Below are 55,461 nucleotides of genomic sequence, written 5' to 3' on the forward strand. Positions count from 1 at the left end.
GACACCACGCGTCGCGCCAAGATGTTTATGGGTCCGGACCCTAGCCGGCAAAGTGATAGGCATCACCCGGGGCACGTCTGAGGATAAGGCGGTCACGCAGAATGCGAAGGGGGCCGAAATCAAGCGGTATGAAGATTGGCCGACGGTGGTGACCGCGCTGGTTTCCGGCCAAGTCAAGATTGCTGCCGGCACACCGAGTTCGATGAAGACGATGAATGAGGCGAGTGGTGCTAACTACGAACAAAAGTTTCTAATCGAGACGACGCCGCTCGGCATCGGCATGAGGAAGGGAGAGCCCGAACTCAAGGCTTGGCTGGACAAATGGGTTGCGGAAAATCTGGCGAACGGAAAGCTGAACGCGATCTACCGCAAGTCGATCGGTGTCGATCTCCCGATGAAGGAATTGCAGGCCGCCAACTGACTACCCGCGACCTCATCCGTCGGCAGTGGCGAAGATTCCCGGGTCTTCGCCACTGCCCAGTCGGCGACGCAACCCATTTGCTTTCCTTTCTGCGCGGCTGCACGGGCGTGTCTCGCGTGGGTTGCGTTGGGCGAGATGCATGACCGCGCGGTGATCCCAGATGTGTAGGGCAGCATCGTCAACTTCCGCGCCGCCCTGTATCTGGCGGCGACCCTGCCGTGCCAGCGTTCCGGCGCTGTCATCCCGTTTCCCTGGCTAGAATAGGCATCGATCTCACGGCCGAGCGTGTGTCCGCCTTGTGGCCTCGCAGCGGACATTGCTCTAGCATCACAACAAAATCATAACAGGGGCACGGAGCATGCGACTGATCCTGGCAGCGGCCGGATGGCTAGCGTTGACGGTGGCCGCGGAAGCGCGAGTTGTCCGGCTGGAGATCACCTCGACCCAGCCTTATGGCACCTTCGCGTCCGGCGAATTCGTCCGCACCGAAGGCCGCGTAGTGGGCGAATTGTCACCCGACGAGGCCATTCCCGGCCTTGCCACAGCGACGCGCACCGAGCGTGGCATGGTCGCGTATGCCAGCCCTTTCATCCTGATACACCCGAAGGACCCAAACGCCGGCAATGGCGCCCTGTTGTTCGACGTGGCCAACCGGGGCCGCCCGATCTCGCATGCGCTGTATAACAGCCCACGCGCCGTGCCTATCCCGGTCGGCTCGCTGGAGGCGGGGACGGGATTCCTGGAAAGCCGGGGCTTCTCGATGGCCTATACCTCGTGGGAGCTTGGTACCGGCATCGACCTGCCGGGCCATTCGGGGCCAGACGGCAAAATGATTTACGCGGAGGGTGTCGGGCTGGCGGCGATCCGCGACCTGGTCGACTTCCTGCGCAACGCCGGGCACGACGATGCCGGCACCCCAAACCCGATGGAAGGCCAGGTGAATCGCACCCTGGTCGTGGGCTATTCGCAGACCGCGCGGTTGCTGAAGACCATACTGATCGAAGGCTTCAACACCGTCGATGGCCGCCGGGTGTTCGACGGCATGCACATCCAGGCCAGTGCCGGCGGACGGGCCGCCGTGCTGGCGGAGAACACAGGGCCGCAATCCTCCTCCTTCTTGACGCCGCGGTTCACCGACCCGGATCTGCGCGGCGTGCACGAGCCGCCGTTCACCTGGGCGGACATCGTGGCCAAATTGACGGGGCGTGGCGAAGTGCCGCCCCGGATGCTGGTCACCAACATGACCACGGATTATTTCAGTATCCGCGCGTCCCTGGCCCGCACCGGCGCAAATGGCACGGCGGACGTGCCGTTTCCACCCAATGTCCGCGTCTACGACGTGGCCGGCGCCTCGCACGAGCGCAACCCGCGAGGAGGCTGCGAGAAGCAGCGTGACACGTTGGATTGGTCGCCGGTGATGCGGGCCACGCTGGTGAACCTGGATGCCTGGGTGTCCCGAAATCGGCCGCCGCCGCCCAGCCTGTTGATGCCGCTGGAGGCCCGGCCCGGCGACCCGGTGGTGCTGCAGGCGCCGAAGCATCTCCCCGATGCGACGGTTCAGGTGCCCAAGCGGCGGGCGGACGGCAATTTCGAAGGCGGCATCCAGCTACCGGACGTGGCGGCGCCGCTCGGCGTGTATGGCGAGCAGAACCTGCCGCTCTCGGATCGCTCCTGCAACCTGAGCGGCTCGTTCATCCCTTTTACGGCAGAGCAGATCCACGCCCACTTCAAGGACCGGGCGACCTACCAGGAGGCGATCCGCGCGGCAACCCGCACCCTGCTGCGGCAGCGGTTCCTGCTGCCTGGCGATGCGGCCGTCATCGTTGACGCGGCGGCGACCGCCCCAGGGTTCGGGCCCGCCCCGCAGTAGCGCCGGGTTACGCGGAGCGCGCGCGCAGATTGGCTGAGAGCACCCCGACCGTCTCCGGCGTCACGAGGCCGAGCGCCCCGGCGAGATGCCACCAGCCGTGGTCGGCTTGCCGGACGATCGTGCACTCCGTGCTGACGCCCATGTGCAGACCCTCAAAAGAATGCCCAACCGCAATGTGCGCGACCTCATCCGGCAGACCGACGGTCAGGCATACATGCATCCCGAAGACGGAGTGGCGGAAGGTCGGCATGCCGCTATCGGCCGGGTCGGCTTCCCAGCGCTGGCGGTTTGCCCGGTCGAACTCGAACGGCTTGCCGACGTCGTGGCAGACGGCACCTGCGTAGAGCACATCCCAATCGATGACGCACTCCGGATAGGATTGCGCGAATTCCTCGGCGATGGCTTTGGTGTAGCGGACGACCCCGCGCACATGGTCTGCCTGTGTGCCGCGGCGCAGAACGGGTGCGCCGGGGTTGCCTTCCGGGGGGATATCCGTGATTCGGTTGAAGTCGGAGCAGCACAAAGCGTAGCCCCAAGCCTCAACGGCTTTCGCACGGAGACCCGCATCCGGTATCCATGCGATCTCAGGAAAGTCTTCTAAGACTGCGGCCCGGACGTCATCCGTCACCAGGCGGCGTGGGCGAGCGTAATGGTGTTGCATTCTTGAGGCTTCCCGCAGTTTAGGCGTACTGAGCTTGGATGGGCTTACGGGTCATCGTCAGGGTGACGACGGCGCCGAGCAGCAATAGCGCGGCTGCCACACGGAAAGCCCAGTCGTAGCCGCCCGTGCCGGAGACGACGTACCCAGTGATGATCGGCGCAATCAGGCCAAATGTGTTTCCGCCGAACGCGGTGATGGCAATCACGCGGGACACATCCTGCGGATTACGCAGCAGGTCGCTGGCTAATGTGAAGTTTAGACCCGCCCCCGTCGTCGAGCCCGTCAGGACCAACGTCAGGATCGCCAGAAGTTGCCAGATATTCCCGGCCATCGGGGCCAGCAAGATGGTCAGTGAGAGCAGCGCCATGCAGGCAATAAAACGGCGGCGGTGCCCGGCTTGGATGGCGGTGGACGACAGCGCTCGGTCGCTAAAACGGGCGATCGCAAGCCCCAGGACCATGGTCACGAGGTAGGGAACCGCCGTGAGATACCCGTTATTCATCGTCGACAACTCGCGAGACGATTGCAGGTAACTCGGCAGCCAAGTGAGGAAGAGGTATGCGGTGTAGACGAGGCAAGCCTGGGTAATGACCAGGCCCCATACGCTGCGCTGGGACAGCAGGTAACCCAGCGTTGACGGTGGCGTGGTCGTCGCCGCCTCGTCCGGTTTCCCACCGTTCCGCTCCGCGAGGATCTTGGCCTTTTCGATTTCCGGCAACCATCGAACGGTCTCAGGCGCGCCATACCAGATCTGCCAGGCGACCAGCCAGACGAAGCCCAGCAAACCAAGCATGACGAAAGCGGGCCGCCAGCCGAAATTGCTGACCAGCGCTGCGGCCACAATGGCGCCTATTGCTGGTCCAGCGGACGACCCACCGTTAAATAACGTCGTCACCAGGCCGCGTTCCCGCTCGGGAAACCAATCGCGTATCACCCGTCCGCCCGCGGGGTAGGTGGTCGCCTCGCTGGCCCCCATCACCAGCCGGGCAGCCAGGATGGAAACAAAACCCGTCATGCCAGCAGTCGCCATCGTCGCCGCGGACCAGATTGCGATACCACCGCCAACCATACGCCGCGCACCCACGCGATCGACCAGAATGCCGATTGGTATCAGGCAAATCACATAAGTCCACAGAAAACCCGAGAATAGGTAACCCATTTGGATCGGGTTGAAGCCAAATTCCGCGACAACTTGTTTCGAGGCCACGGAGAACGCAATGCGGTCCATATAGTTGATAATGACCGCAGTGAAGAGCAGCGCGGCAATCCACGCTCGGCGATGCGTCATGGCTTCTTCCCGATAAGAGTGTCGTTGCCGATCTGGCGTCGGCGTTCATGAATGAGTGTTCAGCTTTATTGCACTAGACGTTGTTTAGTGGCCGGTCCAATAGGATATTCGATGTCGAACCCATAGGGATTCCTAATGAATCGCATAACCCTTGCGCAGATCGAGGCGTTCCATTGGGTGAGTCAGCTCCAGTCGGTCATTAAGGCGGCTGCCAAACTGGACATTTCCCAGCCCACAGTCTCCCTCCGCATTCGGCAGATTGAGGCCGAGCTAGGTGCTCCGGTGCTGGAGCGGCACGGCCGTGGCATCCGTCTGACGACGGCTGGCCACGCTTTTTCCGCCCACGTCCGCAGGGTCTTCGACGCTTACCAGGATATGCAAAACGCAACGGCTTTGGGTCAAATGGAGGGCACCTTCCGGATCGGTTTAGCTGAGGGCTTCGCCACGGCCTGCATGTCGAGCCTCGTCTCAGCGGTCGCGCAAGCCTTTCCAAAGATCCGGCCGGAGTGGACTGTGACAACAAGCGACGGGCTGGAGCGAGACCTGGTCGACGGCAAACTCGATCTAGCTCTCCTCGTGGATGCCTTCGGCCATCGCGACATCCGGCTGCTACCACTGGGCTCACAGCGCAACGTTTGGGCCGCTTCGCCGCGGCTGCGGCTGCCGAAGCTAAGCCGGCCACAGGACCTGGCCCATTTGACGACGGTGACGACGCCGGCCCCCACCTCCATGTACCGGAACACCATCGGCTGGTTTGCAGATGCCGCAGCGCAGCCGGGCCCGCTTTGTCTCTGTACCAGCGTGAACGCCGCGGCTCAGTTGGTGGCAGATGGTGTGGGGATTGGAATCTTTCCCTTCCGCATGGTTGAGACCTACCGCGGATCCGGTGCCCTGACCCCCATTGCCACACGGCCGCCGTTGGGTGTCGGCCGCGTTTTTGTCGCTGACCGTGTGACCACTGATGTCGGCCGAACCCGCATGGTGATGGATCTTATGGTGGAGGTCACCCGCACCGTTGGCTATTTCGTCGAAGAGCCCGATTGAACGTCCTTCAAGGCTTCCGCATCAGGAGCGGCAGCCAAATCCCGTCGAACATCTCAGTGATTGCTTCAATACTGTATGTAGGCGAGCACAATTCCAGAGACTCAATCCACCCTAACCTATTGATATCGAGTCCTTGCCAACAGTTAATCCCGAGACTACCGAGCGCAATTCCGGAGACTGGCAACTGCTCCGAGCAGAATTCCAGAGACTCACGGTTTCCTCGCGGTAAGCTCCTGAAACTACTAGCTACTCGGCATTCTCAGCTTGCTTGCTGACAGATTCCATGCGCTGCACACTCTTCTTCTTTTGTGCGGTTACCAGGCTGCGGAATTCAGCACACGCCTCCCGGATGGCCGTGCCGGAGCCAGGTGGCAGGCGGTCCAGCCAGCGTTCGACCGGGCCGACTGACTGGCGCAGGCCAAACCCCGGAGTGCCTGCTGCGCGTTCCTTCATGATTGCCAATGTCTCCAGGAAGGCACCGGGCCAGGCTTCGGCCAGCGCCAGGCCCCGGCTCAGGGCTACATGCGCCTCCCAGGCTAACTCGCCGGTCTGGTCCATGGAGAACACTTTTGAGCGGGGTGCCACCAGCTCCAGTCCTATGCGAAACAGGAATTCGACGACTTTGCCGGGTGCAAGGTCCCGGAAAGGCTCGAACCCTTGAACGTGAGCCGCCTCGGCCGCAAAATTGCTATCTCCCAAGAGGCCGTAGACCGCCCGGGTGCCGCGCAGGTCTGCGTCCGAAAGGGCTTCGGCCTGCATCCTCCTCAGGATGGCCCCACACCCGCAGACCAGCAGGCGACCCTCCAGCCAGCGCAGCGGCTCGCCACACGTGCGGCAGCAGTCGGCGAGTCGTACCTTATGAATTGGGCAGGCAGCGACAAACAAAAGGTCCCAGATGGCCCGATGATGGTCCGCCTCCTCCAGGCACCTGGGGCAGACACGGCGGTCGACCCCTCCACGGCGGTCAAACGCATTGGATCCCAACTCGTGGCCCCGAAACCAACCCACGGCATCGTTGGGGATGCCATACGATATTGCATGTAGGTCGGCCTGCGGCATCCCAGATGTTTCAGCCAAGGCGGCCAGCCAGGCCGGTTCTGGCCGATTGGTCAAACGGTTGAAGCCACAATCCTCCGCCAGGCCGCGCGCCGAGGTAAACCTGCGGGCTGCCAGCCGGAAAATGTAACCTATCAGGCTTTCATCCGGCCGCGGCCGGGCACTGACGCTGTGCTGTCCTTGCGGACGTGAGGGAACAGCCATCGGCTCCTGCGGCTTTTGCTGGAGCCCAAGCTATTTCCTTGTCAGGGCACCTGTCTATCCCAGGATGCCCGTTGACCGTCCGCTAAATGCTTCTTAGGGGTGCGGAAGGCATATCGGGAGAAACGTCCGTGCTCCAGGCAATGGAAAAGCGAGAGGACGTCGGCCGGGCGATGAAAGACTTCCATATCAAGTTCGCCCAAGACGCCGAAATGCTGCAAGGACTCGGAAATTCAACCTGTTGGCACAAGCGCCTAGGCATGTGGGGCCATTTCAGTGCTTGGAAGCGCGATGACGGGTCAAACCGCTTTTGGAATGCCTTCGGGTTCTCGCCGACGAGACTTCGCGGGAACATAGTTGTCGAAATCAATCCACCGGACAGGGGCACAAGCAAAACCATGCAGGGCCTGCTGGCCCGCTCCCAGGATGGTGCCCGCTGGGTTTTGCACCGCGGACGGATGTCCATTCCCGGTGCCCACATCCAGGAAAACCAATTTGACCGGATTTCCTCAAGCAGGCGGTCTAGTGTTATTTTTGCGGACAACTCTGTGGTCGGGTGCCATCTAGTTGCCGATTTGGATGCGTCTGCCCGGGTCATGCAAAATCAGGTTGCCGCCTTTGTCCGGGAGTGCAGCCGCGTCAGGACCCACTACACGCACGGCCCGGAAGCGGCACAGCAGGAAGCAAGCGTGGAGGCTGCCGAGCTCAGCTTTCCAGAGCAGACCGGCACCTACAAGGTAGGTGGGCAGGGCCCTAAGATCGTGACCAGAAAACATGCGGATGTCTGGGTCGCACTGGCGGCGGCGCTGGATACGCTCAAGGTAGGGCACAGCAATGGTCGGGTCGGACGCTGGGGGCCGGACTTGCGGACGCTCGGCAAGGCAAAGCTGTTGTTCGAAATCAAAGTCACCACCGTTGCCGGGGAGCTGCAGCAGGCCATAGGGCAGCTGTTCTTGTATGAGCAATTGCTCCAAGGCGGCTACCAAAAAATCCTGGTGCTGCCAGATAACCTCGCAGGAGCCGTAGGGACAGCGGTCGCCAATTTAGGCGTGAAGGTCCTGTCATTTTCCCGGCTTGGCAGAACCACGACCTTTAACCTGCAAGATTTGACACGGCTGTTGAAGTAGCCTGTTGGGGTCGGCCTGCAGCTTTCACATCGGCTTGAAGGGGCCTCCGGCGAAATTTGCGCCTAGCCAAGGCCGCCCAGGTTCGACCTGGCAAAAAAATTCTGCCGCGAGCCGTCAACACCAGGCCCCGCCACCGGCAGGACACCCTCACGTTCCAGCCGGGCGGCCAGCGCGCGGGGAGATGTTCTCCATTCCCGTGCAAGTTGGCCGCCGCTGACATGAGCATCCAGGAACCAGCTTGTATCGGCTGCAGAAATGCGGCCATTCCAGGATGGGAGCAGACCGCGATCGACCAGATTGGCGACGACTTGCCATTTGAGGCCCATCCGCTCGGCCGCCGCCTGCAGCGTCATGCTTTCCGGGTCTTCCAGCGCCCGGCACAGGCAGCGTACCTCGGCTGAAGAGAACCTGAGCTGCTTGAGTCCAACGGCCGACCTGTCGCGCAGCCGCACTTGCAGGTTTCCTTCAGAGACCTTGGCAAGCATGGCAGCCAGCCCGATACCCCGGCGGCGGAGCGCTTCGGCGGCAGCATCAAAGTCCATGGTCCGTCCGCTCCACTCTTCCGACGCCTCTGCGGCGAGTTCATCCGGCAGGCCAAGGACAGTCTGGCGGGCAAAGGCCCACGGGCCCCGGCCATCAGCCAGCCCGCGGTGCACCGGCTGCACCAAGCCATTTTGGACCAGGGATCGCATCCTGGGCACGCAAATTCCGAGTGCTGCGGCCGCTTGCGCCAGAGTCATGGAATCCGAGACGGCCGTGGCAAGATGTTCGACCGCTGAGCGGCTGATCAGCATGGGGATGCCACGCCCCTCGCTGGCTACCGGGGGCACCAAGCCCGCCGCCATTATGCGCTTGACCCTGGTGCCCCTCGTCTTCAGCTGCTTGGCGGCCTCCAGCAAGCCCAGCGCCGGGACGGCTTGCTCACAAACGAGCAGCCGGGAGCGATGCGTGCGCCGGGCAAGCTCCGGATCGCGTGCGACAAAACCTGCGGCGGCCTGCGCCAGAGCGTCCTTGACAGGACCGGCGGCCATCTCGGTCAACCAGTTGTAAAACGCTCCCAGTGACTTGCGTGCACCATACCGGCCACGCCGATCAGCGGACATTGCCTCCTGCCTTGCCAGGAAGCCGTGAATAGATGCAGGCCAGTCCTCCAGAGCCTGCATGCCTGCACCGACTACTCCTGCGACCGTGTCGGGACCTGCCGCAACCAATGCTTCGATGCGCCGCTGACGGGGCCAAGCGGTCAGGAACATGCCCAACGACATCAGCAGACGCAGCAAATCCCCGGAGCTGCAGCACGCGAGTGGAGCGGCCAGCCAGGCCGCCTCATGGGGTTCCAGCAGGTCCAGGAGCTTGCCCGCAACGACCGCTTCGCGCCCGGAGACACTCTGGAATTCTTTCAAGGCGTATGCACCGCATGCGCATCGCTCCATGCCCGGCTCACGCCAGCCAAAGCGCTTGTGGCAGCCAGGGCAGCGTTCGATGAGCCGCACGCCGTGCTCGCCACAGGCCGTTGCCAGCGCCAGGTCCCAGCGCGCTCGATGGTAGAGTGATAGGCTCAGGCATTGCGGGCAGAAGCGTCTGCAGTCCAGCCGGATGAACTCGCGGCTGATCTCGCCGCCGAGAAAATGCTGGTGCGCCGATCGTCCAGCACGCCGATAGCTCATGGCGACAAGCTGAGCTTCGTCCGCCCTGGCCAACAGCGCCAATGAGGACAGATCGGCATTGGTCGCCGCGGAGCCCGGCTGGCGCAGGCCCGCCAGGATGGCGAGCTTGTCCGCCGAGGCAAATCGGGTCCGGTCTGCAAGGCGCATGATAAAGCCGGGCAGGCTCTCGTCGGCGCGTGGCGTAGCGCCGACGGAGAGGTGTCTGCCCGGGTCACCCTTTGAAGGCGACATCCTTGTGGCTCTGCCGTGTGCGACCGCGAAGCCGGGTGACGGGGTTGTCGGCAGGCTCGCCACCGCCACCCTGCCCGTGAGTGAACAACTTGGGATTCTGCCGCCGCAACCTTGAACCGGAAAATGCCCCTGCGATGTGTTCGAGCGTCATCTTTGGGCACTGCCGGGCAAGCACCTCGTCCACGGCGTTCATCGCGGCAACCTCGAGCAGGGTTGCAGCATGTCCGATTTGACCCAGGCTGGCCGCGAGCAGGGGTTTGGCAATAGCTTCACCGGTCAGGTTCGAGAGCCGCCCGAACACGAATTCCTTGAGGTGCTCGTCGAGCTCGCGCAAGACATCCAGGAACATCATCCGTTCGGCGGTCACATTCCAGTCCAGGGGCTGGAGCTCGTGGTCGAACAAGATGCGTCCAGACAATTCGGGGCTTGCATCAAGCAACCGCTGGGCCTCGAACGTCCCTGAGATGACCATTGAGAACCGGGCCTCGTTGGTCAGGTCCTTGAGGACCCCAGCCAATAACTTGGCTGCATCGGTCTTCTTCCTATCGATGCCCTGATGGGTCTCCTCGATCAGGATGAGCCGCAATCCCACGGTCTTGGCCAGGGCAACAATGTTGTCCTGGATGTCAAAGCGCCGGTTGCCCTGACCAGCAACTTGCTTGATTGTCAGATTGGCCAAAATGGAAAACAACCGTTCCAGGAAATTTTTTGTGGTGGTGTCCGGCATGCGTAGCAGCACGACTTCCATGAGGTCGGCAGGGTCTCCTTCGGCGTTCACGCGGCCATTGACGACAGTCGGATAACGGGCCTTGTAGTCGCGCAGGATTTTGGTCTTGCCACTGCGGGTATCACCAAGCAGCGTCAGGACGCCGCCCTCGGAACCGCCGTTGTCACGACGGTGCAGCTTGGCAATGTCGTCCTGGATTCTGGTGACCCGTTCGTAAGGCACGAAGACCTCACGCAGCCCATTGATGTTCAGCTCAAGTCCGGCACGGTCATGTTGTAAGCTAGGCATAATCAAAGTTCCTTTCGGTTGTTTTCAGTTGTCGTTTCGCAGGCTGCGTGCCTGAATGCGTGGGCGCGCAGCCTGCGTTTTGACCCGGGATGCTACAGGTGGCACGTCGGCAAGCGGTGCCGCCAGAACTTCGGGGGTATCGTCCTGGGTGGCGGGTAGCACGTCGCCCAGACTGTCTCCGGCAGGGGCCTGCTGGCCGATGCCCGCAAACTTGGCGACCTGGCTGCCAACCTTGCCGTTACCCGTGCCAGCCCGGACGGCTTTTGCTGCCGCCTCGAACAGGGCCACTTCCTGGTCACGCATCCGCTGCTTGGCAGCCATAAGTGCGCGCTGGTCGAGCGCCCCAAGTTCGGGTTTCTTGGTGTTCTTGAGGATGCGGTCGTGGGCGAACACGGACAGGCCGCGCATGTAGTCAGCCAGGAGCGGCTTGAGTTCCTCGTCTTTGCGGCTGAACGGGTTGATGACCCAGGCCTGGGAGACGTCGTACTCGTTAATACGCACCTCGACCTCCATCCCCTCGCGAAAAGAGGGATGGCGCATGATGTGGTTGAGCGGGGCGCCTGGCCCCTCCGTCCATGTCAGGCCACCGAAGGTGACGCCGCGCACATCAAGTTTGCATTTTTCCACACGGGTCAGCAGGACATTGAGGTCGGCTTTCTTGGGCACCGCGCGCGGCAGCGTGCGGCTGGCCTGTTCCTGCCAGACGCGCAGCGGAATGTCGTGGATGCCGCGGTGATAGGACCGGGCGTAGACCAAGCTGATCCACTCCCAGATGCGGCGATATAGTTCACTGTACGTAATCCACGCTTCGCCATCTTCGTCGACGCCTGCAACCTGCTTTTCGCCAGGCAGCTTTGCGCCGAGCAAGCCGTAAATGACGTCCTCTTTCAGGGTTCGCCAAAAGCGCTCGATGCCGCCCTTGTATTCGGGCATTGCAACAGGCTCGTAGTCAATCATGACTTGGAGCGAGAGGCCGATACGTTTAACGGTTTCGTTCACGTAGTCTGGGCCCATGTCGAAGTAGAAGGTCTCCGGAGCTCCAGTCGGATACTCATAGTTCAGGTCGGGAATCAGCTTGTGCAGGAACCCTTTGGGTGACATTGCCTGGCGAAGGCACTGCAGGTTGGCCCCAATGGATTGGTTCTCAAAATTCAGGTGGGCTGCCAGTGGCATGCGGCTGGCCTTGTCCAGGGCAGCCGTGAGCCACGGGCATCCGAGCACGACACCCGTTTTGTCGTCTTTGACGCGCAGGTTGATGAAGGAGTGGTCCACCTCGACCCGCTCCAGGATACATTTGATCTCCGGGGCTTTGCCGACTTGGCGGAACAGCCGGTCGGCGTCCTCCTTGGTCCCGCGGCGGCGTGCCACGGTATACTGGTCGACTTCCTCTCGCATCCAGCGCGCGACGTGAGCTTCGCTGGGGCACGTCAGTGCGCGGCCTGGGAAATCCTTATTCCACTTAGAAACCAACTCCAAAAGTGCGGCGTAGACCTTATTCTTCTTGTTCTTGCGCCGCTGGAGCCAAAGCTTGTCCACCGCTTCGGAGAGCCATTGCTCAACGCGCGGATTCATGTAGCGCTTGTGAGGTCCCTGCAGGTCATGCCGGGGTGCTACTGCGCGGATGTCGCCACCTGCGCGCTCGACTTTGGTCAGCCACTTGCACCATGTGCTAAAGGCGGGCGGCGACACCTTGTGTGCCTCTGCCACTGTGGCAAGGAAGGGCTCCACGTATTTCTGTGACAAGAATCGGGGGCGGACACGGTCTTCCTCCGGCACTTCCGGCTTGTGGCGGGCGAAAAATGAACCCGGATTTCGCCAGGCATCAAAGAAGAGCGCAAATTTCTCCACCGGCTTCCGTACACTTTGGGGAAGGCTGGTGATGGGAATGGACAGGATCTGCCGGGTGCGCTCATCCAGCTCGGCACCGGGCGCACTCACCATCTCGATGTCGCCCTCATAGCAGGCGGCCTGGAAGTCCTTAAGCGAAATGGAGCCGGTCTCGTCGGTTGCTGCGTCCTGCAAGCTGATGATGCCGCTACGAACCACGCAGACCCGCCAAGTGGCGTCGTTCCAGCGCATGTAGGCGCCCTTGCGCGGCCGATCGCCATGCAGCACCAGAGGGCGAACCCGCCGCTCGATAACCTTGGCTTCGACGCCAGCGAACCATTCAGCCAGCCTGAGCTGTTCGCGCTCGCCGGTCAGGACGTTTTCGAGGGCGACACCTGTCTCGCCAAGTCCGTCGATGCGCCAGGTCCCGCCGTTCCAGCGTGCGGTCTCCCCGCGTGCGGGCAGGTCCAGGTTCATGGCCGATACCCCAGGACATCAAAGCCAAGCACCGCCATACCGGCATTCAGGCCCGTGTTGATGTCGAGGCGGAGATAACCAAACGCTGCCAGACACAGCAGCTGGTTCCAGGACACTGCATCGCCACCCAGGCTTCGATGGATTTCGCCCAGCGCGATAGGGCATCTGTGGCTCCAAGCATCGGCCAGCTTGCCCGGCATCTCCTGGTTCCAATCGCGCAAACGGTTGACGAACAGCGCCCGGGCGATCGGCAGCCGCACATCACTGAGAAGCTCCTCTTCAGTGATGACATCGAAGTGGCAGTCGGCCTCGCGGTAAGCCCTGGCCACCGCGCCGTGTCTCTCCCGGCCCCTCTCGGATGGCGTCACTCCAGAGCGTAGCAGCCGGATCGCCCGCTTTCGGTGACCCTCGTCAATGATAAAGTCGGGCTTGAATTCTACCGGCTCGCCGTAGAGCTCAAGCTTGATCGGCGTGGTCTGCGCCGTCCAGCTATCCACATCGGGCCGGGCGTCCAGGAGCATGGCCATATGCTTGTGGAAGTAGTGGCGCAGCCCCTCCATCCGCTCGGCTCCCTTGACGGTGGGAAACCACGACTTGATGTTTGGGCTGGTGCTGCCGAGCTTATCTGAGCGTGGCTTACAGGCCTTGGAGGTTTTGAACTTCGGGGACCAGTTGGAAGCCGAGGCGATACCGATGCAGTGCTTGCGCATTCTCGTTTCCCGACGAGAGGATAGGCGCGCCTTGATGGCGCGGGCGGACTAGACGGGAAACTGCGTTATTGAGGCACGGCATCCAGGCAGGCAGGCTTGGCAAACCCAGGTGCCCCCAGGGACGGATGTGCCAAAACGCGCTCGTGCACTGCTATCGAGAGCCAGTGGAGATTGAAGCATGGTTTATCCGGCAAGCTTGGTTCTAGGGAACCGTTGCACCCCCAGGCAACCTGGAGGCGAAGACGCTCAGTGCGTGCTTATCTGCTTGCTCATGACGGCGGCACTTTTAGTCTGACACAGACTGTGTGTCCAGCGCATTCTTCGTTGTTAGCTGGCATATCTAGAAATCATCAAATGATAGGTCAGGTTTGACTATCCCCTGGTCGCTTGCATCGGACGGCGCGACCTTCTTCGTGTCGTGGTGGAGGTTGCAATGGGCGTTGTCATCCAAGGAGCAGAGTGGGGATCAAGGCTGGAGCTAGGCGCCGAAGGCCTGCGCCAGCGAGGACCGGCTGATCCATTTGTCGAGGCCATGAACCGGACCACCGATGAGGCCGACCGCCTGGCCATCGCAACCCGGGCGCTCAGGCGTGATCCGGACTGCATAGAGGCCAACCTCGTCGTGGCGGCCGCATGCCAGGATGAGGAACTACGTCTGGCGTATCTGAATATTGCCGTTGAGGCCGGAGCAGCGCTTTGGGGTTTCGTAGAGGATAAGTGCAACTTGGCAGCTGTCCACGGCGCGCGCCCCTGGTTCCAGGCGATTAAGGCTCTGGGAGACGCGTTGGCTGAGGCAGGAGACCATAGTTCGGCTGCTGATTGTTTTGACAGGTTGTTGAAGCTTGATCCGGGCGATCGCCTCGACGCCCGGACAGCACAAGAGTGCCTTCGGGATACGCGGAGTCATCCCAAGTGGTAATGCCGGATGGGTTTGGAGGGCACTATCTGTAAGAGGGCTGATGCTCCATACCGTCCTGGACGCGGAGCTGACTGGCTCAAGGTAAAATGCAACGGACGCGAGGCATTCGTCCGCATCGCGTCAGCTTCCCCAGGGTGATGATCGCTATAGCGCAGCATCCCCTTCCAAATAGGCAGACCGTGGAGGACTCGCTTGCGATCAAGCAGGGTGCACGCTTTCAGGTCCCAGCCATCCACGTGGACAAGGTCGAAAGCGTAGAAATCAAGCTTGTCATCATGTCCGGCTTTCAGTGCGGCCTGCAGACCTGGAAAGCTGGAGACGCGGTCTTCACGCAACGATACGAGTTCGCCGTCCATCAGGAGGGATTGGACCGGAAGGTTGGCAATGGCCTCGGTAACAGATGGCATCCGTGCCGACCAATCGCGACCGTTCCGTGTTAGAAGCCGGACCAAGGCGCCATCTTTGACTACGAGAAGACGATAGCCATCAAACTTGATCTCACTGACCCATCCTGCACCCGTCGGTGCTGTTTCGGCTATCATGCAAAGCTGGGGTTCTTGAACCGCTTGCAGGCTGGAGAGTACAGCGCCCGATGCAGGAGGCACCTTGGCGACAGCAGCTCGTTGGCGCCCTTGCTTCTGGTTTGTGGGAAGCGGGATGTCCCGCTCCAGGGACAGGGCGTCAACGCCATCCCAGGCGAACTCATCATGCCCCTTAATGAGAAACCAGCCTTCTTGTTTTCTGGCATCACGGCGCACGCGTGCAAGCGTGAATCGGCCGTGCAGGCGCTGCCCTCGCAGTTCGAAGCGCAGGCTCCCCCGCTTCATCCCCTTTTCCGGGTCTTCAAGCGCCTTCCACGTGCCGCTGTCCCATGTCTCCACCGTTCCGGCACCATACTGCCCATCTGGAATCCTGCCCTGGAAAGATGCGTAGTCGAGCGGATGGTCCTCAACGTGCACAGCAATCCTGCGGTCTGCTGGATCAAGCGACGGCCCCTCGCGGACTGCCCAGCTCCAGAGCACCCCACCATGCTCAAGGCGGAAATCGTAGTGCAAGCCAGCGCGGTGAGCTTGATGCTTCTGTATGACAAACATCGGCTCCGTGGAGAGCTTAGTATCTGCCTCGCGGCGAGGCGCAGGCTCAGATGTAAGGCTGAAGCCACGCTCTGCTTTGTAGGCAGCAATCCTACTGCCCGTCACCGCCCGCTCGGCCATCACAGCAGCCTTGAAATGGGTGAAGATCGACCACTGGGCGCAGCCTGGCGATGGGCATCACAATGTCTCATCTTTCGGGACACCACCTGTTGCCTGGCTACCGCAACGTGGGAAGGCCGATTCTGATTCCCCTCAACGACTTAGCTTCTGCAGCGCGCTTCCAACATCAGACTAGGGGCTGACCAACATGAAATCGTGTGGTTAACAGCCGAGGCTTGCTGCCCTCGCGACTGTAGGTCGGCGAACTACCACAATCACAATCATAGGATTGAGCGTCAGCGCTGCTATTCCAGGAACGAGATCGCCCGAAAAAGGCCCTTGCTGCCGGGCCACGCCTGTGTTCTCTCTTCGTTCCGGTAGTTGGAGGGGGCTGACGTGAGCGACGACAAGAAGGCAGCTCTGCGCCAGGCTACAACGGCTGAGATACGTGACACGCTGTCGTTTGCGCTGCGCTTCGACGGCCGCAAGCGTGTACATCACGCAGACGAGGCGATGGCACACATCACCGCTGAGCGGCTCATTGCCCATCTCGAGCGATCTGGCTTTGTGCTGATGAAGCGGCCTGGCCGCGGCGCACCGACAACCAGTGGGCATCGGCATCCGAATTCCGACTGATGCCGGACTATGTGGAACTGCAGGTAACTTCAAACTACTCGTTTTTGAGGGGCGCCAGCCGTGTTGAGGAGCTATTGCTCCAGGCGAAGGCTTTGGGAATGGATACCCTCGCTATCGCCGACCGTAACACATTGGCTGGCATAGCAAGGGCGCACGCCAGGTCTATCGAAGCTGGCATCCAGCTTGTAATTGGCTGCCGTCTCGACCTTGTCGACGGACTTCCACTCTTGGCCTACCCGGTGGATCGCGCTGGATGGGGTCGCTTATGCCGCCTGCTGACGCTGGGGAAAGCGCGAGGCGGCAAAGAAGGGTTTGAAATCCGCTGGGCTGACCTGGTCGAGCACGGTCAGGGCTTGCTCCTCATCCTGTTGCCTGAAGCGGCCGATGAACGGCTGCGCACGGAGCTCACCCGCCTCCGCCAGGACTTCGGCGGCAGGTGCTACCTTTCGTTGTGCTTGCGGCGCAGACCAGGAGACGCCGTCCGCATCCGGCAGCTCGCCGAGATGGCCCAGTCGGCGCGCGTGCTGACGGCAGTGACCGGCGACGTGCTTTACCACGCTCCCAGCCGACGGATCCTCCAGGACATAGTGACCTGCATTCGTGAAGGTTGCACCATCGATGAGGCTGGATACCGTCTTGAGCGCTTTGCCGATCGTCACCTCAAAACTCCCGTTGAGATGGGCCGTCTCTTCCGGGACTACCCGGAAGCGGTAGCACGGTCAGCCGAAATTGCCACGCGCTGTCAATTCAAACTTACTGATTTGACGTACCAGTATCCGGATGAACTGGAACACGATGATGAAGGTCCTCAGCAAGGGCTTGAACGCCTGGTGCGTGAGGCGGCTCCCATGCGGTATCCTGATGGCCTGCCGCCTGACGTCCAGAAACAGCTTGACCACGAACTTCGGCTAATTGCCCAGCTTGAATACGCACCCTACTTCCTGACGGTAAACTCAATAGTTTGCTACGCCAGATCCAAGGGCATTTTGTGCCAGGGGCGTGGCTCTGCTGCGAACTCGGCTGTGTGCTACCTTCTCGGCATCACATCCATAGACCCGGTCCGCTCCGGTTTGTTGTTCGAGCGCTTTGTATCGGCAGAACGCCACGAGCCCCCGGACATCGATGTCGACTTTGAGTCTGAACGGCGCGAAGAGGTCATCCAGTGGGTCTATAGCCGCTATGGACGCGACAGGGCTGCCTTATGTGCGACAGTCATGAGTTTCCGCGCACGCGGTGCCATCCGTGATGTCGGCAAGGTCATGGGACTGACCGAGGATGTCACAGGCATGCTGGCACAGCAGCTTTGGGGCTGGTCGGACGAAGGCGTCCTGGCCAAACACGCGGAAGAGCTGAGTCTCAACTTGGCGGACAGACGCCTGCGCTTGTCCATCACCCTGGCGCGCGAACTCATCGGGTTTCCCCGCCAGCTTGGAACCCATCCTGGCGGCTTTGTGCTGACTAGAGACAGGCTCGACGAGCTCGTGCCCCTGGAACCGGCCGCTATGGTCGACCGCCAAGTCATCGAGTGGGACAAGGATGACATCGACGCCCTCAAATGGATGAAGGTCGACGTGCTCGGTCTCGGCATGCTGGGATGCATGCGCCGCAGCTTCGAACTCCTCGAGGATCACCGCGGTCAGGCGCTGGACATCGCCACCATTCCGGCGGAGGACCCGAAGACATATGCGATGATTCGCCAGGCCGACACGCTGGGCACGTTCCAGATCGAGAGCCGGGCCCAGATGTCCATGCTGCCCCGGCTGAAGCCCACAACGTTTTATGACCTCGTAGTGCAGGTTGCCATTGTCCGACCCGGTCCCATCCAGGGCGATATGGTGCACCCCTACCTGAGGCGCCGGGAGAAGTTGGAGCCGGTGCACTACCCAAAGCCCGCCCTGGAGCGCGTGCTTGGCAAGACGCTAGGCGTGCCGCTCTTCCAGGAGCAGGCGATGCAGGTGGCTATCCAGTGCGCGGGGTTCACGCCGGGCGAGGCAGACCAGCTGCGCCGCTCAATGGCAACATTCAAGTTCACGGGTGGCGTCAGCCACTTCCGCGACAAGCTCATCGGCGGCATGGTCGAAAACGGCTATGAAGCGGAGTTTGCTGAGCGTACCTTCCGGCAGCTGGAGGGTTTCGGCAGCTACGGCTTTCCGGAGAGCCACGCCGCTTCCTTCGCCCTGATTGCTTATGCATCCGCTTGGATGAAGTGCCATCACCCGGATATATTTTGCGCCAGCCTGCTCAACAGCCAGCCCATGGGCTTCTATGCCCCGGCGCAGGTCGTCCGGGATGCACGGGAGCACAGAGTTCTAGTCCGCCCGATCTGCGTCAACGCCAGCCGTTGGGACTGCACTCTCGAGCGCCGCGGCGACGGCGGGCCTGGATTTGCGGTGCGGCTGGGGTTCCGCCTGGTAAAGGGCCTGAAAGACGTTGATGCAGCGCAACTTGTGACGCATCGGGGCGAACAGCCCTACACAAGCATCGAGGAGCTTTGGCGCCGCGCCGGGATACCGACAGCCATGCTCGAGCGGCTTGCTGAAGCGGATGCATTCGAACACCTCGGTCTTGATCGCCGACAGGCTCTGTGGGCAGTGCGTGGGCTAGCCGAGACGACGTTGCCACTGTTTGCGGCTGCAGATGGAGTTGGCCAGCCCCAACCCGAGTTGGTCGAGCCACCTATTCGTCTGCGGCCCATGAAGGCAGGCGGTGAAGTCGTCGAGGACTACCGCAGCACCGGGCTGACATTACGGAAGCATCCCGTGTCATTCCTGCGCGGCACGCTGCGTGCCAGGCGGATGGTGGCCTGCAGTGACCTGCAATCGATGCGCGACGGCAGGAAGGTCATTGTCCCAGGGATTGTCTTGGTCCGCCAGAAACCTGGCAGCGCCAAGGGCGTCATGTTCATCACGATCGAGGACGAGACGGGAGTCGCGAACCTCGTGCTGTGGGCAGACCGCTTTGAGAAGCAGCGTCGTCTCGTATTGTCGGCCGATATGATAGCCTGCCATGGGAAGGTGCAGAGGGAGGGGGAGGTCATCCATGTCGTGACCGACCATCTGGAAGACCTGTCCGATCTGCTCAGAACTGTTGGAAACAGGGACGAGCCATTCCCAATCACGCACGGCCGGGGAGATGGCGCGACCCATCCTGCCGCGCGGGATCCACGGGATGGTCCAGGGGCCGGTCCTGGCGGGCGGCCTATACGCGATATCTATGTTCCGGACCTGCGTCTCGGATCGGGTATAAAGGTGCCAACGCGAGACTTCAGATAGCACTTGGTCCTAGGACGCCCGCTGGAACGTGGCTCTTTGCTCAGTCAGACGGCCTGCCTGGCGCCAGACCAGTGAAGAACGGCTTCCGCACGCCAGACCAGAGTGTTTCCAGCTAAAACGGCGCCCAGGTTCGGAGTGTTTGCATGCAAGGAATGTCACCGCATCTTCCGTTTGCAGCATCCAATCCAGACTTATGGATAGCATGGACTTGCTCATCTGATTTAGTTCCGACCGTCTAGCCACGCCAGCACCCGATGGAGTGCGCGCTCAACCTTGAGAACTTTACCTCCTGACAACATCACCAGTGTGGCGCCGTCGGCCTCCCTGAGCACGCTGACCGATCCTGCCGCCACCGCATGCATGCAGCCGTCTTGATCCCGGAGCAGCAGGAAACGCCCGACCCTTTGGCCTTCCTCGAGGCAGTCAGAGGGGCCGCGTGGCTCCATGTCAGACCCGGACATCGCTGAACCCCCACATGCTGAGTGCATAGGCCAAGTGCTCGGCCAGCTCAGGGCTCAGCCCTTCAACGTCGGCCTCGGCCAGTCCGTAGGCGTTGCCGGATCGGGTCGCGACCAGACGGGCGGGCAGATCCACAATGGTCAATGCGGACGTGATCCAGCTGTTCTGCAAGCCGCGCCGCCATCCAAGCGCGTGCAGCTCAACCCCGTTGAAGGAGACATTGCGGATTGCAATCAAGGTCCAGCGTTCCAGCATATCCCGTGCCTTGACTGAAACAGGCGCCTGCAATGCGGCCACCTCGGCATCTGTCGCCACCCCCACCTCAACGGGACGGCCACAGTGGCTTGCGTGGAGCAGGGCGGCTCTGCTCATGACCGAGCTCCACGACGCCGCAGCACTGCTGGGTCTGAACGGTTCAGGAATGCTGGTGTCATCGAGTCCGGGCAAGCGGCCGCGGAAGAAGTCATAGACTGGATATCGGAAGCAGCCAGGTAGGACATGACAGGCCCCTTGAGTCCGGCGTTGAACGCCAACAACCACACAGCTCCCCGGGCTGGGGGAGCGTCTACGTCAATGCGCGGTGGTTATCTCGAAAGGCATGCAGGCCGCATAACTCATCGCGGAACAGGAGTCGACTCAGATTTCTCTCCACGGCTGAGGTTCGCGTTTTCGTTACGCAATGCAAAATGACTCGACAGGCCCCGGCTGCTTTGGCTAGAGCTCAGGTATCATGAACGCCACCATAGCCCTGACGAACTGAGCAGCCCACTGGCTCCCTGCCGGTCAGCACCTCTTCGAGCGGGTTTTCGTCATGACAGCGTCTTCAAGAATTAGTCGGCACAACCTCAGAGCGGCGAGCATCATCCCTCAATGCGGGGCAGCATTGATATGCGCGTGGTCCAGCCTGTGTTTGCCGCATATCAATCTCGAGGAACGCCTATGTCCCGCAACCAGAAGAGCCATGCCTCCACGACGCTCAGCATGCTTCCGCCAGGTCCACCTGATCCGGGCCTCCTCGTTGCACTTGCCATGCTGGCCCGCAGTCTCGAGGCGGCCAAACTCGACACGGTGCTAATTTCCCAGCCCAGTACACTTTCCGTCGTCAAGGTGCCAACGCCAGAGTGGGCAGACCCAACCTGCCGGGCATGGGGCAAATTGCTGCACAACGGGCGGCGCCATGCGGACCCTGTGCATGGCGAGGTTTTTGAGGCCGATGCCTGGATTGCAGTCGTTTGTTCGCTGGCCAGCGGTACCCGCAGGCCAGATGACCCACATGAGGTTACCCGGCTGCGGCAGTGTTTGTGGAACGGCCTCACTGTCGCAGGGTTTGCCGCGGATCCTGCAACCTCCCTGCCACCCTTCGTCATCCGCCGGGCTCGTCACAGTATCAGCCTGATCGGCCCGACGGCGGCAGACATCCGCTTTGTGGTCCGGCATATGACCGGAGGGTTTCCGGCAGCAAGCATCACCGACACAGAGGCGTCGCTTATCTCGCCAGCGATGCTCAAGTTGGCACGCAAGCCCCACCAGACGCCTGACGATTACATCTCTTTCCTGCTCAAGCTATGCAGGTTGCCGACGCCGGGCCTGGTCGCATCGGAGCCGCAAACCCAGCGGCCGGATGCCGGATCAATGGCTGCCACAGGGGCAGTTAAGTTCTCTGACGGCCCGGGAAACATCGATCGCAGAGATATGCTAGCCGTGAAGACTTTGCACCCGGTAGATGACAATGCGGCTGCAGGTCGGCGATCTGGCCGTGCCGATGAGGCGCGCTCAGGGTTGATTGCATACGGCGACCCGCACGGCGATTTCAGACCTCTCTTGCAAGCGTGCCGGGAAGCGAGGCCCGAGGCGGTGGTGTTGCTAGGCGATTGTAACCTCGACCGTCCCCTGCGGCAGGAGTTGCAACCGCTGTTCGAGGACGGCGTCCAGATTTGCTGGATTCCGGGGAACCACGATATTGACCAAGCCGTCTACTTCGACCGTCTCTGGGGCGACTACCCAGGCGGCAACCTGCACGGCCGTGCCGCAAACCTGGGGGGAGTGCGGGTGGCGGGTCTTGGGGGAACCTTCAGGGAAGAGGTCTGGCTGCCCCGGCCTGGCGACGGAACACCGCGGCATCCCACCCGGAGCGGCTTTGTCCGCCAGCTTCACCCAGCGCAGCGATGGCGCGGAGGGCTCCCCCTAAACCTCAGGGATGCTGTGTTCCCACAGGACGTGGCCGCCATGAATGCATTTGATGTCGAAATCCTGTTTACCCACCAGGCCCCGTCCAGCCATCGCCGCGGCTTCTACGGAATCGATATGGCCGCGCTGGCATGCCGCGCCAAGCTGGTCGTCCATGGACACCATCACCAGTCCTACCGTGGCCTTCTCTCCGGTGGGGTCCAGGTGCTGGGATTAGGCAAGCGCGAAGTCTTCAGACTGGTCAAACCACGGGTGCTGGAATCGGCGTTGAGCCAGGCCTCACTGGAGCTGCAAGCCGGGTGGCGCCGCAACAAGCCTGGCCCCGAACGATCCGCCACAAAGACCTCCGCTGCAGTCAGGCCTTCCGTTTGCGATGAAGGATTGGACGGCTCCCGACAAGCAAAACTTCCTCGGCTTGGTGAACGCGCAGACACAACGGGAGCCGACGCCGATCCAGATGCCATAGCAATGAAGTGCCATCGGAACACGCGGTACCACAGGCTCCTTTGCAAGAGGCCCCAACTTAGGCCGCCTCATCACAGAGCATCCAGGCATCCCGACGTAATCGGAAAGTTTTCTTTGGGGCGTGGGATGAAGAAGTTGCGGCAGCCTGCTGCAGAAGAAATCCAGGCCGATCACCGATTTCCTTGTGGCATGCTCCAGCAGCATCGCACGCGAGTTTTGGTAGCCTGGAGCGGGTCATTCCCCTATCTATGTCAGCATGACAGCGCGAAGGTCTCTGCCTGGGTATAGCGTCTGGGCAACCCGGCATGTAGCTCGTGGACGGGTGCCGGATGCTGCGCTGTACCCGGGCGCGACCACCAGGTCCGGGCAATGGCCAACTAGGCCATTGCTGCTGATGTCATCTCCCAGAAACTTAAAGGTCGCCAGCCAAAAGTTAACCGGTCCGTTTGCTGAACCTATGAGGCCTGGCGGCCACCGCTCGGGATGGTTCGCAAGTCATCCCGCCAAACCGACTTTTCCCGATGACCTAAACCTACTCCCAGGGACTCGACTCGGGAGGAGAACGAGGTTACGGTCCCGGAGGGCTGCATGACGCAGCTCGAGCGGCTTTTGGAGTTACTGTCGGACGAAGGGATTTGGCGGATGACCAGTCTGAGTGAAGCAGGTGTATCGACGCGCACTGTCAGGCACGCTGTGCTGGCGGGAGTTGTTGAACGTGTGTCCCGGGGCGTCTACCGACGATCCGGCGCACAGCATGTGGCTGGCATCCACCTCGCGGAAGCCTTGGTCAGGGTCCCTCAGGGTGTAATCTGCCTGCACAGCGCGGCGGCCGAGCACGGTCTGGGCGATGAAACCTCAACCCGCACCTGGGTCGCCATTCCTCATGCGGCTACCCCTTCAGTGGTGGAGTGGCCGCCAATCCGTTATGTCCGCTGGCGAGGAACGCTGCCTTTTGAGGTTGGGGTCGACACTACCACAATCTCTGGGGTCGAGGTGCGGATGACAAATCCGGCCCGCACCGTGATTGATATGATGCGGATGTCGGCCACGGTGGGCGAAGATCGGGCAATGGAGTGCCTGCGGGACTACTATGGGTCCGGGCGTGCCATGGGCGACCTCCTGGCAATTTCGGAAGCATTGGGCTTGCGCAAGAAGCTGGCACCGATGCTCCGTATGACTGCAGTTGTGGCGAGGGCGTCATGAACGGGCAAGCGCAAGGCATCCTGAACCGGCTGCGGGCTGTGGCCAAAGAGCGCGGTGTCACGACGGACCATGCGCTCGCGCGGTGGACGGCGGAGCGGTTCCTGGCCAGGCTTTCAGCCTCGGAGCATGCCAGTCGGCTCGTCCTGAAAGGCGCCTACGTCTTCACACTCTGGCATGGTGACCTCATGCGGAGCACGCTGGATGTCGATCTGCACGGCTACGAAACCGACATGGTAAGGATCTGCGACATCCTGCTCGCCGTCGCTGCTGCGTCCAGGGATGATGATGGCTTGTACTTCGTTGTAGCTGAGGCGCGGTTCAAACCCTTGGTTGGCAGCAGGCTAGCCGGGCTGCGCCTTCTCTTGCCTGCCAGGCTGGGCAGCGCCCACATCACCCTGAAAATCGACCTGGGCTTTGGACATGCCATCACGCCCGGACCTGATGTGCTCTGGTATCCCTCGCTGCTGCCGGGATTTCCATCCTTCCGTATCCATGCCTATCCAAGGGAGACCGTTGTTGCCGAGAAGCTGGCCGTCATGGCCGAATTCGGCCGGGATAACACCCGCGTGCGCGATTACTATGACCTTTGGGTCCTGTCCCGCAGGTATAGCTTCCACGGACACGTTCTCCTCGACGCCATCCATCAGACATTCGCTGGCCGCGATGCGCACCGCTTCGTCCAGCGCCGGGATGGCTACTGGGAGGCTGCCTTCTCGGAAGACTTCGTCACTCCCAAACTCGAGCGGTCTTGGCGTAACTGGGTTGATGACCATGCGCCCACTGCACGGCCTCCAGAGCTGTCCCAGGTCGTTGCCGCGGTTGCGTCGTTTGGCGTGCCGCTGCTGAATGCTGTCCGGGAGGGAGAAGCGCTTGCGAAACGATGGGCTCCGACCACCGGATGGCGCTCCAGTTACGGGAAAATGCTCCCGCATCGGCCACCTGAATACGCTGTCCGGCCATCAACTCCTTACCTGGCTGTTGTTGATGGTGGCCATCCAGGCACCGAGGAGAGGTTTCCCTTGAGCAGGTGAGTCAATCACCTTCCATTTGGCAGGGCGGCCGCAAGACCGCTCTGCCGGTAGGTGCCGGGCTCAGCGTCCGGCAACGCCCGGCAATATGCACATTCGATGCTGTGGCTGGATGACAGCGCAGCTTTCGAACTGATGTCATGCAAGCCCAGGTGGTTAATACTGTCCGGTCGCGCTGCTAAGTTCCTGGCCTGCCTCCATCCCTGTCATCAAACAAGACTCGCTTCATGAGGAGCCGCTCTTACCAGACGCCATGCGTTGCCTTGCTCGGTCCGTAATGCGACTCACGCCAGGGTCAAAGCGGGACACTCTATAAGCCAAACTTTCGCAGATGCTGCTGCACTGCCTCTTGGATGGCCCTCCTGATCCGCCAGAGGCCGCGTGCGTCCTCCAGCGCCCTATGCCGGGTTCGGAGGGCTCCGCCCTCGGATTCCGTGCGTGGACGACGATATCCTGCGCCAGGCGTTCGAGGCTGCGCTCGGCAGCTTCGCGGCCGGGCGCACTCAATGGAGGCAGCAAGCTGGCCAGGTCACGGCAGGCCCACCGATAGAGCATGTGGACATCGGTGAGGGGGACTCTTGCTCGCATGCCGCCTGCGCCAAACAGCCTATCCAACCAGTAGGAGTCGAAGCTCGGGCATCGGAGCATGCAAGGACTGTCAGCGGGCAGAGCACTTGGGCTGCCCGCCGGGCAACATCTTCGGCGGCTCTGCCCTGGCTCATCAAGGTTTCCAGGGTAATCCCATGAACCGCTCACTTCGAGGGCTCCAGCCCGGATTACCGCGCGCTTGGTCCAGCCATTGAGGCGCAGGCCGGATCAGGTGGCTTTCACCGCTGCCGTCCTCCAATATCCAACCAATTTCGATGGGAAAGCCTCCGGCAACAATGAGCTGGCTTCGAAGTCGATGATGACGACGCTCATTCTTGCCCGCCTTCTGCCGCCGATGCGGGATGCGCCTCGGCAATCGCTGCGGCCTCCTTGCCGTCCAAGGCCCGGCGCTGGACCAATGCCGATGCCAGCGCCTGCAAGGCACTCATCCGTTTCGCCAAGAGCTCAAGCGCATCGTGGTAGGCCTTGTCCAGCATGCGGCGTACACGGACTGCCAGGCTTGAGTCAGCTGCCAGGATATCGGGCAGCGTCTGGGCATCGGCCAGGCCGATCCACAGCAAGCCAGCCTCACTGTCGAAACCGTAGGCGCTGCAGCCGGAGACAGCGAGCAGCGTCGCCTGGGCCAGATCACTCGCCGCCGGGCCTCCGCTACCCGAAAAAGGCGCACGGAATGACAGCTCTTCTGCCGCCCGCCCCGCCAAGATGCACACGAGCCGCCGATGCAATGTGTCTGCTGACAACCATGGCCCCGCAGGCGTGCCCAGGACAACTCCGCCGCTGCCGCGTGCCGTGGAGCGTAAGGACACGGCATCCAAGGTCCCAGGCATCAACTGCAGGGTGGCCACTACGTGGCCTGACTCGTGGATTGCCGCGATCCAGGTTTCAGCGTCGGTCATGCCCGCGCCACCGAGAACTGCCTCGAGGTCCTCCAACTGCAGTTGGCGTCCGGCTTGCCGGGCAATCTGCCGCGCCGAGCGTACGTACATCTCGCAATCCGCTCCCGAAGACCCAGCCGCCATCAGCGCCAATCCGCTCAAGGACACCTCGCCAAGGTCTGCCCCCAGATGCTCACGCAGGATGCGCTCGAGGCCTGCGGTATCTGGCAGGCCTACACGGATGTGGCGCCCAAGCCTGCCAGCCCGCGTCAGTGCCGCATCTAGTTTGTGGGGATGGTTGCAGCAGCCAAGTATGACGACACCCTCCAGACCTGACACACCGTCAATCTCACTCAGAAGCTGGTTGACGATCTGAATTTCCCAGCTTGCCCACTCATGGCGCAATGTTGCCCTGTCGGAGAAGGAGTCGATTTCATCGATGAAGAGGATGGCGGGAGCTTGATCCTTGGCGTCCGCAAACGATCGGCGCATGGCTTTGAACAGGTCGCCTTGATGCGTGCCGCCGGTGCTGTGCCACAAACCATATCCACCGATAATCAGGGGCACTCCGCACGTTGCCGCCAATGCTCGGGCAAAAAGAGTTTTCCCGCAGCCGGGCGGCCCGGACACGAGACATCCACTGTCCACGGCCGCCCAGGCAATCTCGCCCTTCCTGTAAGCTTCCAGGTCACGCGCCAGGCCCATGCCCCACTCCACCAGTTCGTCCATGCCGTGCAAGCGGTCCAGTGTCGGGGTGGATCGCGGACTGTCAGGAGTGCCGATCGCGGCATCGGGCAGCACAAGGAGCGGGGCCAGCATTGAACGCAGCCTGCCAATATAGTCATCCGCCATTTGGTCTGGGCGGCGGCAGAGACGCAGGATGCGCGGAGTAGCCGCGGCCGCCTCTGCATCTGTCAGGATCGACGCGGGTCTGTGGCCTGCCAGCATGTAAGCTGCCTCGGCAATGTCGGCAGCTGTGAGGGGACCGAAGTCAAGCCGATGATCGGCGAAGTCGACCAAATCCCTGGGTAGCCACGAAGCGTCTGGGCTGAACCCCACGACCGAAAGCCCAGTCCACATCGCGTCTGCAACGGCGTTGTCGCCATCTTCGCGGCGCCCACGATGTTGGCCGCCGTTTTCAGAGCGGACGAATGCGATCCACGGTCCGCGCCAAAACGCACCTCCCAAATCTCCCTCTCCCCCCTCAACTCCATTGTAGAGGAAGTCGCTCCACGCCTTGCGCGCCAACTCGGCCCACTCAACAGACGGCAGGCGGACCAGGACCATTGACCCAGGCGAGCCAATTGGCGGATGGACACCATCGAGTGATGCCAACATGCGCCGCATCATGCATCGGGCGACGAGCGAGGCCGGGTCCAGCAGTGTCTCCGAGGGCAGGCGCTCGGGAACTCCGTTAGGAATCATTTTGTTTGGCTCAGGCATGCTGCTAGCGACGGCCTTGTGCTTGGCGGGGCGCGGCATAATGATGACCTTGGTGCAAATGGCAGGACAGGAGCAAAGCTTCAGTGCCCGGCTGCTATCCCCGCGCATGCTACTCCCGTCCTAGGACCATCGCCCTTATGACGCCCCCGGTGCGGTGTGGCCTGCCGTTCCTTTTTGCCGCTGCAACAACTCTCCCCAATGCATGGCGGCAGCTTGGGATGAGCAAATTGCGGATGGTCTGCTGCAGTGCCGAGCGGGGTGCTCACGACGTGCGCCCAACTCAGCTTCAACACCCAGAAGGTGAAGAATGCATCGGAGCGCTGCAAATACTCGCGCAGAATGGAAACAAGTTGCGACAAGGTTGGCTCCCGCGAATGTCCGCTCGTCGCTCGCTGTGGAGCGACAGACATGGCGCAGGAACGGGCCTAACCCAGTGGGCAAACTCCGTCCCGCGCCGATCCGGATATCCCGGGTCGGGCAAGGCAGGCCGCAGTGCGGAGTTGTTGCTGGCTCATCACAAAATCCACATAACCGAGAGCCTGCTGCAATTCAAGCCCGAATTGACCGTGCGACAAAATCCGGGAGGGCCACATGCCGACCACTTGAGAGCGTGACTGACGCTTGGCACCTGTAGGCGCATAAGGCGTTGGAACGCCCGATGAGGCGGTGCTCCCGACCCCGCATCACTCCAGAGTTTGTCGAAGCAATCCCGTCGTCCAAGATTGCCGGGCGAGATGGCCTCAATCCGCCGCAAGCCTCCATTCATCTGCGGCCGCCGCGGTGTATGCGGCTGGCACGTGCCACGCGTCCGCAAATGCCTGGCTCATCCGCGCTCGGTGCACAGGCGTTGCTCCCCACAGTATCAGCGCACTGGCAAACGGGGCTGGATTCTGCCCGCTGCCAAACGACAACCTTCCTTTCAGGAGCCACGCATCTGCTTGCCCGGCGATCGACGCGTGCCACCACTGTGTATCAGACCGTACCGGAACCAAGCCTACAACCAGGCTGGCGCGGCCCGAGGCGACCTCGAATGCGGCCTTGGCCGTCCATTGACCGATGCTGCGGCCATAGGGAGGATTCATATAGACCCGGCCAGGCCAGGGATGCACCAAGCCATCATCGTCAGCATCATAGTGGACCCGTGCCCGGACCTTGCTGCGCCCCCGGACCGCGGCGCAAGGATCCAGGTCGAAGCCGCCGCCAATCACAGTGTAGAGCTTCGCGAGGATTTCGGGGGGTGACGCCCAATCAACGACACCGGATGATATCGCAGCCATGGAGAAGAAGCTTGCCGCCTGTCCGGCGGGCACCAGTGTCAGACCGGCACCAAGACCATCAGCGAGCCGTTCCAGGATGGCCAGGTGTCCCGGCCGATTGGCCTCGATGTCGGCAATGGCGGCTTGACTGACGCTACTCAGAATGGCGAGTTCCCGACGGCTCTGGCGCATTCTCTTTCGTAGGATATGCAGCCTCGCACCGAGACTGTCGCCGGGTGGCAATGAGCGCCCGGCGAGTTCCATGCCGCAGCACGCAGCCAGCCGCAGGTAGATGCCAGCATGGCCTTGGCCGAGTTCGGCAGCCCACACGCTGCGGGGATTGCACCCGGCGCGGGCTGCTAGCTGGACCTGGGTCAGCGCCAGGGCTTTCCGGGCAACGCGCAATAAGCGGCCCAGCCTCGATTCAGAGTGTTTGACTGGAATTCGCGGGTCCGTTTCAGAGCGTTCGGCCCATGGATTCAGAGGCCCGCCGAGTCGTCCAAATCACGTTTTCCTTTACCCTCGTCGACCGGGAGCCGGGCACTGTCATTTCACGTAGCGTGCAGGTCACACGTGCACGACAACGTTGCCCTGGGGCATTGCCCCGGCTCGGCGCTCCCACTCAATCTGCCCGGAGAAGTCGGGGCAAGGAAAACGGATGCCGCTATGCTGCTTGCTCCCTTGAAGGATGTCGAATGGAGCGTGGCCCCGTGATCCACGCGGGCTGAAGTGCTCCTCCACAACCCGATAGCCAGCCATTGCTCAACGGCGGCGTCCGCGCACCGAGGGGCGGCGGCTGGCGCTTGACTTACCGGTTTGCTGAATTCTTTGCGGGCGGCGGACTGGCTCGCCTGGGCTTCGGGCCAGGGTGGGATTGTGCCTTCGCGAACGATATCGAGCAATGGAAGGCCGAGGTATACCAACGCAATTTCGGCAGCGACGGCTTGCTGGTGGGAGACATATGCCTTGTCCGCAGCGGGCAGGTGCCACCAACGGATGTGTGGTGGTCGAGCTTTCCTTGCCAAGACCACTCCACAGCCGGAGAGCGCGAGGGCTTCAGCGGTGCCAGGGGAAGCCTGGTCTTTCAGGTAACCCGCCTGCTGCACGCCGCCAGCAACTGCGGCGACGCACCACCAATCGTCGTCTTCGAGAATGTGCTGGCGTTCGCATCAGCGGGGAAAGGCCGGGACCTGGTGGCGCTTGTGACCAGCTTGGTCTCTGCAGGATACCGTGCCGGAGCGTTGGTGCTGGACGCCTTGAGTTTCGTGCCCCAATCCCGGCCGCGGCTGCTGATTGTCGCCATCCGCAAAGACCTGCCCGTGGCGCGGTCGTTGGAGGCACCGAGGCCCATCGCACGCCTGCACCCGCCCTCGGTCGTGCGTGCCGCCGGTATGCTGCGGTCCCGGGAAGCGGCGGCCTGGATCTGGTGGCGTCTGCCTGCGCCTCCTGCATGTTTGACAAGGTTGGCAGATGTCGTCGAGCCTGTGGGCAGCCACAACCTGCGCTGGCGGTCAGCCGACAATGTCAGTTCACTCATCGCAACTGTCAGTCCAGCCGACGCCCGGCGGCTGCAAGCAATCAGGTGCAGCGGCGCCGAAACATACGGTACGGTTGTCCTTCGCCCAGCAGCTGGTGGCCAGGGCCGCTCGCTGGCCTTCCGCCTCGACGGCGTGGCGGGCTGCCTGATGGGCAAAGCCGACCTGCGCTACCAGCAGCTGTGCCGGGTCATGGGAGATGATGTCGCTATCCGTCCATTTACCAAGCTTGAACTCGCGCGGATGATGGGCCTGCCATCAGACTACCAGCTGCCCAGCAGCGTGGCGCGTACCGCCAGGTTGACAGGTGACGGCGTAGCGGTGCCGGTGGTTCGGTGGCTGGCATCCCGGTTGCTGGAGCCGCTTCTGTATACAGCATTGATCCATACCAGGACATCGGTGCCCGCGGCCCCGGTGCGCAGCCTTCCGCAAAGGCATCGAAAGGCGGCGTTGGCGCAGGCCGATGGATCCAGCCGTCTCAAAGCCGTCACGCGCGGGACGACCCTCTACCTGCTTCCCTCCGAGATGGAGCGCCTGCAGTCGGTGGCCTATGCGCAGCACCTTTCAGTCCACGAGTTCCTGCTGTAATGCCTTGATCGGGGACTGGCTGAGCGTGGGCTGCAGCCCATTGAAAGAGCAAGGACCAAAACGCGCCAAAAGCAACCCGCGGCCAAGACGGGCGGCAGCAAAGCACCCGCGGCCCCCCGGCTTTTGGTCGAGAGGAAGGCCCCAGGAGGGAGCAAGAGCAGCCCAAATCCAGAGCTTCTATGAACCGTACGCGGTCCTCCCTACATCTACGGCTGCGTAGCCACGCCGTCCTCCGGCTCCATACTCCTGTTGATTGCCCGTCCAGTGGGGACTTGCCCCGTCCCGTACTCGTCAACCCTGCAGGCCGTGTGTTGAGGGCACTGAGCGTTGGTATTCACCGTCCACGAGGCCTTCTGCCTTTTGATAAGTTATTGCGCGGCGGGTTGGTGCTGCGCATTATCCCGCGACACCATCAAGGTTCTTCCATGACCCGCCGCCCGACCGGCCCCGTCGAGACTCTTCCAAACCCCCACGCCGAGCGGCTTGCACCGCATGAGCTTCAGGAGCTGGTATCCAGCTACTACGGCACCAAGACCCTTTGGCTCGACAAAGAGCTTGCGGCCAGTCTGCTGGCTTTGAACACTGGCAACCGTCCCTTGAACCGCCGCAAGATCGACCGTTTGGTGGCTCAGATGCAGTCCGGCCAGTTCGAGAATACTGGCGAGCCCATCATTCTAAGTGCCGAAGGCGTGCTCAATGACGGCCAGCACCGACTTCAAGCCATCATTGAGGCCGACGCGACGTTGGACCTTGATGTCCGGTTCGGCATTGCGCGCAAGGTTTTCAGCAAGACAAACACGGGGGCCAGCCGTACCAGCAGCGATGTTCTGGCTATTAGGGGTGTGGCAGGTGGGTCATCTATCGCACCAGCAGTCCGCTTACTCATCCTCTACCGACGCGGCTTGCCTGACTCAATCCGGGAGTTCGTCAGCAATTCCGAGGTCGACGAGAGTTATCAGCGCTGGTCAGGCTTTGAAGCCGTTGGCAAACAGGTCGCCGGGCTCGGGTTCCCCCGTGGCGTCCGTTCGACCCCATTGCTAACCACCGCGTATATGGCCTCACGGACATCGGGCAAGGAAAAGCTACAAGATTGGCTGGAGACGCTTGCCAGCGGCGTGGGCAGCGGCAAGAGCGACCCTGCATACATCCTCCGGGAGCGTCTGATACGGGGCGTCGACGCTGCAATCGGCACCCGTGAATCTATGGTCGAGCGCTTTGCCTTCATGATCCTGTCATGGAACGCCTACAGCGCCGGAGTAGGCCTGACAGCAAAGGATCTCCGGTGGACGAACGTTGGAAAGCAGGCGGCTGCGTTCCCAAAAGTCGAGGGTGTCCGGCTCGCCTAGCCCAGTATTCAGACCCACATGACCATTTCCCCTGCGTTGCAGGCAGCGAGTTGGCCAAGCCGAGGATGGTAGCTGAGGTAAGGGCGGCAGGCGGCATAAGCGGGGGACATCTGCCGTTTCTCGTGACCGTATGCGGTCCTTCCTACATCTACGGCCGCGTAGCCCACCGTGCCTGCCTGGAATCCATAGGCGACACACAAACCGGCCGCACTGTGGGCATGGGCGCGGAACCGGGCTGACCTCAGGAGTGCGTTCGCCGCATAGGATCGCGCTCTGTTATGTTCACGGGACCGTGTGCCAGGATCATCGCCGCCTATGACCTGGACCTGCAACTCCGAGGGGTTTCGAGCTTTCAGTAGAAATGACAATCAGTCCTGACGCAGGTGCCCGGGTCTCGACCTCGGTAGAAGACGATCCATCCGTGAACAAGATCCGGGCTTCAGAGGGCTCGTCGAGCGCCGCAGCGGACGGAAAACCCAAGCCGAAGTCGCGCCCGACGGACGATCGGCAGAACACAGAAGCGTCGCAAGGCGGCGCCACTGATGGCGGCCCGGATACCGGAGCAACCAATAGCTAGGTCGCTTGCAAAGCAATCCAATTTGCCAACTGCTTACACGGCAACCAGTGCTGCAAGTACGCCAGGCGACTCACACGAGGCGTTCTGGGCTGGGTTATAGCCAACACGCCGGGCGTCGTCGTGCAAGTCAATGATAGCGGCACTCAGCCCGCCCAGGCGGCGCTCCCGCCGCTAATGAGAGCGTTTTTAGGTAAAAACCCGCGGTGAATCAGAGCGAATCTACCAAATCGTGGCGGTGTGCATTTAGATTACCTTGCCTAAGTGAGTTTGGCTGGCGAATGTGACTTTGGTTGTGTCGTCTCAAGCTGGACGACGTTGCCTTCAAGGCCGCCTTCGAGGCGCAACGCCTGCGTGACGAGGCGGCAGGTGTGGAATTGACCATCGAAGGTTCTGCGGCGAGGTTGGCGTCAGCGAACCGCCGATATGGACCGATCACGCCGATTTCACCAACCCGTTCGAGTTCGCACGCTTCATGCGGGATGCCGAAGGGATGGAATTCGACATCATGCTGGAAGGCAAGTCCAAGGATATTTCCCTGCTGAAGCTGCGACCGGACCTGCTCCGATGCGCGCCGGACATTGCAGCCAGGTTCGGGGTGTATCCCGAAGAGGCGGCGGCGTTGAAGGCGGAGGAAGGTGCGCTGGAGATGGACCACAGCCCGGCCAATGATCCCGATGTCGACGTCCCGTCCGGCGACGGCGGTGCTGCCGAGCGGGCGCGCAAGTCCCAATTTCTGGACGATGTCTACTCCGTGCTGAGCGAGATGAAGCACGTGCCGAGTCCTCCGTTGCCGACGGCACCTCCAAAGCGACCGCCGCCCGTTTGCGCAAAGAAATAGGGCCGCCCGTGCAATACGCACCGATCTGGGTGCGGGTCCTCAGCGCGCTCTGCCTCGGCGCGGGAACGATGGTTGGCTACAAGCGGGTGGTGCGAACCCTCGGGGAGCGCTTGGGCAAGGCGCACATGACCCCCGGCCAAGGCGCCAGTGCCGAACTGATAGGGTCGGCCCTCATCGGGACGGCGGGCCTCACGGGATTGCCCGTAAGCACCACGCACATCATCACGTCCGGCGTTGCGGGCACCATGATCGCAGGCGGACAGGGCGTGCAGACCGGAATGCTGGTGCGCATAGGGCTGCGTGGGTTTTCACGCTTCCCGTCACCATGCTGGTGGCAGGCGGCATGTTTTACCTGCTCGCCAACCCGAACCTTTGAGTATCCTCCCCAGGTCGGATGCTCGAACCAGGGGACGGCGGCTTTGGGACCGACATCCCAAGGCCGCCGGGACATGGATTATCCTGCGATGAACCGGAGCAGGTCGTGGTTCAGGCGGCCGGGAGCCGTTGCGTGCAGCCCGTGCGGCTCGCCCTCGTATTCGATGAACGTGGCGTGCGGGATGCCGCGAGCGGCGGCGCGACCACTGGTCCCGGTGGGAACCGTGGCGTCGTCACCCCCATGGACGATTAGCGTCGGCATTGTAAAGGAAGCCAGATCGGGCCGGAAATCCGTCCGGGAAAAGGCGTCGACGCAGTCCAGGGTCGCTTTCGGGCTGGCCATCACGGCGAGCTGGAACGTCCACTCCAAAAGGGCTGAACTGACGGGGCGGCTCACCAAGCCAACACCGTAGAACTGCTTGCCGAAAGTTTGTAGGAAGGCGAACCGATCCTCTCGGATCTGCGCCTTCATCGTCTCGAAGATGGCAGGGTCGACGCCGTCCGGATTCGTGTCGTCCCGCAAGACATAGGGAACCACGGACGACACCAGGACCGCCTTGGCGACACGGGAGGCACCATAGCGCGTCAGGTAGCGGGCGACTTCGCCGCCGCCCATGGAAAAGCCAACAAGGGTGACCCCGGTGACGTCGAGCTTGGTCAACACGGCATCCAGGTCGGCGGCGAAGGTATCGTATTCGTAGGGACCGACCGGGTGGCCGGACTGTCCAAAGCCGCGGCGGTCATATGTGATGACGCGATGCCCGGCTTCGAGCAGCGCCAGTGTCTGGTATTCAAACATGTCCCCTGTCAGCGGCCAGCCGTGGATGAGGACAACGGGCTTTCCAGTCCCTGCATCCTTCACATGGATGTGGACACTATCGGCGGTGGAGATATGCGGCATTGGAGTTCTCCTTCTGATGCCGCCTCAACCCGGGGCGGCCCGCCGGGTTGCTTGCCCGTTATCGGCCAGATGGTTGCGACCGACCCGCCGTCCACCCGCAGGTTGGCGCCAATGACAGAACGAAGGCGTACCCCAATCCTTGGGCCACGAAGGCCACACTCGGGATCCCGAGCGTCTTGTTGGAAATTGCATCTCTTTCGAACAAGCGGGACGAGGCCTTGATGCGGCGGGAAGCGCATCGCAGAGTCGTGGCGCAGGCAGTACGCGATGCGGTCGACGACTTCTTCCCCAGTCAAAGTCGAGGCTTCGAGCCGCACGCCTGACCGCCTTCGAGGCGGGTGTACCCCACTCGTGCAGTCAGCCAAGCTGATTACGTGCAGTCGGATCTAGGTCTTATAAGAGTGTCGTAGGAGGAAAAATTCGGGGAACTCGCAGCCCGCCGAGGATAGGTAACGCTTTCATCCCGAGGGGCAGGCCAGTCAAAACGGTCGCGCCAGCCTAGTCCGGCGCCGGGCAGAACAACGGCAAGCCGGAACGCGCTGAGGCACGAGGGGCAAGATGACCGCGACCATGAGCCGACCCGACCCGGTCAACTGACGGAAACGCGCACCCTATGCCAGGCTGCGCTAAGGTATCCCTTGAAGTTCCAGGTGTCGTCCGGCAGCGAAGGCTGGGTTTGCCCGGCGGAGTCCCATGCCCGCGCGATTAGCTCGTGTTTTCCCACCGCCAAGTCGATCTCAGCCGACCAAAATGTCCAACTCCACGGTGCTTGGACATCGTGATCCAGGACTGCCTGAACCCACGTCCGACCGCCGTCGGACGACACGTCGACCCGCGCGACCTCCCGCGCCGTTGCGACGGCGTAGCCCCGTATGATGGATGGCCCCGCTCTCAGCTTGGCATGTAGTGCGGGTTCGCAGATGGCCGCGTTCAAGGGCATTTCGTAAATCGTCATGCCCTTGTCCCAATCCACCGTCTCCGCTGTCACGTCGGGCGGCAGCAGTTTGTAGTCCCGCTGCTGCATGTGGTTATCGGATGGGCGATCCTGCACGGTAACGGTGCTCAGCCACTTCGGGCTGCGCACCCCCGCAAAGCCTGGAACGACGACACGGAGGGGGAAGCCATGCTCCGGCGCGAGCGGCTCCCCATTCACGGCGTAGGCCAGCAGCACCTCCGGCGACAACGCCTTGACCACGGGAATGGAGGCGCCGTAGGTGAACCGGCCCTCGTCCGGCATGTCCACTTCGTCGCAGGCCTCGAAGGCCACATGCAGCGAGGGATCGTTGGTCACTCCGGCGGCCCGAAGGACCTCCGCAAGAGCCACGCCGGTCCACGCGGCGTTGCCAATTGCCCCCGGTGCCCACGGGTCGCCCGACGTCGGCCGAACTGACTGCATGTCGGCCCGGCGGTTCCCGGCGCATTGCATGACGGCCGTCACGGTGGTTTCGGAGAATTTTCCCCGAAGATCCGCCATCGATAGGTCCAAGGGCGTTGAAACTCGGCCTACGACGCGGAGCCTGTGGTTGGCGGCGTCCAGGTGCGGGACGTTGCCATGGTTGCGGACGTAGAGGTCGCGCTGCGCCGTCCGCATCGATGCACGCAGCCTGCCAAGGGGCGGCTCGGCGTTGTATGGCCCTGACGAGCGGACGATCAGATGGTCGTTTGGCGGGCCGGTATTCAACATGGTCGTTCCCTTGGCAAATGCAGCCAGTGAGGTAGGTAACGCTGAAAAGCGTGAAACTTTGCCGAAGGCTGGCATCAGATCCCGCTGATTTCGTATTTTCGGCCTTTTGCGACGCCCACGCAGCGTATCAGCGCAAAGCCGACGCCACCGTCATCCAAGTTGCCTTACCATGATCGAGGGCACCGTTCAGCGAGGCAACTGAACGTTATCGCCGCCGGAGCGCCACAAGGCCTTTCCGTCAGGTTCCGCTTTTCGAGTGAAGCCTCCCTGTAGCAATAACTATAATTCCCCCGGAGAATAAACGTGGACAGATTTGCGGCTATGGAGGCGTTCGTCCGGGTTCTGGACACCGGTTCGTTCTCAGCGGCCGCTCGCCAACTCCATGTCGGGCAACCGGCTATTTCGAAGACGATCGCCCAGTTGGAGGACAGCCTCGGCGTGAAGCTGATGCTCCGCTCCACGCATGGCCTTGCGGCGACCGAAGCCGGGCAGCGGTACTACGAGAGGGCGAAGCGGGCCATCGAGGAGGCGGAGGAGGCCGACCTTGCCGCGCGAGGCGCAGGCAGTGGATTGGCGGGACGGTTACGGATCTGCGCGGCCGTGACGTTCGCCAGCCACCATGTCATCCCGCACTTGCCGACCTTCCTGGCGGCACACCCCGCGCTGGAGACCGAGGTGGTGATGGACGACCGCGCCATCGACCTCATCGAGGACGGCATCGACGTGGCCCTGCGCATGGGGGTGCTGCCGGACTCCAACCTTTCGGCACGGAAAATCGGCCACTGCCGTCGGCTCGTGGTCGGGACGCCTGCTTACTTCGCCCGGGCAGGAGAGCCGACCGCACCGGGCGATTTTCTCGGGCACGCGTCGAGACGGAAATGTTTCGCCGCGCCACGCCCGCTGGCAGCGAGGCCGAGCGTATCTTCCTCCAAAACATCCCGATGCGGCGATTGGCCAGGCCGGAGGAGATCGCCGCTGCGGTTGCCTTCATGATGTCGGAGGATGCCAGCTACATAACCGGGCAGACCTTGTTCGTCGACGGCGGCGGATCTATCGGAAAAGCCGCCGTTTGAGTGAAAGCCAGGCCGTCTCGCTGCCCGAGAAGCCATTGCCGAACGCTCTCGGTCGCCGCTGGCTGGCGCGGCCTGCGGAGAGTGACGACGTACGAGTCCAACGCGCCACGCATCGTCGGCTCGAAGGCTTGGACCAGCCGATCGGCCTTCAAATCCTCTTCCACCAGGAAGCGATTGCCTGGCGGCCGCCTCGAAGGCGCGCAGGGCGTTCAGCGCGGGCATACGAGGCTTGTTCATGCGATAGTTTTTATACTGGGATGACGCCGATTATCTTCATAGTCGTTCGCGGCCCAGCTTGCCATATCAGTCTTCGAACGAGCGAAGAGGCGAATCATGGGCGACAAGGTGGCTATCATCACGGCAGGCGGCAGCGGTATCGGCGCGGCAGCGGTCCGACGTCTTGCCTCCGACGGATACCAAGTCGCCGTTCTGTCTTCCTCCGGCAAGGGCGAGGCATTGGCAACTGAATTGGGCGGCCTGGGCATCACTGGGTCGAACCGGTCCAATGACGATCTCAAGCGCCTCGTCGATAGCACGATGTCGCGGTGGGGCCGGATCGACGTGCTGGTCAACAGCGCGGGCCACGGCCCACGCGCCCCCATCTTGGAGATAACGGACCAGCAATGGGGCGAGGGAATGGACGTCTACCTGATGAACGTGATCCGGTCGGTTCGCCTGGTCGCGCCTATCATGCAGGCGCAGAAAGGCGGCGCGATCGTCAACATCTCGACCGCTTGGGTATCCGAGCCGGACAGCATGTTCCCGACTTCGGCCATGTTCCGGGCCGCCCTTGCCGTTTACACCAAGATCTTCACCGACACCTTTGCAGCCGATGGCATCCGGATGAACAACGTGCTTCCCGGCTGGATCGACAGCCTACCCGCCACTGAGGAGCGGCGGCAGAGCGTCCCGCTGGGCCGCTACGGCACGGCCGACGAGGTCGCCGCGACAATTGCCTTCCTCGCGTCCGATGGTGCAGGTTACATCACCGGACAGAGCATCCGCGTCGACGGCGGTCTTACGCGTTCGGTTTGATTGAAGGCAGGCATCGCCCTACTCCACTGCTTCAGCGGATTGGGGCGGCGTCCTTCGTCTAGTCGACCAAGTGGCTGCTGCGGTCGCCTACGATCATCCTCATCCCGGGCACATCGTCGATGGCCGATCTCAGAAGAGAACGTGGTCACCCGAGCATCGAGCTAACCGACGGTGAGATGACAACCCTCGGCCAACGGACGCCGTGCATGGCGGGCGCCACAGCGGCTAGACTGCGCTCGTCATACGGCGCACCCTGCGCAGATTGCGCTTTATGGCCCTGAAGGCCAAGGCGCTAGTCCGGTAGACGTGAGCCGGATGGGAGATTTGGATGACACCAGCTTTACGTCGGGCCGCGTTCGGCGCGGCTCTCAACGGCCGGATCGCATCGGAGGTCCTCGACGCATGCCAGGCTTGCGGAGCCTGCGTCGACGCTTGTCCCATGGCGGTGCCCGGCGGGGTCGACACCGGCGATGCGCCCGGCGTGGTGCTGGGCGTGTTGGACCTGCTGCACGGCGGCGAAGGCACGCCGGATGCCCGGCGGTGGGCGCAGGTGTGCAGTGGGAGCGGCAAATGCATCCCCGCCTGCGATTACGGCGTCAATCCGAGGTTTATGATGTATCTGGCGCGCGCGACGCTGAAGCAACGTGCCGCCGGTGATGAGGTGGAGACAATCGCCGCGGCCGGATTCGCAGGGCTGGCGCGCGGGGTTAAGCTGCTCTCGCGCCTGCAACTGGCACCTGACGCGCTGGCGCGGATCAATCCTCCGCCGAAGCGGCGGGCGATAGCGGAACCGGCAATGGTGCCGGATGTGGTGTTCTATACCGGGTGCAACTTGCTGAAGACGCCGCATATCGCGCTGATCTGTCTGGACGTGCTCGATCGCCTGGAGGTCCGATACGAAGTGATGGGTGGCGTATCGCATTGCTGCGGCGTGATGCAACTCAACGCCGGGGATGTCACCGGCTCCAACAGGGTCGCCCTGAACTCCATCGACAAGCTAGCGGCACCGGGGGCCGAGCGGATACTGTCCTGGTGCCCGAGTTGCCAGATCCACTTCGGCGAGATCCACCTGCCCACGTACACAGCCGCCACCGGCGATAAGCCGTTCGATTTCGATCCATTCTATGGGTTCCTGGAGGAGCGGCTGGACGATTTGCGACCGCTGCTGCGGCATCGGGTCGAGAAGCGAGTGGCTCTGGATGAGCGCTCCGGGCACCCCGCAATCAATCGTGCGGTGCGGGCGGTCTTAGGGGCGATCCCCGGGCTGGAGTTGGTGGAGTTGGACGTCACCCGGGCGGGCGTGATGTCCAACAGCCTAACCGTGCTGCCGGACTTCAAGCGGCATTTACGGGAACAGGAGTTTGCGGCGGCGGAGGCAGCCGGGGTGACCACGTTGGCGACGGTATTCCACGCGTGCCACCGAGAGTTGGTCCAGTACAGCCCGGGAGTAACCTTCGAGATCATCAACGCGATCGAGTTGCTGGGCGAGAGCATGGGGATCCGGCACGCCGATCTCTACCAGCAGCTTGTGTTGCTGCAGGACGTTGACGCGATCATCGCCGAGAGTGCCGAGAGGGTGAACGAATACGACCTTCCATTGGACGACCTGCGCGATGTGGTGTTGCGCGAAATGGTGGGGAGTGCGGGGCGGTCCTAAGCAATCGCCGAATCTCCTTCTTATTCACTCCAGCAGCCGCAATTCGGAGCGAATTTGATAACCAGGCATCCGGGTAGCTTCGAACGAACGCTCCAATCGGCGCAGGGCGTTCCTTCTCCCTTCAATCAGGCGGAAAGCGGCGCCGTTCGGCTGCAAAAGGCTGCTTCGGGTACCTGGCGATTGGGGTTGAGCGATGACGAAGGGCTTTGAGTTCGATGCCCTAAAGGCACTGGGATGCATCGTCGAGAGGCGAAGCTTCGCCGCCGCGGCGAGGGAGATGCAGGTGTCCCGGTCCGCGCTGAGCGAGATGATCCGCAAACTCGAAGCCCGGCTTGGCGTGCAACTGCTCAACAGGACGACGAGGAGCGTCAGCCCTACCGAAGCCTGCATCGCGCTCTTGAGCCGGTTCGAGCCTGCCGCGGCAGAAATCGGTGCCGCCTTGGATAGTGCCCGCATGGAGGTCGGCCGGGTGTCGGGCACAGTTCGCGTCCATGCGCAGCGGCTCGGTTACGAGATGATTCTGCGACCGGCCATGGCTTCCTTCCTTGCGGAGAACCCAGAGGTCGCGCTGGACCTGAGCCTGGACGATGCGACAATCGACATCGTGGCCGGTGGGTTCGACGTTGGGATCCGGCTTGGAGAACTGCTGGACCAGGACGTGGTCGGCATACCAATGGGACCCGAGTTGCGCCAAGTGCCGGTCGCCTCTCCAGCCTACCTGGAGCGCCATGGCCGCCCAGTCGTTCCGAAGGACCTTCTGTCGCATCGGTGCGTCACGTTTCGATGGCCGGGTCGGGATGCCGTCTATGCTTGGGAGTTCCGCCAGCCAGACGGCGTTTGGTTTTCGGTCCCGGTAAGCGGCCCTCTGGTCTTGAATGACCAGCGGGCTGCCGTCGACGCCGCCGTTGCCGGGGTCGGAGTGGCTTTTTGGGTCGAAAGCGAACTTCGCCAGCTCATCGAAGCGGGCCAACTCGTCCCCCTGCTCGTCGATTGGTGCGGTGGTTTTCCCGGCTTCTCGTTGTTCTTCCCTCGCGGACGTCATCGTTCCGCAGCGATGCAGGCTCTCATCATCTCTCTGAGACGCCATTTCGAGCGCTGACCCGTCGCAGCGCAGGATTGTACGTCGAAAGCTGAACACGGCATGCGGGTTCCGGCGGCTTCTTGCGCGATGCCACCAGGCCCAAGTTCGGAACCTCGCAACTAAAAGGAATGCAGCATGACGGAAAACCTCGCTAACGAGATGGTCGGCAAAGTAGTGCTCGTCACCGGCGCTGCAACAGGCATCGGACGCGCCACCGCCGAACTTTTCCACTCCCGCGGTGCGTTCGTCATCGCCGAAGACATCAATCCAAAGGTTGAGGCGCTGGCGCGTAACGGCATCGTTCCCCTCGTCGCGGACGTGACGAAGGAGGAGAGCGCCGAGCGCGCCGTGGCCGTCGCCCGCGGCAAGTTCGGTCGACTGGATGTGCTGGTCAACAACGCGGGCATCATCATCAACAAACTGGTGGTAGACATGACCCTGGACGACTGGAATTCCATCCTCGCCGTCAACGCGACCGGCGCGTTCCTGCATGCCCGAGCGGCGATGCGAGCCATGATCCCGCAGGGCTCGGGCGCAATTGTCAACGTCGGCTCTTACGCCTGCTTCCAAGCTTTCCCGACCATCGCCGCCTACGCCGCCTCGAAGGGCGCCCTGGCCCAACTGACACGGGCGCTTGCCTTGGAGGCGATTGGACACGGAATTCGCGTGAACGCCGTCGGCTCGGGGGACGCGGTCACCAACATCCTCGACAAGGTCCATGCCGATGGCTTCGCCGCTCTGACCGAACATGGAAAAAGTGCGCCAATCGGTCGCGCCGCGCAGCCAGAGGAAATTGCCGAGGTCATCGCATTCCTGGCTTCGCCGCGGGCGAGCTACATCGTGGGTGCCGTCGTCATGGCCGATGGAGGCATGAGCGTCGGCGTGGGGTGACGTTACCGGTCCAAATGCAAGAACAGCCAAATTCTGCTGACTTTCGGCAACCGCCCGAGTGCGGCGCGGATACATTTTGACGTAGATGGTGGGACGGGACGGCCGTTTTCTAGCGGTTGTCCCTGTTTCCATATTGTCAGCGACGCCGCGCCTGTCTTCGCGAGGCGGTTCGCTTGGATGCCTCTAGCTCATTATTCCGCCGGTAAACTTCGGTCCGCCGAACGTTGACCCAGCGATTGTCTTCGCACAACCGCGAACCAGTCATCGGCCCGATGTCGTCGGGAACGCCCGGCTGCCCGCGTGCGCTTACTTGGGGGACCTGGCGGTTGATATCCCGGTTGTCGCGCGCCATGCTGCCTTTAAAGTCCGGCTGGATTGCGCCGGGAGCCACGACGTTGACGGCACTCCGTCGGCTTGCAAGCTCCAGATTGCTCGGCCGCTGAAAGATGGCCCACCCCCAAGATCCCGCCTCGGTAGTCATGCACGTCTTGTCGGTTCGGAGGACCGACTGCAATCCCCCGTCGACAGTGTCTCAGTTGGAAAAGCAAAGCGCGGCCTGGCGCGGTTTAGCGACGCCTGGTGGGCATCTGCGTGGCTCAACAGCAGAATGCTCGAACCCGCTGGGCGATATCCTCCACTGAGAGAACCTCGTCGGGATGATCGGCTGAGATGGCCCGAAGCGGCATGGATGGTCGCTCTGCATCGGATGGACGCTGAACCAGAGCGGTTCCACCTCTTTCCCTGACCCGGCGCAGGCCCAGAGCGCCGTCTCCGTCGCCGCCGCTGAGCACGATGCCGAGAACGCGCTCGCCGTAAAATTCCGCCGCCGAGACGAACAGCGGATCGGCAGCCGGTCGCATGTTGTGAACTTTGGGGCCGCGGTTCAGGCGGATGACGCCGGGTTCGAGCACCATATGGGTGTCCGGCGGCGCAACGTAGGTACGACCATCGGCGACCGCCTCACCATCCGACGGAAAACCGGTCGGCGGCCCGTTCCGGCGCGCGAGCAGCGACGGCAAGACGCTTCGCTTGGGTCCGATGTGAATGGCGAGGAACACGGACCCGGCGCAGCCGCGCGTTAGCGGCTCCAGGATCCGTCTGACCGGATGCAGGCTTCCCAACGAACCGGCGATGACCACGATTGCCGTCATGGGTTTCATGATGCCGTATTGTGTAAATCAATGCGAATCCGGGCCGTCCGGCCCGGCTTTCACTGGCGCGACGACCTGTCGAACGTCGTCCGGTGAAACCTCCAGACCGCTGGGCGTTTGACGCCGCATGGCTCGCGATATCACTCGATCTGTCTATCACGTCATTTACGACTCAGCCCGCTCCGATATGCGGGGTTGGTCGCGCCAGGCGCTAGGTGAACGTCTGGGCAAGCAGCTTGCGCGTAGGGACGGCGGCGAGGAGGTATGGGCCACCATCGACGCCATGACGGATCTTTTGGACGGCATCGCTCCGCCGGATCCGAATGGCCCCTCCATCTGACGGCCGGACTCGATGCGGTATCCAGTCACGCCGGACGGCAGGTATTTCTTGGTGCGCGGCCGATTGTGGCGCTGCACGAACCCGATGCTGGCTGCCGAACGCCGGACGTTGCTGACGTCCGAATTGATGGCTGCCCGGCGCGCCAAAGGGTCGGCCATGCGCGCAGGCGACGCAACTGCACGGGAAGCTGCTCGGCAACGCATCAACGACGCCAAGATCCAACTGGGAGAACGGGGACCGGTTTGGTGGACAGACGGTGAACCCGATTGCAATTGCCGTCTAGCACGCACCACGCCCTACGCGGAGTGGTTCGCCGGTTTAGAGCAGTAGATCGCGCGCTGCAGAAGCAAAGGATACTTTATGGTCTTGCGGGTAGGGAACGTCGGGAATGCATTGCTTTCTTTATCGTTGTCGGCAAGCTCCGGCGTAAGGGACTGCTGTTTCGAAGGCATCCCGGAGACGAGAATCGCGGCCAGCGGGGTAGATATCGCGGACAACGCGTCGCCAAATCGACTAGCAATCTTTATTGCGATACCGCAGAGGTTTAGCGTGTGGCCAAAATGCGGCGCCGTGTCAGGCGCGCGCCAGATGGCCCACATGGGTGACCAAGACATCTACATCGTAAGGTTTGGCCAGGAAACGCGATAGCGCCGGTAATTCGCCTACCTTCGGACTCGCCTTGCCGGACACCACCAGCAATCCGATCCAGGACCAATGAAGGCAAGCGTGATGAGCCAACGTGATGCCATCCATCTCACCTGGCATGTGGACGTCGGTGCAGAGGACGGCAATATCTCGCGCGTGCTTACCAAGATGCACCAGCGCCTCGGCGGCGTGTTCGGCCTCAATGACTTCGAATCCGGCAGCCGTCAGCGCGTCGGCAGCCGTCATCCGAATGAGGGCCTCATCCTCGACGATGAGGACGAGCGCACTCGCGACAGCGGGCGATCCGTTCGGCATTGGGTCCTTACGTCCGAGGCGAGCACGAGTTCACGGTCCACTAAAATAGCTTCGAGCACTTGCCGCCGGGGGCTAGGTCGCGTGGCGAAAGTAGAAAGCATCCTTAACCAGCGCCATGCCGATCCGCTCGTAGATGCCCACGGCCTCGGGCACGGAGATGAGGAGGACCGTGACATCGGCGCCAAGCTGCCGCCGGATTTCATCCATCAGGCCTTGCCCGACGCCGGACCCATGCAAAGAGGCGCAGACCGCGAGATCCGCCACGTAGCACGCCCAGGCGAAGTCCGTCCTGCACCTGGCGAAGCCGACCAGCGGCGCGCCGGGCACGGATAGGCGGGCGGTGACGATGAGGTTCGCCCCCTTCGACATCATGGGCGTTCAGGCCCGGCGGCTTACCGAAGACGGCACTTACGTGAGCCTGCCGACCTTCAAGGCCGAGGGGGCATCTTGTGGCCCGCCATCCGGCTGCCGGACGAAATGCGTGCACCTCTGGCCGATGCAGTGCTAGGCTTCCTCGTGGACGAAGGTTTGGCGCGGCGAAAATTCTAGCTGCCGAAATGGCTCAATTGGAGTCCCGCGCGCCCGCTGGCGCAAATTTCGGAATACGTGACACTACGCCAAAGCATGCAGTGGTATGGTATTGTTGCGGATCGGTTTACTATGGTAGCGTCCCCTACCGCTTGCCGATGACTCGGCCGTAAGCGGCTGAGAGCAGCGTGTGCTCCCGCCCTCGTGCGAGGAGACATGGTAGATGAGCCTGACGCTGACGCCGCTTCAAGTCACCGATTGCGACCGTGAACCGATTCACGCCCCGGGGTCCATCCAGCCCCACGGCATGATGCTGGTCGCGGACCGCTCCGATCTTCGCGTTCGCCATGTTGCCGGGGACGTCGAGCGGCACCTCGGCGGGGCGGACTGGCTTGGCAAGCCACTTAGCGCGATTTTAGGCGAGACGCTGATGAGCGAAGTCGCCGTCATGCGACCGGAGCATGGTGCCGACGGGTTCATCGGGCAACTTGCCACGCCGGGCGGCGAGATGCTGGATGTCACGGCCCACTCGACATCGTCTCACCTGGTCGTCGAGTTGGAGGCCGCTTCCACCGAAGGGCTGTCCGCTTCCATGGTGATCAACCGCCTGGCGACGGCCGCCGCGGGATTCGAGCGGGCAGCATCCCTTCCCGCCTTATGCGACCGAGCCGCAATCGAGTTCAGGCGCCTGACCGGGTTCGACCGGGTGATGATTTACCACCTCCTGGACGAGACCGCGGGCAAGGTGCTCGCCGAGGACCGTCGCGACGACATGCGTGCCTTTGCCAATCACCACTTTCCCGCTTCGGACATTCCCGCCCAGGCGCGTGCGCTTTACCTGCGTAATGTCGTGCGGGTCATTCCGGATGCCACCTACCAGCCCGTGCTGTTGAGACCGACCTGGCCCGGCGGGGACGACCTGGACATGAGCGACTGCCATCTCCGCAGCGTCTCGCCGGTGCATCTCGTCTACCTGCAGAACATGGGCGTCGTCGCGTCGGCATCGTTCTCGATCGTCAAAGACGGCCTGCTTTTGGGGACTTGTCGCCTGTCATAACGAAACACCCAAGCTGCTCACCTATGACGTCCGAACGGCTTGCCGGTCGCTGGCGGGCAGCCTCGGGCGCTGGATCAAGGCGAAGGAGGAGGCGGAAGGCCTTCGGCAGAGGCTTCGATTGCGGGGGTTCGAAGACGATACCGTAGCCCTCCTGTCTCGCGAGGGATCGTTGGACAAAGCTCTGGCCAACCACCTGGCAGAGATTTGCCGGATGATGGGGGGGGCTGGCATCGCGGTGCTACGCGGGCGCGAATTGGTCGTGCACGGCAAATGTCCACCCGAGGCTGACATTCTCGCCCTGGCTGAGTGGCTGGCCGCTCGCAGTCTCGAACCAGTCTATTCGACGGCTTGTCTGTCGGCTGTCTACGCCCCGGCCACCGAGTTTCGGACGACGGCGAGTGGCGTGTTGGCTCTAACCCTTTCGGCGGAAGAGCCGTGGCTGTTGGTGTGGTTCCGCCCCGAGCAATTGGAAGTCATCAAATGGGCTGGACATCCGCACCAGCCGACCGAAGCCGAGCCGAAGCCCCTAAGTCCCCGCGCCTCCTTCGATGCGTGGTCCGAGACCGTCCACGGCAGGTCTCAGGATTGGTCCCCGTCAAAGGTGGCGGCCGCCACGCGCTTGCGAGCGGCACTGCTGGAAGTCCAACAGGCACGACGCATGCGCGATCTGAACCACCAACTGACGGCGATCCTGAGGGACAAGGATATCTTGCTGACACAAAAGGAATTCCTCATTACGGAGGTCAATCACCGAACGCAAAACTCGCTGCAACTTGTCAGCAGCTTCCTGTCCGTCCAAGCACGCGGATCGGACAACCCCCAATTGACGGGAGCGCTGGATGAAGCTCGGCGGCGCCTCACCGCCGTCGCGTTGGTGCACCGGAGGCTTTACCGAGGCGACCAAGTCGACGTCGTGGATCTCGCCCGCTACATCGAAGAACTCTGCGAGGACACGTTTTCCTTCATGGGAGCCGATTGGAAACGGCATCTGACGCTGGCGCTCACTCCGATCCGGGTGTCCGCCGATCAGGCAATACCTCTCGGTCTGATCCTCACCGAACTCCTCATCAACGCCAACAAATATGCTTACGCGGGGGCCGCCGGGCCGATCGAAGTCAGCCTGACCGAGGACCGCACCCATGTCCACCTAGCCGTGGCCGACCGCGGGCCTGGCATGCTGACGAAGGCGGAAGGCTTCGGGTCACGGATCATGTCGGCCCTTGTCAAGCAACTCGGTGGGACGCTCACGGACGAGAACACCTCGCCCGGCCTGCGGGTCGTACTCGCCGTGCCCATTCGGACCATGACATCGGTCATGTGAGGAATGGCGGTCGAAGGGAGGCAAATGCCAGGCTGCCATCGGCGTGACCCGATTGCTTTTGGAAGTTCCGCGCTACGCGTCGGCTAAAGTGCAATTACTTGGCGAAACGCCCGTTCGGCTCCTGATTGTCCAAAGAGGAAGATTCGGCAACCTAGCGAGCGGCGCATCCTCGACATAGTTGGGGACGGCCAAGGTTTGAGTTCGAACGGGTTTCTCCGGGCGCCTGGGTGTTCCGCCCCGAAGTGACTTCACCGCAGGACCGGCTGCAAGCTTTGCCGCAATCTCAGGTTCTGCTGTAGCGTGGCTCGGAGCTAACATGGGTAGATCGGCAAGTCGCCTCTGGCTGCCCGCAATGGCGGCCGCCGTTTCATCGGAAACGGCCCGCCAAAAGCTCGTGCCCGCGATGTCCTGTCTTTCAACACAATCGGCGACTTTGATAAGTGCTTCGGCCAAAGCGCCACAACGATGCTTGACTATCAAATGCGCCGCGTGAGCGACCGCGCCAAATTTCCGAGATGATTGAGGCCCGTCATGAAGACCTCCCAATGTAAATGACTAAATACGCGGCTGTTACGAGGTTTTACCTAGCGCATACATTTGCAATATACCTCAACCAACCTCCCGTGATACTGGTGGGGAATGACGCGTCGCGTCTTCACGGCTTGGACCTCCGGTCGGCGCCTGATGAGGAAGAACGTCTGCGGCTCTAATGAACATCGTTGGATGAGTGGCAGCCGAGCCTCCGAATCAACCGGAAGCGAGCGACGGTCTTCGGTCGTCGACTTTAGCAGAATTGCCGTGATCGAAGTCGTCCGGCTATGTCGATGGTCACATCGCTCCCGGTAGCTTATTCGCCGCCTTCCGCTGGCCGTAGCGGTCCACCAGGTAGTCCATCCGGTCTCGAAGGAGTCACGTTAGCCGAAGCAAGCCCACGCTTGGCCGGGTTGGAAGCTTGCGGCAGATCGGCGCGCAGGGCTGGCATCGCGTCTGTCATCGCATACATCCGCAAGCGGAGCCGAGCAGGGAGAGCCACAGAACGAGCGCCAACAACACGACCAGGAGCACCGGCGACGTTATGGCCAAGGCGACCCGCATTAATGGCCCCAAGAGGTCTGGATGCCCTTGGCGGACAGCTTGTGCAGCCACAGCAGCGTGGCCGACGAACCACTGGGCGCGAACGAGTCGCGGGACCTGCACCCGCCCATTGATGAACCCAGGGTATAGCTTCATGCCGTTTATGCCGCCTAATCCATAAAGCACGGGAGGCATATCTTCTGCCCATCGCAGTGGCATCCTCCACCGGAGGAAAACCCAAGGACTTGGACATGCAAAAACGAACACTCGGACGCAGTGGCCTGGAAGTCTCGGCCATTGGTTTCGGCTGCATGGGTCTGAATTTTTCCTATTCCCATGCCCTAAGCACCTCCGAGTCCGTCGCGCTCATCCGCGCCGCCGTGGATCGCGGTGTCACGCTGTTCGACACGGCTGAGGTCTATGGACCCTGGACCAACGAGGAAATCGTTGGCGAGGCATTGGCGCCGGTCCGCGACCGAGTTGTCATCGCCACCAAGTTCGGCTTCGCGCTGGATCCGGCAACCGGCAAGAACGGCGGCCTGAACAGCCGCCCCGAAAACATCCGCGCCGTAGCGGAAGCCTCGCTCAAGCGTCTCGGCATCGAGGTCATCGACCTGCTCTACCAGCATCGCGTCGATCCGGCGGTGCCGATCGAGGACGTGGCCGGTGCGGTGAAAGACCTCATCGCAGAGGGTAAGGTAAAACACCTCGGCCTGTCCGAGCCGGGCGCGCACACCGTTCGCCGGGCGCATGCGGTGCAGCCCGTAACCGCATTGCAAAACGAGTATTCGCTGTGGACGCGAGGTGTGGAGACCAACGGCATCCTTGATGCTTGCGAGGAGCTTGGCATTGGTTTGGTGGCCTACAGTCCGCTTGGCAAGGGATTCCTGACCGGCGCAATGACGGCGGACACCAAGATCGGAGACGGCGACTTTCGCGCCGCACTGCCACGGTTCACGTCCGAAGCAATGGCGGCGAACCAATCTGTAATCGACTTGTTGAAACGCATTGCAAGCGAGAAAAAAGCTACGCCCGCGCAGATCGCGCTCGCCTGGCTGCTAGCCCGCAAGCCCTGGATCGTGCCGATTCCCGGCACTACCAAGCTGCACCGCCTGGAAGAGAACCTTGCGGCGACCGATGTCGAATTGACGGAAGCAGACTTGGCTGAGATCGAGACCGCCGCGTCCGCCATCAAGATCGAGGGCGAGCGCTACCCGGCGCATCTGATGGCGACCACGGGCCGCTAGCCGGTCCGAATGGGTCCGCGTGTCCCAGCACGCGGGCCGACCCTTTTCCGACGGCGGACGGAGGCCAAAGATATGACAACCGAAACTCTCCGCGCGGGAGCGACTGCCGCATCGGCCGCGCATCATGGCATTCGCGTGCTCGCCATCCTGAGCGCCCTGATGGGATTCGCTTCGATCTCGACCGACTTCTACCTTCCAGCCATGCCAACGATGGCTGCCGCGCTCCATACGGACGCTGGAACTATTGGACTGACGATCTCGGGTTATCTCGTTGGGTTCAGCGCAGGCCAGTTGCTCTGGGGACCAGTCAGCGACCGCTACGGCAGGCGTGCGCCGATCTGGGTTGGGCTGCTCCTCTTCGTCATCGGCTCCGTCGGATGCGCGCTGTCCGGCAGCGCTTGGACCATGATTTGGTGGCGAGTCGTCCAGGCGGGTGGCGCGTCCGCAGGCGTGGTGCTGTCCAGAGCGATGGTGCGAGACCTCTACGTCGGCAACAGCGCGGCGAAGATGCTGTCCACACTGATCACGGTGATGGCCATTGCACCCCTACTCGGACCCATCCTGGGCGCCCACATAATGGCGCTGGCGGGTTGGCGGGCAATCTTCTGGACCCTAGTCGGCGTCGGCCTGCTGACGCTCGTCTCTTTGGTCTACCTCCCCGAGACATTGCCTGCGGCGCGACGCAACACGGAGCCGCTGACGGGTGCGTTGGTCCGCTACGCAAACCTTCTACGAAATCGGTCGCTGCTCGGCTATGCCGGAGCCAGAGGATTGTTCTACGGGGCGATGTTTGCCTATGTCGCGGGAACACCGTTCGCTTACATCACCTTCCATCACGTCCCGGCCCAACTCTACGGTCTGCTTTTCGGGGCCGGGATCGTGGGCATCATGGCCACCAACACGCTCAATGGCCGCCTCGTCATGCGGTTCGGCGGCGACTGGCTGATGGTTCGGGGGACTGCTGCTGCGGCACTCTTCGGTTCGGCCGCAGCGGTCGCCGCCTGGACCGGCTGGGGCGGGCTGGCAGGCTTGGCAGTGCCACTCTTCCTGTTCGTATCCACGACCGGCTTCATCGTCGCGAACTCCATCGCTGGAGCTATGGCCGGTTTTCCCGAGCGGGCGGGTGCCGTGTCGGCGTTGGTGGGCGCCATGCAATACGGCAGCGGCATGGTTTGCTCGGCGCTGGTCGCCGCCTTCGTTGACGGAACCCCGCGGTCTCTGGGTTTGGTCGTGGCGCTCGCCGCCCTCGGCAGCTTCCTGTGCGCTTGGCTGCTGGTGCCGTCTCATTCCCGGATCACCGCCGGGCACCAACGGTGACCACGCCTCCGCAACCGCGACCCGCCGTCAGTCCACCGAGGCGGTGAACCCACCATCCACCGTCATGACGATCCCGTTCACGTAGTCGGATTCCCGGGACGCGAGGAAGATTGCCGGTCCGGTCCGGTCCGCGTGATCGCCCCTGCGCCGAAGGGGAATGGCCGCGAGCTTGCGCCGCGTTTCCTCCGGCGTCGCGGGAGCGCTCTTGGCCATCGGCGTCTCGATGAAACCCGGCGCGATGGCGTTTGCGTAAATCCCATGCGGCCCCAATTCCACCGCCGCCGTCTGCATGAGCGAGATGATACCCGCCTTGGACGCACCGTATGCCCCGCGGTTGACCCGAGCCTGGGCGCCCAAGATGGACGTGACGTTGACGATTTTGCCGTGCCCTCGTTCGACCATGACACGAGCGGCCGCCCGCAAGCACAGGAACTGACCGCGCAGGTTCACAGCGAGGATGCGATCCCATTGCTCGACTGTAGTGTCCAGCAATGATGCTGGGATGGTAATACCGGCCCCGTTGAACAACACGTCCACCGTGCCGAACGCCGCGAGCGTGGCGGCCACCATGGCATCGACTTCCACAGCGTCGGACACGTCGGTTCGGACCGCCAGCCCTCGGCGACCTACCGCTTCGAGGCGGCGCACCGTGTCATTCGCCCCTTCCAGGTCGTTGTCCACGACAACCACCTGGGCGCCCTCCCGAGCATATGCCAGGCAAACACCGCGTCCGATGCCGGAACCGCCGCCCGTCACTATGGCGACTTTATCTTCGAGTCTCGTGGGTTCGGTCCTGTATCCGGGTGGCTTCAATCCTGGTGGGCAGGACGTCATTCGGCGTCTTCCGCCTTGTAGACGTCCACGGTCAGCCGAGGCAGTGCCGCGAGGTCGATCGACGGCTCCCACTCGTCGGCGATGCGGGCATTGCGGTCCACCTCGTGCGGCCAACGCATGCCGACCAATGCCGAATGCACGCGCGAGTCGGAGAGCACGAACTTCAAAGCAACCTCGTATAGGTCGCGGGCATCTTGCCATTCCGGCGCCAGATACTGCGCCGCTCGCTGGAACACGCCCGACGTCATCGTCCGCATCGTCACGACGCCCGCGTTCGCTTTGGCGGCTTCAACCAGAAAGTGCCGGGAAGCCGACTGGTAGATGATGTTGTAGGCGATCTGGAACACGTCGAACTCGCCCTGCGCCAAGAAGGGCAAGACCGTCCACGGCTCTTCGGTGGTGATGCCGATGAAACCAATCTTGCCTTGCTCCTTCAGCTTGCGGAGGGCGTCCAGTGGTCCGCCGTTCACGATGTGCTCGTAATCGGCCGCGGTGTACATTCGGCCATGGACTTGCAGGACATCGATGCGGTCCGTCTGCAAGCGCTTGAGGCTCTCGTGGACGCTGTCCAGCACGCCCTGCCGGTCCTTCTCGAACCACACTTTCGACGCGAGCACGCACTCATCTCGCCGTGTGCGCATGACCTCGCCCACCAGAGACTCGCTGTTGCCGTTGCCGTAAAGCGGGGCGGTGTCGATGTAGGTGACTCCGGCGTCGAGCGCATGGTTAAGCGTGGCGATTGCCGTTTTGCGGCCCTCGCTCGACCAAGGATCCCAACCATTCGCCTTGTTCACGTAGCCGAACGAAGCGCCTCCCAGCGCCACTGCCGAGACCTGCAGGCCCGTGCGGCCCAATGCCCTCGTCTTCATGTCCGATCCCCAGCTTTGCAGAACAGAGTCTACGAGTGGTCGCCTTCCGCCATTAGATGCTACAATCGGCATGAAGCTATATCCGGGGTTCATCAATGCGTCGCGAGGAGCTAATCGACTTGAACGCCTTCCTCGTCGTCGCCGAAGAGGAGAGCTTCACGAAGGCGGCAGCCAAGCTGGGAACGTCGCAGTCGGCCTTGAGCTACACGCTCAGGCGGCTGGAGACGCGCCTGGGCGTTCGGCTGCTGACCCGGACTACCCGCCGGGTTTCCCCAACCGAGGCGGGCGAGCGGCTCATGAAGACGCTCGGACCGGCCTTGGAGGACATCGCGGCGGAATTGGCATCCATCGGCGGCCTGCGCGACAAACCAGGCGGCACGATCCGCATCACCACCTCCGAACACGCGGCGAACACCGTGCTATGGCCGGTGCTGGAAAGGCTGCTGCCGGAGTATCCGGACGTGCACGTCGAACTCGGGATCGATTCCGGGCTGACCGACATCGTGGCGGAGCGATACGACGCCGGTGTCCGCCTTGGCGAATCCGTCGCCAAAGACATGGTGGCAGTGCGCATTGGCCCCGACCTGAGGATGGCGGTCGTAGGATCTCCCGCTTACTTCGCGGAGCGGAAGAAGCCCAAAACGCCTCAAGACTTGGCCGATCACCAGTGCATCAACCTGCGCCTGTCGACCGCCGGTGGCCTGTATGCCTGGGAACTGGAGAAGAACGGCCGTGCGTTGAAGGTCCGGGTGGAGGGGCAGTTGGCATTCAACAACGCGAACCAAATTGTTCGCGCCGCTACTGCCGGGTTCGGGTTGGGCTGCGTCCTGGATGACCACGTGGAGGAGGCGGTGCAAGACGGGCGTTTGGTGCGGGTGCTGCAGGACTGGTGCCCGCCATTCGCGGGCTACCATCTTTACTATCCCAACCGCCGCCAGCCCTCGGCGGCCTTCGCCCTGATGGTGGATGCACTCCGCTATCGTTCGTGACCGTCGGCCAGGCCGAAACGCTACCTCACTGCATCCCGAACAAAGACGCCTCGGACCGCCGTTTTCGCGTGCTCCAGTTCGTGTCCTCGTCGCTGCTGAGCTTGGCGCACGGCGGCAACGACGCCCAAATAACCATGGGCATCATCACCGTGCTGCTCTACTCGCAGCACATGCTGGACGGCCCGATCCACGTGCCGCTTTGGGTCGTGCTGAGTTGCCAGAGCGCCATGGCGTTGGGCACGTTGAGCGGCGGCTGGCGCATCGTGAAAACCGTCGGCTCCAAAATCACCCACTTGACGCCGATGCAGGGATTCTGCGCCGAGACGGGTGGTGCCGTTGCACTGTTCGGCGCGACCTGGCTGGGCATCCCCGTCTCGACCACCCATACCATCACCGGTTCGATCGTCGGCGTCGGAGCCGCTCGCCGCCCCAGCGCAGTGCGGTGGGGCATTGCGCGCGGCATCGTCGTCGCGTGGGGCATTACCCTGCCAGCCTCCGCCGCCGTCGCCGCCATTTGCTACTGGATCGTGGAAGCCGTAGCGCGCTGGACCTAGAGTCAAAAGGCGAGGCACGCCGCTCCCGCCGCGATGGCGCCGCAGGAGGCAATGCGACGTGCGGACAACTTCTCCTGCAGGAACATTCGGCCAATTAGGGCCGCCCAGACCACGCTGGTCTCCCGAAGCGCCGACACCACGCCCATGGCGTCGAACTGCATGGCCCAGATGACGATGCCGTAGGCCAGGATAGATACCAGTCCGCCCGTCAAGGCCATCGCCGTTTGGGTTCGGGTGTAGGTCGGCGGCTTGCCGCGCATCGCATAGAAGATGGCGGGCATCGTGATGCTCCACAGCAGGAACATGGTGTTCGTGTAGGCGGTGCTGTTACCCGACAGCCTTACCCCGATGCCGTCGACGACGGTGTAGGCGCCGATCAGGACGCCGGTGGTGAACGCGGCAGGCAGGAAGTCCGCACGGACCTTTGTACCCTGGAACGCGAGCGAGATGATCCCGCCGGACACGAGCGCAATGCCGCAGCAGGCCACAACACCAAGCG

Annotated in this window: 45 protein-coding genes and 3 pseudogenes; 27 read left to right on the top strand and 21 right to left on the bottom strand. The window is 62.4% G+C overall.

The window, feature by feature from the left end:
* Nucleotides 1-421, top strand: a pseudogene (locus GSQ76_RS29510) (transporter substrate-binding domain-containing protein); the annotation flags it as partial.
* 358 nt (nucleotides 422-779) lie between these two features.
* Nucleotides 780-2,291: an alpha/beta hydrolase domain-containing protein gene (locus GSQ76_RS29515; protein ID WP_158747665.1), complete on the top strand. Its 1,512-nt coding sequence runs from the start codon at nucleotides 780-782 to the stop codon at nucleotides 2,289-2,291.
* A 7-nt stretch (nucleotides 2,292-2,298) separates the two neighbouring features.
* Here GSQ76_RS29515 and GSQ76_RS31490 read toward each other — a convergent pair whose 3' ends face one another.
* Entirely contained in the window at nucleotides 2,299-2,721 is a 423-nt protein-coding gene (locus GSQ76_RS31490; protein ID WP_216851349.1) for an HD domain-containing protein, read from the bottom strand.
* A gap of 250 nt (nucleotides 2,722-2,971) precedes the next feature.
* Entirely contained in the window at nucleotides 2,972-4,240 is a 1,269-nt protein-coding gene (locus GSQ76_RS29525; RefSeq protein WP_158747667.1) for an MFS transporter, read from the bottom strand.
* Between the two features lie 135 nt (nucleotides 4,241-4,375).
* Here GSQ76_RS29525 and GSQ76_RS29530 point away from each other — a divergent pair, with 135 nt between their 5' ends.
* Entirely contained in the window at nucleotides 4,376-5,284 is a 909-nt protein-coding gene (locus GSQ76_RS29530) for a LysR family transcriptional regulator (protein ID WP_158747668.1), read from the top strand.
* 246 nt (nucleotides 5,285-5,530) lie between these two features.
* Here the strand turns inward: GSQ76_RS29530 and GSQ76_RS32235 are convergent, their stop codons facing one another.
* Together GSQ76_RS32235 and GSQ76_RS32985 are read right to left on the bottom strand one after the other, a co-directional pair.
* The gene (locus GSQ76_RS32235) at nucleotides 5,531-6,043 is read right to left on the bottom strand and encodes a hypothetical protein (RefSeq protein WP_254070707.1); all 513 of its coding nucleotides are present in this window, start codon (nucleotides 6,041-6,043) and stop codon (nucleotides 5,531-5,533) included.
* A gap of 99 nt (nucleotides 6,044-6,142) precedes the next feature.
* Nucleotides 6,143-6,544 (bottom strand): annotated as a pseudogene (locus GSQ76_RS32985) (TniQ family protein); the annotation flags it as partial.
* Nucleotides 6,545-6,672: 128 nt separating this feature from the next.
* Here GSQ76_RS32985 and GSQ76_RS29540 point away from each other — a divergent pair.
* Nucleotides 6,673-7,668, top strand: a complete 996-nt coding sequence (locus GSQ76_RS29540; protein ID WP_158747670.1) for a hypothetical protein — start codon at nucleotides 6,673-6,675, stop codon at nucleotides 7,666-7,668.
* Nucleotides 7,669-7,730: 62 nt separating this feature from the next.
* Here the strand turns inward: GSQ76_RS29540 and GSQ76_RS29545 are convergent, their stop codons facing one another.
* From GSQ76_RS29545 to GSQ76_RS29560, 4 genes are read right to left on the bottom strand one after another with little or no spacing between them, the layout of a single operon-like run.
* Nucleotides 7,731-9,566 carry a TniQ family protein gene (locus GSQ76_RS29545; protein WP_256367035.1) on the bottom strand — a complete coding sequence of 612 codons (1,836 nt, stop codon included), beginning with the start codon at nucleotides 9,564-9,566 and terminating at the stop codon, nucleotides 7,731-7,733.
* Nucleotides 9,547-10,581 carry a TniB family NTP-binding protein gene (locus GSQ76_RS29550; protein WP_158747672.1) on the bottom strand — a complete coding sequence of 345 codons (1,035 nt, stop codon included), beginning with the start codon at nucleotides 10,579-10,581 and terminating at the stop codon, nucleotides 9,547-9,549. The genes GSQ76_RS29545 and GSQ76_RS29550 overlap by 20 nt, the downstream gene beginning before the upstream one ends.
* Nucleotides 10,582-10,605: 24 nt before the next feature.
* Entirely contained in the window at nucleotides 10,606-12,885 is a 2,280-nt protein-coding gene (locus GSQ76_RS29555; RefSeq protein ID WP_158747673.1) for a DDE-type integrase/transposase/recombinase, read from the bottom strand.
* The gene (locus GSQ76_RS29560) at nucleotides 12,882-13,595 is read right to left on the bottom strand and encodes a hypothetical protein (protein WP_158747674.1); all 714 of its coding nucleotides are present in this window, start codon (nucleotides 13,593-13,595) and stop codon (nucleotides 12,882-12,884) included. Before GSQ76_RS29560 ends, GSQ76_RS29555 begins: the two co-directional genes overlap by 4 nt.
* 433 nt (nucleotides 13,596-14,028) lie before the next feature.
* On the opposite strand from GSQ76_RS29560, the gene GSQ76_RS29565 reads away from it, so the two are divergent.
* Complete coding sequence (locus GSQ76_RS29565) at nucleotides 14,029-14,514, top strand: tetratricopeptide repeat protein (protein ID WP_158747675.1); 486 nt, start codon at nucleotides 14,029-14,031, stop codon at nucleotides 14,512-14,514.
* Here GSQ76_RS29565 and GSQ76_RS29570 read toward each other — a convergent pair.
* Nucleotides 14,499-15,728, bottom strand: a complete 1,230-nt coding sequence (locus GSQ76_RS29570; RefSeq protein ID WP_158747676.1) for a DNA polymerase ligase N-terminal domain-containing protein — start codon at nucleotides 15,726-15,728, stop codon at nucleotides 14,499-14,501. The genes GSQ76_RS29565 and GSQ76_RS29570 overlap by 16 nt on opposite strands.
* Before the next feature lie 375 nt (nucleotides 15,729-16,103).
* On the opposite strand from GSQ76_RS29570, the gene GSQ76_RS29575 reads away from it, so the two are divergent.
* Entirely contained in the window at nucleotides 16,104-16,343 is a 240-nt protein-coding gene (locus GSQ76_RS29575) for a hypothetical protein (RefSeq protein ID WP_158747677.1), read from the top strand.
* Nucleotides 16,343-19,615 carry an error-prone DNA polymerase gene (locus GSQ76_RS29580; RefSeq protein ID WP_158747678.1) on the top strand — a complete coding sequence of 1,091 codons (3,273 nt, stop codon included), beginning with the start codon at nucleotides 16,343-16,345 and terminating at the stop codon, nucleotides 19,613-19,615. Before GSQ76_RS29575 ends, GSQ76_RS29580 begins: the two co-directional genes overlap by 1 nt.
* A 447-nt stretch (nucleotides 19,616-20,062) precedes the next feature.
* Here the strand turns inward: GSQ76_RS29580 and GSQ76_RS29585 are convergent, their stop codons facing one another.
* Nucleotides 20,063-20,446: a hypothetical protein gene (locus GSQ76_RS29585; RefSeq protein WP_158747679.1), complete on the bottom strand. Its 384-nt coding sequence runs from the start codon at nucleotides 20,444-20,446 to the stop codon at nucleotides 20,063-20,065.
* Between the two features lie 567 nt (nucleotides 20,447-21,013).
* Here GSQ76_RS29585 and GSQ76_RS29590 point away from each other — a divergent pair.
* The 3 genes from GSQ76_RS29590 to GSQ76_RS29600 all read left to right on the top strand — a co-directional run bounded on the left by GSQ76_RS29590 (nucleotide 21,014) and on the right by GSQ76_RS29600 (nucleotide 24,960).
* Complete coding sequence (locus tag GSQ76_RS29590; protein WP_158747680.1) at nucleotides 21,014-23,014, top strand: metallophosphoesterase; 2,001 nt, start codon at nucleotides 21,014-21,016, stop codon at nucleotides 23,012-23,014.
* A 300-nt stretch (nucleotides 23,015-23,314) separates the two neighbouring features.
* A complete protein-coding gene (locus tag GSQ76_RS29595; RefSeq protein ID WP_158747681.1) occupies nucleotides 23,315-23,929 on the top strand; it encodes a type IV toxin-antitoxin system AbiEi family antitoxin domain-containing protein in 615 nt (204 codons plus the stop codon).
* Nucleotides 23,926-24,960 (top strand): nucleotidyl transferase AbiEii/AbiGii toxin family protein, encoded by a 1,035-nt coding sequence (locus GSQ76_RS29600; RefSeq protein WP_158747682.1) that lies wholly within the window; start codon nucleotides 23,926-23,928, stop codon nucleotides 24,958-24,960. The genes GSQ76_RS29595 and GSQ76_RS29600 overlap by 4 nt, the downstream gene beginning before the upstream one ends.
* A gap of 914 nt (nucleotides 24,961-25,874) precedes the next feature.
* Here GSQ76_RS29600 and GSQ76_RS29610 read toward each other — a convergent pair.
* Together GSQ76_RS29610 and GSQ76_RS29615 are read right to left on the bottom strand one after the other, a co-directional pair.
* Nucleotides 25,875-27,992, bottom strand: a complete 2,118-nt coding sequence (locus GSQ76_RS29610) for an AAA family ATPase (protein WP_158747683.1) — start codon at nucleotides 27,990-27,992, stop codon at nucleotides 25,875-25,877.
* Nucleotides 27,993-28,624: 632 nt separating this feature from the next.
* Nucleotides 28,625-29,404 carry a DNA N-6-adenine-methyltransferase gene (locus GSQ76_RS29615; protein ID WP_256367037.1) on the bottom strand — a complete coding sequence of 260 codons (780 nt, stop codon included), beginning with the start codon at nucleotides 29,402-29,404 and terminating at the stop codon, nucleotides 28,625-28,627.
* Nucleotides 29,405-29,943: 539 nt separating this feature from the next.
* On the opposite strand from GSQ76_RS29615, the gene GSQ76_RS29620 reads away from it, so the two are divergent.
* The 4 genes and pseudogenes from GSQ76_RS29620 to GSQ76_RS32245 form a co-directional block, all read left to right on the top strand.
* Nucleotides 29,944-31,263, top strand: a complete 1,320-nt coding sequence (locus GSQ76_RS29620; RefSeq protein ID WP_158747685.1) for a DNA cytosine methyltransferase — start codon at nucleotides 29,944-29,946, stop codon at nucleotides 31,261-31,263.
* A 425-nt stretch (nucleotides 31,264-31,688) separates the two neighbouring features.
* On the top strand, nucleotides 31,689-32,609 hold the full coding sequence (locus GSQ76_RS29625) for a hypothetical protein (protein WP_158747686.1): 921 nt from the start codon (nucleotides 31,689-31,691) through the stop codon (nucleotides 32,607-32,609).
* A gap of 1,067 nt (nucleotides 32,610-33,676) precedes the next feature.
* The gene (locus tag GSQ76_RS32240; RefSeq protein WP_254070708.1) at nucleotides 33,677-34,024 is read left to right on the top strand and encodes a hypothetical protein; all 348 of its coding nucleotides are present in this window, start codon (nucleotides 33,677-33,679) and stop codon (nucleotides 34,022-34,024) included.
* A gap of 68 nt (nucleotides 34,025-34,092) precedes the next feature.
* A pseudogene (locus GSQ76_RS32245) lies at nucleotides 34,093-34,257 on the top strand (inorganic phosphate transporter); the annotation flags it as partial.
* 221 nt (nucleotides 34,258-34,478) lie between these two features.
* Here the strand turns inward: GSQ76_RS32245 and GSQ76_RS29640 are convergent.
* Both GSQ76_RS29640 and GSQ76_RS29650 read right to left on the bottom strand, forming a co-directional pair.
* Nucleotides 34,479-35,300 (bottom strand): alpha/beta fold hydrolase, encoded by an 822-nt coding sequence (locus tag GSQ76_RS29640; RefSeq protein ID WP_158747687.1) that lies wholly within the window; start codon nucleotides 35,298-35,300, stop codon nucleotides 34,479-34,481.
* Between the two features lie 589 nt (nucleotides 35,301-35,889).
* Nucleotides 35,890-36,984 (bottom strand): molybdopterin-dependent oxidoreductase, encoded by a 1,095-nt coding sequence (locus GSQ76_RS29650; protein ID WP_158747689.1) that lies wholly within the window; start codon nucleotides 36,982-36,984, stop codon nucleotides 35,890-35,892.
* Nucleotides 36,985-37,305: 321 nt separating this feature from the next.
* On the opposite strand from GSQ76_RS29650, the gene GSQ76_RS29655 reads away from it, so the two are divergent.
* The 6 genes from GSQ76_RS29655 (at nucleotide 37,306) to GSQ76_RS29680 (ending at nucleotide 42,721) form a co-directional block, all read left to right on the top strand.
* Nucleotides 37,306-37,977: a LysR family transcriptional regulator gene (locus GSQ76_RS29655; protein ID WP_272482695.1), complete on the top strand. Its 672-nt coding sequence runs from the start codon at nucleotides 37,306-37,308 to the stop codon at nucleotides 37,975-37,977.
* Nucleotides 37,905-38,057, top strand: a complete 153-nt coding sequence (locus tag GSQ76_RS29660; RefSeq protein WP_272482696.1) for an SDR family oxidoreductase — start codon at nucleotides 37,905-37,907, stop codon at nucleotides 38,055-38,057. The genes GSQ76_RS29655 and GSQ76_RS29660 overlap by 73 nt, the downstream gene beginning before the upstream one ends.
* A 333-nt stretch (nucleotides 38,058-38,390) precedes the next feature.
* Nucleotides 38,391-39,092, top strand: coding sequence for an SDR family oxidoreductase (locus GSQ76_RS29665; RefSeq protein ID WP_216851351.1), 702 nt, complete (start codon nucleotides 38,391-38,393; stop codon nucleotides 39,090-39,092).
* Between the two features lie 328 nt (nucleotides 39,093-39,420).
* Complete coding sequence (locus tag GSQ76_RS29670; protein ID WP_158747690.1) at nucleotides 39,421-40,749, top strand: (Fe-S)-binding protein; 1,329 nt, start codon at nucleotides 39,421-39,423, stop codon at nucleotides 40,747-40,749.
* Between the two features lie 193 nt (nucleotides 40,750-40,942).
* On the top strand, nucleotides 40,943-41,848 hold the full coding sequence (locus tag GSQ76_RS29675) for a LysR family transcriptional regulator (protein ID WP_158747691.1): 906 nt from the start codon (nucleotides 40,943-40,945) through the stop codon (nucleotides 41,846-41,848).
* A gap of 117 nt (nucleotides 41,849-41,965) precedes the next feature.
* On the top strand, nucleotides 41,966-42,721 hold the full coding sequence (locus tag GSQ76_RS29680) for an SDR family NAD(P)-dependent oxidoreductase (protein ID WP_158747692.1): 756 nt from the start codon (nucleotides 41,966-41,968) through the stop codon (nucleotides 42,719-42,721).
* A gap of 596 nt (nucleotides 42,722-43,317) precedes the next feature.
* Here the strand turns inward: GSQ76_RS29680 and GSQ76_RS29685 are convergent.
* Nucleotides 43,318-43,872 (bottom strand): chemotaxis protein CheB, encoded by a 555-nt coding sequence (locus GSQ76_RS29685; protein WP_158747693.1) that lies wholly within the window; start codon nucleotides 43,870-43,872, stop codon nucleotides 43,318-43,320.
* A gap of 127 nt (nucleotides 43,873-43,999) precedes the next feature.
* Between GSQ76_RS29685 and GSQ76_RS29690 the strand changes: the two genes are divergently transcribed.
* A complete protein-coding gene (locus GSQ76_RS29690; protein ID WP_158747694.1) occupies nucleotides 44,000-44,212 on the top strand; it encodes a hypothetical protein in 213 nt (70 codons plus the stop codon).
* Nucleotides 44,213-44,785: 573 nt separating this feature from the next.
* On the opposite strand, the gene GSQ76_RS29695 is transcribed toward GSQ76_RS29690, so the two are convergent.
* A complete protein-coding gene (locus tag GSQ76_RS29695) occupies nucleotides 44,786-45,172 on the bottom strand; it encodes a response regulator (protein WP_158747695.1) in 387 nt (128 codons plus the stop codon).
* 72 nt (nucleotides 45,173-45,244) lie between these two features.
* Nucleotides 45,245-45,544: a GNAT family N-acetyltransferase gene (locus tag GSQ76_RS29700; RefSeq protein WP_158747696.1), complete on the bottom strand. Its 300-nt coding sequence runs from the start codon at nucleotides 45,542-45,544 to the stop codon at nucleotides 45,245-45,247.
* 379 nt (nucleotides 45,545-45,923) lie between these two features.
* On the opposite strand from GSQ76_RS29700, the gene GSQ76_RS31495 reads away from it, so the two are divergent.
* Both GSQ76_RS31495 and GSQ76_RS31500 read left to right on the top strand, forming a co-directional pair.
* Nucleotides 45,924-46,757: a GAF domain-containing protein gene (locus GSQ76_RS31495; protein WP_216851352.1), complete on the top strand. Its 834-nt coding sequence runs from the start codon at nucleotides 45,924-45,926 to the stop codon at nucleotides 46,755-46,757.
* A 118-nt stretch (nucleotides 46,758-46,875) separates the two neighbouring features.
* A complete protein-coding gene (locus tag GSQ76_RS31500; RefSeq protein ID WP_256367036.1) occupies nucleotides 46,876-48,078 on the top strand; it encodes a sensor histidine kinase in 1,203 nt (400 codons plus the stop codon).
* Nucleotides 48,079-49,172: 1,094 nt separating this feature from the next.
* On the opposite strand, the gene GSQ76_RS32990 is transcribed toward GSQ76_RS31500, so the two are convergent.
* Entirely contained in the window at nucleotides 49,173-49,283 is a 111-nt protein-coding gene (locus GSQ76_RS32990) for an ArsB/NhaD family transporter (RefSeq protein WP_408837494.1), read from the bottom strand.
* Nucleotides 49,284-49,403: 120 nt separating this feature from the next.
* Here GSQ76_RS32990 and GSQ76_RS29715 point away from each other — a divergent pair, with 120 nt between their 5' ends.
* Entirely contained in the window at nucleotides 49,404-50,399 is a 996-nt protein-coding gene (locus GSQ76_RS29715) for an aldo/keto reductase (protein WP_158747707.1), read from the top strand.
* A 72-nt stretch (nucleotides 50,400-50,471) separates the two neighbouring features.
* A complete protein-coding gene (locus GSQ76_RS29720) occupies nucleotides 50,472-51,716 on the top strand; it encodes a multidrug effflux MFS transporter (protein ID WP_158747697.1) in 1,245 nt (414 codons plus the stop codon).
* Nucleotides 51,717-51,743: 27 nt separating this feature from the next.
* On the opposite strand, the gene GSQ76_RS29725 is transcribed toward GSQ76_RS29720, so the two are convergent.
* Nucleotides 51,744-52,550 carry an SDR family NAD(P)-dependent oxidoreductase gene (locus GSQ76_RS29725; RefSeq protein ID WP_254070709.1) on the bottom strand — a complete coding sequence of 269 codons (807 nt, stop codon included), beginning with the start codon at nucleotides 52,548-52,550 and terminating at the stop codon, nucleotides 51,744-51,746.
* Nucleotides 52,547-53,404: an aldo/keto reductase gene (locus GSQ76_RS29730; protein ID WP_158747699.1), complete on the bottom strand. Its 858-nt coding sequence runs from the start codon at nucleotides 53,402-53,404 to the stop codon at nucleotides 52,547-52,549. The genes GSQ76_RS29725 and GSQ76_RS29730 overlap by 4 nt, the downstream gene beginning before the upstream one ends.
* A gap of 110 nt (nucleotides 53,405-53,514) precedes the next feature.
* Between GSQ76_RS29730 and GSQ76_RS29735 the strand changes: the two genes are divergently transcribed.
* Entirely contained in the window at nucleotides 53,515-54,408 is an 894-nt protein-coding gene (locus GSQ76_RS29735) for a LysR family transcriptional regulator (RefSeq protein WP_158747700.1), read from the top strand.
* The gene (locus GSQ76_RS29740; RefSeq protein ID WP_335904942.1) at nucleotides 54,405-54,962 is read left to right on the top strand and encodes an inorganic phosphate transporter; all 558 of its coding nucleotides are present in this window, start codon (nucleotides 54,405-54,407) and stop codon (nucleotides 54,960-54,962) included. Before GSQ76_RS29735 ends, GSQ76_RS29740 begins: the two co-directional genes overlap by 4 nt.
* Nucleotides 54,963-54,964: 2 nt before the next feature.
* Here GSQ76_RS29740 and GSQ76_RS29745 read toward each other — a convergent pair.
* Nucleotides 54,965-55,461 (bottom strand): EamA family transporter (locus GSQ76_RS29745; RefSeq protein WP_158747701.1); only part of this gene is annotated, 497 nt, incomplete at its 5' end.

The sequence above is a fragment of the Acidisphaera sp. L21 genome (genome assembly GCF_009765685.1).
In the GTDB taxonomy this organism is placed as follows: domain Bacteria; phylum Pseudomonadota; class Alphaproteobacteria; order Acetobacterales; family Acetobacteraceae; genus LMUY01.

Coding starts and splice junctions, on each gene's coding strand:
- GSQ76_RS29515 (WP_158747665.1), top strand. CDS start 780: ATGCGACTGATCCTGGCAGCGGCCGGATGGCTAGCGTTGACGGTGGCC.
- GSQ76_RS29525 (WP_158747667.1), bottom strand. CDS start 4,240: ATGACGCATCGCCGAGCGTGGATTGCCGCGCTGCTCTTCACTGCGGTC.
- GSQ76_RS29530 (WP_158747668.1), top strand. CDS start 4,376: ATGAATCGCATAACCCTTGCGCAGATCGAGGCGTTCCATTGGGTGAGT.
- GSQ76_RS32235 (WP_254070707.1), bottom strand. CDS start 6,043: ATGCAGGCCGAAGCCCTTTCGGACGCAGACCTGCGCGGCACCCGGGCG.
- GSQ76_RS29545 (WP_256367035.1), bottom strand. CDS start 9,566: ATGTCGCCTTCAAAGGGTGACCCGGGCAGACACCTCTCCGTCGGCGCT.
- GSQ76_RS29550 (WP_158747672.1), bottom strand. CDS start 10,581: ATGCCTAGCTTACAACATGACCGTGCCGGACTTGAGCTGAACATCAAT.
- GSQ76_RS29555 (WP_158747673.1), bottom strand. CDS start 12,885: ATGAACCTGGACCTGCCCGCACGCGGGGAGACCGCACGCTGGAACGGC.
- GSQ76_RS29560 (WP_158747674.1), bottom strand. CDS start 13,595: ATGCGCAAGCACTGCATCGGTATCGCCTCGGCTTCCAACTGGTCCCCG.
- GSQ76_RS29565 (WP_158747675.1), top strand. CDS start 14,029: ATGGGCGTTGTCATCCAAGGAGCAGAGTGGGGATCAAGGCTGGAGCTA.
- GSQ76_RS29570 (WP_158747676.1), bottom strand. CDS start 15,728: ATGGCCGAGCGGGCGGTGACGGGCAGTAGGATTGCTGCCTACAAAGCA.
- GSQ76_RS29580 (WP_158747678.1), top strand. CDS start 16,343: ATGCCGGACTATGTGGAACTGCAGGTAACTTCAAACTACTCGTTTTTG.
- GSQ76_RS29585 (WP_158747679.1), bottom strand. CDS start 20,446: ATGAGCAGAGCCGCCCTGCTCCACGCAAGCCACTGTGGCCGTCCCGTT.
- GSQ76_RS29590 (WP_158747680.1), top strand. CDS start 21,014: ATGTCCCGCAACCAGAAGAGCCATGCCTCCACGACGCTCAGCATGCTT.
- GSQ76_RS29595 (WP_158747681.1), top strand. CDS start 23,315: ATGACGCAGCTCGAGCGGCTTTTGGAGTTACTGTCGGACGAAGGGATT.
- GSQ76_RS29600 (WP_158747682.1), top strand. CDS start 23,926: ATGAACGGGCAAGCGCAAGGCATCCTGAACCGGCTGCGGGCTGTGGCC.
- GSQ76_RS29610 (WP_158747683.1), bottom strand. CDS start 27,992: ATGCGCGGGGATAGCAGCCGGGCACTGAAGCTTTGCTCCTGTCCTGCC.
- GSQ76_RS29615 (WP_256367037.1), bottom strand. CDS start 29,404: ATGGAACTCGCCGGGCGCTCATTGCCACCCGGCGACAGTCTCGGTGCG.
- GSQ76_RS29625 (WP_158747686.1), top strand. CDS start 31,689: ATGACCCGCCGCCCGACCGGCCCCGTCGAGACTCTTCCAAACCCCCAC.
- GSQ76_RS32240 (WP_254070708.1), top strand. CDS start 33,677: ATGGAATTCGACATCATGCTGGAAGGCAAGTCCAAGGATATTTCCCTG.
- GSQ76_RS29640 (WP_158747687.1), bottom strand. CDS start 35,300: ATGCCGCATATCTCCACCGCCGATAGTGTCCACATCCATGTGAAGGAT.
- GSQ76_RS29650 (WP_158747689.1), bottom strand. CDS start 36,984: ATGTTGAATACCGGCCCGCCAAACGACCATCTGATCGTCCGCTCGTCA.
- GSQ76_RS29655 (WP_272482695.1), top strand. CDS start 37,306: ATGGAGGCGTTCGTCCGGGTTCTGGACACCGGTTCGTTCTCAGCGGCC.
- GSQ76_RS29665 (WP_216851351.1), top strand. CDS start 38,391: ATGGGCGACAAGGTGGCTATCATCACGGCAGGCGGCAGCGGTATCGGC.
- GSQ76_RS29670 (WP_158747690.1), top strand. CDS start 39,421: ATGACACCAGCTTTACGTCGGGCCGCGTTCGGCGCGGCTCTCAACGGC.
- GSQ76_RS29675 (WP_158747691.1), top strand. CDS start 40,943: ATGACGAAGGGCTTTGAGTTCGATGCCCTAAAGGCACTGGGATGCATC.
- GSQ76_RS29680 (WP_158747692.1), top strand. CDS start 41,966: ATGACGGAAAACCTCGCTAACGAGATGGTCGGCAAAGTAGTGCTCGTC.
- GSQ76_RS29685 (WP_158747693.1), bottom strand. CDS start 43,872: ATGACGGCAATCGTGGTCATCGCCGGTTCGTTGGGAAGCCTGCATCCG.
- GSQ76_RS29690 (WP_158747694.1), top strand. CDS start 44,000: ATGGCTCGCGATATCACTCGATCTGTCTATCACGTCATTTACGACTCA.
- GSQ76_RS29695 (WP_158747695.1), bottom strand. CDS start 45,172: ATGCCGAACGGATCGCCCGCTGTCGCGAGTGCGCTCGTCCTCATCGTC.
- GSQ76_RS29700 (WP_158747696.1), bottom strand. CDS start 45,544: ATGATGTCGAAGGGGGCGAACCTCATCGTCACCGCCCGCCTATCCGTG.
- GSQ76_RS31495 (WP_216851352.1), top strand. CDS start 45,924: ATGAGCCTGACGCTGACGCCGCTTCAAGTCACCGATTGCGACCGTGAA.
- GSQ76_RS32990 (WP_408837494.1), bottom strand. CDS start 49,283: ATGGGCGGGTGCAGGTCCCGCGACTCGTTCGCGCCCAGTGGTTCGTCG.
- GSQ76_RS29715 (WP_158747707.1), top strand. CDS start 49,404: ATGCAAAAACGAACACTCGGACGCAGTGGCCTGGAAGTCTCGGCCATT.
- GSQ76_RS29720 (WP_158747697.1), top strand. CDS start 50,472: ATGACAACCGAAACTCTCCGCGCGGGAGCGACTGCCGCATCGGCCGCG.
- GSQ76_RS29725 (WP_254070709.1), bottom strand. CDS start 52,550: ATGACGTCCTGCCCACCAGGATTGAAGCCACCCGGATACAGGACCGAA.
- GSQ76_RS29735 (WP_158747700.1), top strand. CDS start 53,515: ATGCGTCGCGAGGAGCTAATCGACTTGAACGCCTTCCTCGTCGTCGCC.